Source organism: Stenotrophomonas ginsengisoli (assembly GCF_001431485.1).
Taxonomy (GTDB): domain Bacteria; phylum Pseudomonadota; class Gammaproteobacteria; order Xanthomonadales; family Xanthomonadaceae; genus Stenotrophomonas; species Stenotrophomonas ginsengisoli.
The window spans coordinates 1-44,017 of sequence record NZ_LDJM01000031.1; the positions used below are offsets into that span (position 1 = coordinate 1).

Below are 44,017 nucleotides of genomic sequence, written 5' to 3' on the forward strand. Positions count from 1 at the left end.
TGGCTGGCGCGCATGATCGTCAGTCCTTTTTTGGTTTAGTCACCTCCAAGGCTGCGTCATGCGCGCGCCTGTTTCTGCTGTGATGATCACAAGTTGTTGATATCAATGGCAGAAACGCGGGGAAACCTCAGGGTCAGAGTGCACTTAATTGCTTTCGGTGATCCATAGTTAAGAGGCTGGTGAGTGTTATGCGTCAGTTGATCCTTTTGCTGTGCCTATTCGCACCTCTGGCGTCTGCATGTCCGTCGTTGGTTGTGGGGAGTGAGCGGTATCTGCAGATCCAGGCGCAGGAGCTGGCTGTACAGTCGCAGCTGGCGGATGAGCTGGCTGCACGGGCGGATGCCGTGTTCGTTGGTGAGGTCATGGAGCAGGGCGATGGCACTGCGCAGATGCGCGTGCTGCGGTCGCTCAAGGGCACGTTGAATGCTGTGTTGCAGGTGCGAACGCCTGGGCAGGGTGTCCTCGGCACCATCGGCTGCTGGCCATCGTCCCGATTTGGTGATGCCACGTTGATACGCGGGGAGACGGTGTTGGTGTATCTGGTGACTGGTGCGGTGGTCCGTGCCGCATCGCAGGTACGTGGAGATATGGACCTGCCACTGGATGACGAGCTGGCCATCGTGGCCCGCTCTATCTGAGCAAGCTCCTAAGTAAACGAAACCAACGAGGTCAGGTTGGCGTATCCGGTGTGGCTGCACAGGCCTGTTTGTTTGATGGTGTGCAGGTAGCAAGCTGCTGGGCGACAATCCGGGTTTGTTGATTCATTGCTGCACAGGTTGCCCATGGCCCGTTCGCCACGCCCACCCCGTACCGTTGTTGTCGCCGCCTGGTTGTTGCTGGGCTACGGGGTGTTGTCGTTGCTGCGTTTGTGGTGGTTCGGTGCGGGCCTGCCGGGCAGCGTGACGGGTTGGGTGATCTGGGCCGTGTCATTGCTGGTGTTCGCTGGCATTGCCCGTTCGCTGTATGCCGGGCACAACTTCACGCGCTGGATGGTGGCCGTCATCGTGGCGGTGTCGGCCGTGCTGATGCCGGTGTACAAGCCAGAGCTGCCAACGGGTGTGCACCTGCCGGTGTATTTGCTGCAGTTCGTGCTGCCGGTGCTGGCCACCGTGCTCACTTTTACCCCGAGTGCACGGGCCTGGTTTGTGCGGCCTGTCGGCAACAGTGGTTGATGCTTTACGCTGAGCCAATACCCAGCCGACAGCCGTGAGGTGGCAGATGCCGTTGCGTTTTCTGTATTGCGATGCCTGGCTTCCAGCAGTGCGCTTGTTCCGTGTGGGGCAGTGGATGGCTGGGCATGAATGAACCCACCCCGCGTACCACCAGCCGCCCGTCCATACCCGGCAAGACCTATTGGTTCCGGGCCAAGCCGTCGGGGCTGGGCTGGGACTGGCCGCTGTGCTTTCAAGGCTGGCTCAGCTACGCCCTGGCTTTGGCCGGCATCATCGCGGCAGCGGTGCTGTTCCCGCCCACCCGGTCGCCGGTGGCATTCATGGCCGGCAATCTGCTGATCGTCGTGTTGTTGCTCGGGGTCTGTGCGTTGAAGGGCGAACCGCTGCGCCGGACGCGTTGATGGCCGTTGTCGGCACCGCTTGCTTGCCGTAAAAACGTAGGCTGCCTGCCTGGAAGCCTTTGCCGATGAAACGCGCTCGCCGCCTGCTTGTTCCCCTGCTGTTGAGTGTTGCGCCGTGGTCGGTGCTGGCGGCCACGCCGGCGATCCCCTCCATCGGCTGTACGCAGGACGATCGCGCACTGGTGGCCAGCGATGCCGGCTATAAGGCGTTTGCCCATGCCGTGCAGGAGGCCGGCATTCCCGGGGCGCAGCTGCTGCAGGGCAAGGGTAGTGAGGTGACCCTGTACTGCACGGGGCTCAAGCGCAGCGATGGCAGTGAGGCCGTTGATGCACAGACGGTGTTCCAGGCAGCCTCGTTGTCCAAGGTGGTGGGCGCGTATGTCGCGCTGCGCCTGGCCGATGCCGGGGTGATCGATCTGGATACACCGCTGTGGCAGTACTGGCCGTCGCCACGCTTGAAAGACAACCTGCCGGCGCAGGCGATTACCACGCGCATGGTGCTCAGCCACGCCAGTGGCCTGCCGAACTGGCAGATTTCCCCGGCTGACCCGGCCATCGATACGACGCCGCTGCAGAGCCTGTTCGCACCGGGGCAGGCGTTTGCTTATTCCGGCGAAGGTTTCTACCTGCTGCAGCGCACGCTGGAGCAGGTGACCGGCAAGGCATGGGAGCAGTTGGCGCGTGAGCAGGCGTTCGAACCGCTGGGCATGCACAGCAGCCATTACCTGGCCACGCCGCGCTTCAATGCACACAAGGCCCATGGCCACCATGAAGACGGCACCTTGGAGCGCGAACGCGTTTTTACGTGGGAAAACACCGCGTGGACGCTGTCCACCACGGCCAGTGATTACCACCGCTTCATCAGCAAGGCATTGTTCGCCGGGCAGGGCCTGTTGCCGGCCACCCATGCGGCGATGCTGGCCCCGGCCAGCGACGCCATCGACCCGCGCGTAACCACCGCCCCGCAGCCGCGTATTGCCTGGGGCCTGGGCGTGGGCTTGCAACAGGACGAGGATGGCCGGCGTCTGCTCTGGCACTGGGGCGACAACCCCGGCTTCAAGGCCTTCTTCGCCGTGGACCGCGATAGCGGCCAGCACCTGGTGCTGCTGACCAACAGCCAGAACGGCCCCAAGGCCTACCAAGGCCTGTTGCAGCACTTCATGGGGCAGGGTGAGTACCCGGCGCTGGACTGGATCAGCGCCCAGCCCTGAGCCTCGGGGCCTACCGATTCCTGTAGTGGAAAGCCCCCGGTCTTTCGGTGCGGTATCCAGCAGGTAGTGCCGGGTCATTGGCCTGTGATCGGCGTATGTGCCGCGCATACCGTGGTCGCTTGTAACGGCCGGCAATGAGCAGGCGTTGGTTGCTGACGGTGCCAGGTTCTGCCTACCATCGCCTGCTCGGTGCCACCCATCGGAGCCGCCACATGCGCACTGCCCATGGGCGATTTGGGCTGCATGTGTGCTGTGTTGGCGGTGCTCGTAAAAAGCGTGCGTTCACTGGTGGGCGCCGCACAAACATGGAAGCGCTATGGACTGGCTGAGGTATTTGGGGTTGGGTTTGTCGACGATAGTCCTGGTGTCAGGGGGCTTTGGTCTGCTGATGGCCTGGTGTTGGCCTGACCTTTACAACCAACGGTTTCTGGCCTGGGCTTATGCCGAGAAGGTAATCGGCAAGCAACGCAGTGACCGGACGTGGTACTGCCTGTGGATGATTACCCTGGGGTCGACGCAAATTCTGTTGCATCTCTCATGGGTGCTGCCTGGCTTCATGATGCTGGGCATGTTTCTGTTCTGTGCTTATCAGCTGCGTGACCGTTTGTACCTGCGGGATTCTGCACGATGAATACCGGTCATCCATCCACAGGTGCCGCTGCGCGACACCACGGCACACTGACGCGCTGGAATGACGAGCGCGGATTCGGCTTCATTGCCCCGGCTGGTGGGGGCGCTGAAATTTTTGCGCATATCTCGGCGTTTCCCCACGACGGCCGCCGCCCGCAGGTGGGGGAGGTCATTACCTACCTGACCCAGGCCGGGCCTGATGGCAAGGTGCGCGCGATCAGCATCCTGCGTCCGGGGGCCAACCGACCGTCCCGTGCTGTGCGTGAGCACAAGCCACGCGGGCAGCGCTCCGGCTGGTTGGGTGCGCTGCTCAGCCTGTGCGCCATCGCGGCTATCGTGGCTGTGGTTTACACCAGGTACGTGGGCCAACCAGAGCCTGCGGCATCGCCCACGCATGCTGCCAGCCCGGTGGTGCGGCAGGCGCAGCGTTTCAGTTGCGATGGGCGTCAGCACTGTTCGCAGATGCGCTCCTGCGAAGAGGCACGGTATTTCCTGCGCCACTGTCCCAACACCAAGATGGATGGTGATGGCGATGGTGTCCCCTGCGAACAGCAGTTGTGCAACTGAGCGGTATTGCTGGATCCCGTCGCAGGCACTGTTGAGGAATCGAGTCATGCCTGGCTGCAGCCGTCACCGGCTTCAGCTTCCGGCGAGACAGCGTTTTACAGGTGCAGGATCTGGCAGGCGGTTTTGCCAGCCCGCGTGTGTGGCTGGCATGCTGGCCCGCCACCATGAACGCCTGTGACCATGCCGCGTCAGTTGATCCTTGCCAATGCCTTGTTCTCGCTGCGTGGCCGTGTGGCCATCAGCGATGGTGCGCAGCAGCCGCGCTTTGAGGCACGCGGCGAATTTGCGCTGTTTTCGCCCACCTGGCGCTTGTATCAGGGCGATGTGCTGGTGGGCAGCCTGCGGCGCAAGCTGCTCAGCCTGGTGGATGCGCAGCAGGTGCAGGTGCATGCCGATGACGATGCCAACGAGCAGTTCGTGGCCATGGCCATGCTGGCAGTGCAGTTGGCACGGCAGGTGGAACGGCGGCGTAGCCAGTGAGTGATGCTGCCTGTATGCCGCCATGGCACAGGCATCGCCGAGTGCCGGTGTTTGGCATCTGCCCTTGCCGGCATTGCCCGGCTGCACGGCACATCTGCTTGCTGTTGAGCCGGTGCAACAGTACCGCTGCGCCGGCCATAGCGCGGCTTCCTGCCTCGGTGCTGGGTTGATGACAAGCCCAGTGGCCACCTGCCGCGCAGGATGTGCACGGCAGGTGGCGGTTGTGGCGATCAGTCGGGCAGGTGGTAGGCCAGCACGTAATCACCGGGGCTGGTGCCGATCGAGCCGTGGCCGCCGGCCACCAGTACCACCATCTGCTTGCCCTGGCTGTTGAGGTAGCTCATCGGTGTGGCCTGGCCGCCGGCGGGGATGCGCACATCCCACAGCACCTTGCCGCTGGCCAGGTCGTAGGCGCGGAAGTTGTTGTCCACTGCGGCGGCGAGGAAGGCCACCCCGCTGGCGGTGAGCAGGGGCCCGCCGATGCCGGGCACGCCCATTTTCACCGGCACCGGCAGCGGGCTGAGGTCGGCGATGGTGCCGTTGCGGTGCTGCCAGGCAATGTTGCCGGTGCGCAGGTCCGCGCCGGCCACGGTGCCCCACGGCGGCTGCTGGCAGGGCACGCCCAGCGGGGACAGGAACGGGTGCATGTTCACTGCGTAATCGGCACCGGCATTTTCGTTCAGGCCCTGCTCGCCGGTATTGAGCGGCTGGCCTTGTACGTGCTGGCGCGGTACCAGGGTGGAGACAAAGGCCAGATAGGTGGGCATGCCGAACATCACCTGACGGCGTGGATCCACCGCCACGCTGCCCCAGTTGAACACGCCGAAATTGCCCGGATACACCAGCGTGCCCTGCACCGAGGGTGGGGTGTAACGGCCTTCATAGCGCAGCTTGCGGAAGGCGATGCGGCACAGCATCTGGTCCACCAGGCTGGCGCCCCACATCGAGGCTTCGCGCAGCGGTTCCGGCTCGAAGCTCAGCGCCGAATACGGCTGTAGCGGCGAGACCTTCTGCCCGCTGATGTCATTGCCCTGCGGAGCCGGGCGCTGGCCGATCGGCAGCAGCGGTGTGCCATCGCGGCGGTCCAGCACGTACACATCACCCTGCTTGGTCGGCTGCACCAGGGCCGGCACGCGCCCGCCCGGCATGTCCAGATCCAGCAGCACCGGTTGTGCCGGGGTGTCCATGTCCCACAGGTCGTCATGCACGAACTGCTGCACCCAACGGGCCTGGCCGCTGGCCAGGTCCAGCGCCACCACCGAGGTGGCATAGCGCTGGGCATCGGCGTTGCGGTAGGCGCTGAGCTGGTCCGGGGTGCGGTTGCCCATCGGGAAGTAGGCCAGGCCCAGGGCTTCGTCGGCACTGGCCACCGACCAGCTGTTGGGCGAGCTGACGCTGTAGACCTGGGCTGGATCGTTGGGGTCCAGCGGCGCGGTCTGCGCGGCGTTGCCGGAATCGAAATTCCACACCAGCTGGCCGCTGATGGCGTCGTAGGCGCGGATTACCCCGGATGGGGAATCGACCGCGTAGTTGTCGTTGACCGCACCGGCCACGATCACCTTGCCGGCGGCCACCAGCGGCGGTGAGGTGGAGTAGTAGAAGCCGGGCTGCTTGAACGGCATGTTGTGCATCAGGTCGAGCACGCCGTTGTCGGCAAAGCCGGGGCAGGTCTTGCCGGTGTGCGCATCCAGTGCGTACAGCTTGGCATCGGCCGTGGGCAGGAACACCCGCTCGCTGCACATGGCCGGAGCGGCAGGTGCCGAGGCAGCGGCAGGCGCCGTAGTGGCTGGGGCGACGAAGTAGGACAGGCCGCGGCAGGTCTGGTGCTGGCGGGCCGGTTCCATTCCGGCCCCGGGATCAAAGCGCCAACGCTCCTTGCCGCTGTCCGCATCCAGGGCAATGGCCAGGCTGTGCGGGGTGCACAGGTACAGGGTGTTGCCGATCTTCAGCGGGGTGGCCTGGTAGGTGGTTTCGGTGACGTCGTCGGGCCGGCGCAGGTCGCCGGTGCGGAAGCTCCAGGCCAGCTCCAGCCGGCCGACGTTGTCGGTGCTGATCTGCTCCAGTGGCGAATAACGCTGGCCATGATGGGTGCCGGCATAGGCCGGCCACTGGCCGTCGGCGGGCACGTCGATACCTGCTGCCGGTGCGGCGTTGACGATCTCCATCGGCAGCCGGCCATGCGGCATCGGATCAGGCCGCAGCAACGCAGTGAAGGCCACTGCTGCCAGCAGCAAGGCGCTGGCCAGCACGGCCAGCGAGCCGCCGCGACGGCGTGTGGTGCCGGCCGGTTGATCCAGCTGCCGGCGCAGGGCGGGCAAGGCCATCCACAGGCCGAGCAGGGCGGGCAGGCCCAGGCGGGTGGCCAGTGGCCACCAGTGCCAGCCGGCTTCCCACAGCGACCAGGCCAGCAGTACCAGCAGCCACAGCGCATAGGCCCCCAGGGCCCAGCGTCGGCGCTGCAGCACTGCCCAGGTCACCAGCAGCAGCCACAGGCCGCTGAGGACATACATCGCACTGCCCCCGAGGCTGAGCAGGTAGCCACCACCTGCCAGCAGCGGCAGCCCGAGTACAGCGAGCAACAACACGGTGAGGATGCGCATGACCACTCCACGGCAGGACAGGTGCCCATCGTGCGCTGCCGGTTGTGTGCAAGGTGCATGGTTGGCGCAGCGGATCGGGCACAATGCCTGCCTGGATGAGGACAACGCTGATGACGCCGGATACCGACCACCCCCTGGCCGCCACCCTGACGCAACTGCGTGCTGCCTGGCAGGCCAACAAGCCCGGCCATGCCCAGCGCCGCGCCGACCTCAAGCGCCTGCGTGCCGCTTTCAAGGCGCAGTTGCCGCAGATGACCGCTGCCATGCAGGCCGACTTCGGCCAGCGTGCGGTGGCCGAATGCCGCATCGCCGATGGCATGACCACCCTGGCGGCCATTGATTACCTGCTGGGCCGCCTGCGTGACTGGATGCGTCCCACACCGGTATCGGCGGGCTGGCGCCTGCTGCCGGCGCGGGCGGAAATCCGCCACGAACCGCTAGGCGTGATCGGGGTGATCAGCCCGTGGAATTACCCGGTCAACCTGGCCTTGATCCCGTTGGCCACGGCCATTGCCGCCGGCAACCATGTCTTCCTCAAGCCTTCGGAGAACACCCCGGCCACCAGTGCCTGGCTGGCGCAGCTGCTGGCCAGCGTGTTCCCGGCCGACCGCGTGGCCGTGGCCCAGGGCGATGCCGCCGTGGGCAGTGCGTTTGCCGCGTTGCCGTTTGACCATCTCAAGTTCACCGGCTCCACCGTGGTGGGGCGCAAGGTGATGGCTGCTGCGGCCGCCAACCTCACCCCGCTCACCCTGGAGCTGGGCGGCAAGTCGCCGGCGATCGTCTGCGCCGATTACCCGATCGACAAGGCGGCCGCACGCCTGGCTACCGGCAAGTGGTTCAACGCCGGGCAGACCTGCATCGCGCCGGACTACGTGCTGGTGGAAGGCGGCGCGGCGCGGGTGCAGGCCCTGGCCGACGCGTTGGCCACGCAGGTGCGTGCGCGTTATGGCGATGATCTGGCGGCCAGCCCGGACTACACCCGCATCATCAACCAGCGCCAGTACACACGCCTGGTCGGGCATGTAGGCGATGCGCGCGCGCGCGGTCTGGTGGTGCGCGAGCTGGCCAGCGTGCCGGCCGATGCGCCTGCCCAGCGCCTGATCGCGCCGACCCTGATCCTGCAGCCGGGCGCTGATGCCACGGTGATGGACGAGGAGATCTTCGGCCCGCTGCTGCCGCTGATCGCGGTTGATTCGGTGGCCGCAGCCGTTGCCCACATCAATGCCGGAGACCGCCCGCTGGCGTTGTATCCCTTCAGCAACGACCGCCGCCGGGTCGAACACCTGCTGCAGCACACTCTGGCCGGCGGCATCACCGTCAACGACTGCCTGCTGCATTTCGCCGCTGAAGGCCTGCCGTTCGGCGGCGTGGGGGCCAGCGGCATGGGCGCCTACCACGGTCGCGCCGGCTTTGATGCGATGACCAAGGCGCTGCCGATCCTGTGGCAGCCGCGCCTTACCGCCACCGACCTGCTCAAACCGCCGTACTCGCGCATCGCCCGCATCCTCGACGCCCTGGTGCGCTGACGCAGCTGTCGCGGCCAGGGCCGCTCCCACAAAAGCGGGATGGTTTGTAGGAGCGCACCCGGGCGCGACGGGGTGTGCCGCCCGGTCGTCGGGGTGCAGCTGGCCTGATCGCGGCCGGGGCCGCTCCCACAGAAGCGGCTCGGCTAGTGGGAGCGCACCCGGGCGCGACGGGGTTACAGCGCGGGGACCGCCCAGGGTGTCGCCAGGGCACGGGCTTCGCTGGCGCAGTGCTCCGGCAGGGGCTGGCCCTTGGCGTATTGCGCGGCCAGCTCCTGGCGGGCGGCGGCGAGGTCGTGCTGGAAGGCCGGTTCGGCGTGCAGGCGGGCGATCACCGCGCTGGCCATGTGGCGGCCGGCCACCAGGTCGCTGTTCCAGTGCACGTTGCACACCAGGCGGCTTTCGGCGTAGTTGCGGCCACGGGCGAGCAGGGCATCGCTGTGCTGCGGGGCCAGCTCGGCCAGCAGCAGGGCCCAGGCCCAGCCGATGGCGGTGTGGCCAGACGGGTAGGAGCCGTTGCCGGCCAGCCCGTCCCGGCCTTCGGGGGTGCAGATGTCCTGCTGCTGGACCACGAACGGGCGCGGGCGCTGGTAGTGGTTCTTGGCCGCGCGGGTGGCGTTGCTGGCATCGCTGCGCAGGCGGCGCAGCAGCAGGTAGGTGTGCGGGGTTTGCTCAACGCTGATCTGCGCGCCCAGGGCGCAGGTGTAGATGCCGGCGGCCTGGGGGAAATCCAGGTCGGCATCGATGATGGCCTGCTGCCAGCGCGGGGTGTCGCGCAGGGCATAGGCGGCCTGCGCCACGGCCTGGTCGTGGGCAAAACCGGCACTGCCGGGCGCCGGCGGTGGCGGCAGCAGGGCCAGGCTGTCGGGCAGCTGGTCTGCGCCCAGGTAGCCTGCCAGCACCCCGGCGCGCACTTCGGGCACGCCGGTGGCCGGGTCGATGGCATCGTTGGCCTGCGGCGCCGTTGCCGGCCCGCTGGCACAGGCGGCCAGCCCCAGGGTCAGCAACAAGGCGGTCAGGGGTTGGCGCGTGCTCATGCGCCGATGCGCTCGCCGATCATGCTGCGCAGGGCGTTCAGATCCTTGACGAAGCCCTCGATGCCGGTGCGCAGCTTTTCCTCGGCCATCGCATCGGCGGCAATGGCCGCAGCAAACGATTCGGCGGTGACCGGGGCATGCACCACGCCATCGGCGGCGACCGGGCTGAGCAGGCGCGGCAGTTCGCCGTTGTCGGCGGCCAGCTTTTCCAGCAGGTCCGGCGAGATGGTCAAGCGGTCACAGCCGGCCAGGGCTTCGATCTGCGCGGTGGAGCGGAACGAGGCGCCCATCACCACGGTGGCAATGCCGCGGCGCTTGAACTCGTTGTAGACGCCGCGCACGAACACCACGCCGGGGTCTTCGTCGATGCTGGCCGGGGTCTGGCCGCGGGCCACGTACCAGTCCAGGATGCGGCCGACGAACGGCGAGATCAGGAAGGCACCGGCTTCGGCGCAGCCCAGGGCCTGGGCCGGGTTGAAGATCAGGGTCAGGTTGCAGTCGATGCCTTCGGCCTGCAGCACGCGGGCGGCCTCGATGCCTTCCCAGGTGGCGGCGATCTTGATCAGCACCTTGGAGCGCGGCACGCCGGCTTCTTCGTACAGGGCGATGAAGCGGCGGCCCTTGGCGATGGTGGCAGCGGTGTCGTGCGACTTGTCCGCATCCACTTCGGTGGAGATGCGGCCCGGGATCAGCGCGCTGAGCATCACGCCCACGCCGACGGTCAGGCGGTCGGCGATGTCATCGATGATCTCCTCGCGGCTGCCGCTGGCACCGGTCGCGCGGGCCAGTTCGCGCTCGATCAGCTCGGCATACACCGGCAGGTCCAGGGCCTTCTTGACCAGGGTCGGGTTGGTGGTGCAATCCACCGGGCGCAGCTTTTCAATGGCTGCGTAATCACCGGTATCGGCAACCACCACCGACAGTTCGCGCAGTTGGGCCAGCTTGGAAACGCTCATCGTTGTCTTTTCTCTTGGTCAGTCGTCGTTGTTCGTGCCGGCGGCAGCTGCGCGGATCGCCGCCGTGTCCTGGTCGAACACGGGGGCGGCAAACGGCGCCGGGCCCGGCGTGCGGCCGAAAACGATCGGCCGGGTCACACCACGGTAGCTGCCCAGCGTGCGATGGGCCAGCGGCGCGATCATCTGTTCAGCCAGCACTTGGGGGTGGTCGAACATGTCCTCGACCCGGCGTGCGGCCGCGCACGGCACTTCCTCGCCGAACAGGGCCTCCCATTCCAGCGCGCTGCGTGCGGCCAGGGCGCCATGCAGGGCGGTGAGCAGCTCCGGGGCATGGGCGGCACGCTTGCGCACGCTGTCATAGCGTTCGTCCTCGGCCAGTGCATCCAGGCCGGTCTTGCGGCACAGCGCCTGCCAGAAGTGCGGGGTGTTGGCCGAGATGTACAGCCAGCCGGCGGCGGTGGGATGCAGGCCGGTGATGCCGCCCGAGCGCATGTCGCGGCTGACCCCGGCCGGCTCGCCCTCGGCCCAGATCATGCGTGCCGACTGCATGGTCAGGGCGCTGCGCAGCAGCGACACGCCGACATACTGGCCTTCACCGCTGCGCTCGCGCTCGTACAGGGCGCTGGACACACCGGCCGCCACCAGCGCGGCGGCGTAGTAGTCCACCACCGAGCCGTACAGGATTTCCGGCGGGCCGTCGTTCTTGCCCTGCATGGTGCACATGCCGGTCATGGTCTGCAGCACCTGGTCGTAGCCGGCCTTTTCCTTCAACGGGCCGGTTTCGCCGTAGCCGGTGACCGCGCAGTAGACCAGGCGCGGGTTGATCGCCTGCAGGCTGTCAAAGTCGATGCCCAGACGCGGCGGCACATTGGGACGGAAGTTGTGCACCAGCACGTCGGCCTCGGCCACCAGACGCATCAGCAGGGCGCGCTGGTCGCTGTCCTTCAGGTCCAGGCAGATGCCGGCCTTGGAGCGGTTCACGCCGAGGAAGGCGCGGCTTTCGGCCTCCAGCGTGGACGGGTACTTGCGCAGGTTGTCGCCGGTGGGCGGTTCGACCTTGATCACGCTGGCACCCTGGTCGGCCAGCAACGTGCAGCCGTACGGGCCGGCGATGTAGGCGCTCAGGTCCAGCACCTTGATGCCGCTCAGCGGGCCGGCGCTGCCTTGGCGGTGTACCAGGTCAAACGGGGAGGTCGGGGTATCCATGGGTCTTTGAAGTCCTGTGCCGGCATGCGCTGCCGGCGGCGATGAGACAGAAGGCCGGGTCAGGCAGGCTCAGCCTGCGCGGATGCCGGCCGGAACCAGGGGCAGCCAGGCCAGTCGCCAGGCATCGTGCTGGCGGCCGCCACAGCGGTACCAGGGCACGAACTGCAGCGGCGCACGACACTGCAGCTGCATGCTGATGACGGCACCCTCACCGGCATCCTCGCCCACCTGCAGCCACTGGCTGGGCGGGGCGTCGGGCAGGATCACCGTTTCCTCGGTCTTGTAGCCGTCGATCAGGCCGGTGGCATACACCAGCGGGCCGTAGGTCAGGCCGACGTATTCCCAGCGCAGCACTTCCTGGGCCACCGGCGAGCCATCGGGGGCGCGTGATTCCTGCACGTTGATGTTGGCCGCATGGTGCAGCTGCGGCTGCATCGGCAGAGCGATGCTGACCACGTCACCGGCCTGCCAGGTGCGCTGCAGGGTGATGAAGCCATCGCTGCCGGTGCCGAGCTCGCCCTGGCAGATGCCATTGATGCACAGCTCGATGCTGGCGGCCCAGGACGGCACGCGGATGCCGACGCCGAACGCGGCTTCGTGCTGCGGCTGTACTTCCAGCTCGATGCGGCCGGCGAACGGGTAGGTGGTGGTCTGCACCAGGGTCACCTGGCCGGCCTGCGGGTGCTGCAGGGTGGCCTGGCCGGGGCCGTACAGGTTCACCCGCATATCGCCATTGGCGGCCAGTCCATAGGCCACCTGCGGCAGCTCCTCCACCGCCATCGCGCCGGAGGACTTGCAGCAGCGCCAGTAGGTGGTGTGCACGCGCTTGCCGTTGGGGAAGGTGTAGTAGCACCAGTCCTCGCCGTTGGGGGCCATGGCACCGAGCAGGTCGTTGTAGGCGGTGCGCTCGATCGCATCGGCATAGCGGGCATGGCCGGTGATGGCCAGCAGCTCGCGGTTGAGCTGCATCCAGGCCAGCACCGAGCAGGTTTCCACATAGGCCTGCGGGAAGAAGGTCTTGGGGGCGTTGAACACTTCCCGCGAACGGTGGGCCACGCCACCCCACGGGCCACCGCCCAGGGTCAGGTGGTGCTGCGCGATGCGCTGCCACAGGTTGTCGATGGCGCTCTGGTAGGCCGGCTTGCCGGTGGCCTTGTACAGCTTGGCCAGGCCGACCAGGTTCCAGCACAGCTGGTAGGCCTTGCCGGTGGCAATAAACGCCGGGTCTTCGCCGGCCAGGGCCTTGTCCAGCAGGGCCAGGCGCGGGTTGGCATTGGCCTGTTCCAGCACCTTCTCGGCCAGGGCCAGATAATGCGGGTTGCCGGTGATCAGGTACAGGTCGGCAGCCGGGTCGAGCAGCACCGTGGCCGACATGCCGTGGTGGTTGCCCAGGGTGGTGATGTCGATGCCACCGTCCAGGGTGTCAAAGCACAGGTCGGCAATGCGGCAGGCGGCCTGCAGGTAGCTGTCATCGCCCAGTGCACGCCAGGTCTCGATGAAGCCCAGCAGCAGGTAGCTGTGGGTCCACATGTCCCAGGTGCGCAGCGCCGGCTCGCCGTTCCAGCTTTCCGGCTTGGGCGGCTGCGGCACGGTGAAGCGGCGGTCGGCGGCATAGTTGCCCAGGTAGCCGTCGGCATCCTGCTGGCTGATCAGCCAGTCGGCGACGCGGCGCAGGTTGGCCGCCAGCTGCGGTTGGTTGCCCTGGGCCACGGCGCGGGCAGTGGCCGAGAGCCACTTGCCGGCGTGTTCGCCATACCAGTCACCTTCCTGGTTCTGCTGCTTGTGGGCCTGGCCGAAGATGCTGATCGACGGGCTGGTCTCATCCACGATGAAGGTGGACAGGCGCCCGCTGCGGTTGGCGCTGAGCATGTCGCCGAAGATCCCGCCCAGCTGCACGCTGGCCGGGGCGATCAGCTGCTGGCCGTAGGTGATGGCCGCGCTCATTGCGCATCCACCACGCAGCGGAAGCCGAGCATGCCGCTGCGGTCCTTGGCCGGGGCCATCAGCAGGTACTTGCCGTGCTGGTCCAGGCGGTAGGCCTGGGGGAAGTACCAGTGCGAGGTCTGCGGCTGGTAGCTGGAGCCGCCGCGCAGAATTGCCACGCGGGTGTGTTCGTCACCGAATTCCTCGGTCCACTGCCACACGTGGCCGACCAGGTCTTCCACCCCGAACGGGCTGGCCGCCTGCGGGAAGCTGCCCACATCGTCGGCGGGCAGGATGCGGCGGCCACGATTGGTACGCGGCACCATCGCCGCATCCCAGTCGTTGCCCCACGGGTAGGTGCGGCCATCGTTGCCTTGCGCGGCGTACTGCCATTCCCATTCGTGCGGCAGGCGCTTGCCGGCCCAGGCCGCATAGGCGCGGGCATCTTCCAGCGACACCCACACCACCGGCTTGTTGTCCCAGCCGGCGCGCGGCGCGCCATCGACCCAGTGGGCGAGGAAGTTGATGTTGTCGGCCGGCGCATAGCCGGTGGCGTCGATGAAGGCCTTGAACTGCGCGTTGGTGACCGGGTGGCGATCGATATGGAACGGCGCGATGTCCATCACCTGGCGGTGGTGGCGGCGGGGTACCGATTCCCACGGGTACTGCACGTCCTGGCCGGCCCAGTTGAAGCCTTCGATCTCCACACCACCCACGGCGAACACGAACTCACCGCCCGGGATGGCCAGCATGCCTGCCGGAGCAGCAGCGCTGGCGGCGGTCGGGGTGATATCCACGATGGCTTGCGGCAGTGCCTTCCAGGCGCCCGAATAGGCCGACAGCGGCTTGGCGTTGGCTTCAGCCGTCAGGGCGATGAAATCCTCCAGGCCATCGACGGTGGTGCCGGCGGCCACGGACAGCACGGCGCCGAAGCCACGCGCTTCCATGTCGAAGGACAGGAAGGCCTGGCCGTTGCGCACGGCCGGGTGCAGCTCACGGCCATTCCAGATATCGAAATAGCGGGTGCCTTCGGCGTGCTCGATGGCGATCTGTTCGCCGCACACGTCGTATTCGAAGCGGTTGATGAAGGTGCGCAGGGCCAGGCCATCGACCGGGAACACGCTGGCGAAGATGCCGCCCTGCAGGCAGACCTGGTAGGGCGCCCAGTCCATGGCCACCACCAGCTGCGGGAACTGGCGGTAGATGCGCGCGATGCGGCGCAGGGTCTCGCCATCACGGTCGGTGAACTGGTTCCAGATGCCCCAGATGTTTTCCCAGGCGTTGTAACCGATACCGTTGAAGAAGCAGTACTGCAGGTCGTGGTTGCGGTTGCGGCCCCAGCGGTTCTCGTAATTGACCATGTGGCGCGGCTCCAGCCACTTCCACTTGGACACCGGCGGCACCGGGCCGTCCGGCGCCTTCTTGCCCCAGCTCTGCACGTTCCAGATCAGCTGCTCTTCGGAGCTGATGGTCGATTCGGGCTGCACCACCACCGGGTTGCCGTTGGCATCGCAGGCGTCGAAGAAGGCGCGCGGCACGCCGTTGAAGGTGTCACCGTTGATGCCGTCCGCGCCGGTGTACTTGATGATCTCGGCCAGGCCGTCCCAATGGGTGACGCCCGGATCGCGGGTGCCGTGGTCCCAGGGCTTGGCCGGCAGGAACACCTTGACCCCACGTGCCTGGAAGGCCTGCACCGCGGCCTTGAGGCCATCGATGCCGCCGGGCAGGGTGTGGGCCAGGTCGAACTGGTTGCGGTCATCGATGCCGATGTTCGGGTAGATGTACCAGATCAGCACCGAATCCAGGCCGCCGAAGCGCGCAATCAGATCATCCAGATATTTGTCGACGGTGTACTGCGCCGTTTCCACGTCATAGAAGTAGCGGTCCTCGACCATCATCTGGGCGTGGACGAAATTGCGCTGGGCCCACTGCAGTTCCGGACGGCGGTAGTTCACGTCGGTATAGCCCAGGCGCACCAGGTGCTCGGTGCGCCAGTCGCGCAGCTCGGTCAGCCAATCGCCCGCGCTGGCATTGGCATCGATCATCCAGCTGCCGATGTCGGAAAATGGCCACGCCGGTGCCTTGCCCGGGGTGGGCAGGTAACGCTGGGTGGTGACATGGGAGAACTTGTACTCGGTACGCATCGGCTCACGGCCGTAATCGGCCGGCTGGGTGTCGTAATCGGGAAGTTCGTAGCTGCTGGTCATGGGTCTGGCCAAAACGGGAAGCGAAAGGGGGGCGCCGGCGGTGTGGCAGGCCCGGGCAGGCCTGCGCTACAGGCGTAGCACCGCAGCAGTCTAACGAGGGGGGAAAACGCTTTGGCCGCCATCACCGGCCACTTTTCCTGCCTTTTGTGTCGCCTCCACCGCTTCCAGCGCCCGGTAGACGTGGTTGTAGAAGCCGGTGGAGGGCGAAGGCAGGCGATTGATCTGGCCGTCACCGACGTACTGCATCAGCAGGATGGCGACCAGTTGCTGTTCACGGTCGACCATGAACCAGGTCGAGGCGGCGCCGGACCAGCCGAACTGGCCCACGCTGCCCAGGCGGCCGCGGGCCACCGGGTCGGTGATCACATAGCCGCCCAGGCCAAAGCCTTCCCCAACGCTGAAGCCGGCAATCGGCGCGCCGAAGGCGCTGCCGAGCTGGTCGCGCATCATCAGGTCCAAGGTCTCGGCCCGGAGCAGGGAGGGGCCGGCATCGCTGCCGTCGTGCAGCAGGGCGCGGGCAAAGCGCAGGTAGTCGGCGGCGCTCGAATACAGGCCGCCGGCGCCGTTGTCATAACGGTTCAGGCGCTCACCGGGATGGCGCGCGCTGTGGGTATCGGCCAGCACCAGGGCCCCGGCATTGCCGGAGGGCAGGTCCACCACGCGATGGCGCTGGTCGGCCGGTACCTCAAAGCCGGTATCGGACATGCCCAGCGGGGCGAAGATGTGTTGCTGCAGGTAGTCAGCCAGCGATTGCCCGCTGACCACTTCCACCACCCGCCCCAGCAGGTGGGTATTGCTGCCGTCGTAATGGAAATGGGTGCCGGGAGCGTCGGCCAGGGGCACGATAGCCAGACGCGTGGCCAGTTCGGCCAGCGAGCCGGCGGAGTCGACCTCGGCGGCAATCATGGCGCGCGCAGCGGCCGGGTGCTGGCCGTCATCGGCACTCAGGCCACTGGTATGGGTGAGCAGGTGGCGCAGGGTCAGCGGGCGCGGTGTCGGCAGGCTGTACACGCCGCCGGTGGCCGGCTCGACCAGCACGCGGCTATCGGCGAAGGCGGGCAAGAAGCGCGACAGCGGGTCATCCAGCTGCAGCCGGCCCTGTTCCAGCAGCTGCAGCACCGCCACCGACACCACTGGCTTGGTCATCGAGTAAATGCGGAACAGGCTGTCATCGCGCATGGGCAGCGTACGTGCGATGTCCTGGTGGCCATAGTGGCGCTGGAACACGCGCCGGCCGTCTTTTTCGACCAGGGCAGCGGCGCCGGGAAAACCGCTGGCCGTCGTACGCTGCTGCAGGTAGTCATCCAGCGCCTGCCAGCGATCGCTGGCAGCACAGGGCAGAGCGCAGCTGGCAGTGAGCATGGCGATGAGCAAACGTTGGTGCAGGCGCATGGGCGTCGTCCTGTCGCGTGGTGGTGGCGATGGGCGTCAACACAAAAAAGGCGCCACCGTTGCCGGTGGCGCCTTTTTTACAGGGTCACGATCAGAACTTGATCGTGTGGCTGATCGAGACCATGCGGCCACGGCCAGCGAAGTAGTTCTGCCAGCCCGGCAGCTGCGACCAGGTCAGCACGTACTGCTTGTCCAGCAGGTTCTCGATACCCACCGAGAGCTTGCCGTAGGTGCCCAGGTCGTAGTTGGCGGTCAGGTCCCACAGCGCGTAGCCATAGGTGTCTTCCTCGTTGCCGTAGGTGTTGCCGTTGACCGGGGAGACCCAGGTTTCGGTCAGGTCACGCGAGAAGGTCTTGGTCACGCCCAGGGTGGCATCGAACTTGTCGTTCGGGGTCCAGGTCAGCGAGGCGGTGACCTTGTCCGGGGAAATGTCCAGGATGCCCATTTCCTTGGCCAGCGCCGAACCGGTGTGGTAGCTGGTCTGGCCACGGATGGCCGAGTACAGCAGGGTGCCGCGCAGCTGGTCGTTGAAGGTCCAGGCGCTGTTGAACTCGAAGCCTTCGATCTCGACCGGGGCGCGGGTCAGGATGAAGTCGTCGGTGGCCTCATCCACGCTCAGGGACGAGCCGAACTCGGACTCGGACTTGTACACCGAGGCACCGATCTGGCCACGGGCGCCGCGCCAGTTGAAGCCGATTTCACGGTTTTCGGTGATCAGCGGGTCCAGGTCGGCCACGCAGGACACGGCCTTGCACGGGCTGTTGGCCTGGATGTTGCGCAGCGGGATGCCGACGTTGGCGATGCCAAAGCCTTCCGAATAGGAAGCAAACACCGAGAACTGGTCATTGATGCGCCAGATCGCACCGAAGTTGGGCATGGTGGCCTTGTAGTCCAGCTTGCCGCCCTGCACCGGGGTGTGGTCGCGGAAGGCCACGGTGGTGTAGCTGTCGATGCTCAGTTCGCCGTCTTCGCGACGCACGCCGGCATCCAGGGTCACCGGGCCGATGTCCCAGCTCAGCTGGGCGTAGCCGGCCAGCGAGGTGTACTCCATCGGCGGCACCCACAGGCGGTTGGTCAGGGCCAGACGCTGGGCTGCGGTGTCTTCGACAAAGTCCACGCCGGCACGCAGGCGCAGGCCTTCCACGCCGGCCAGGTCGTGGTAGCCGTAGCCCACGCGCAGGCCCTTCTTGTCGGAGACGATTTCCGACTGGTCCCAGATGCGCTCGGCTTCCGGCGGGGCCGGCTTGACCAGCTGGCGGTCGCTGCCGTTTTCCGGGATGTAACGCATGGCCTGGTCGGCCCAGTAGGCATCCACGCTCAGGTCGCCACCGAAGAAATCGGCGTTGGTGTACTTCACGGCCACCTGTTCGAATTCGTTGAATTCGGCCAGCGAGCCGGCAATGGAGCCCTTCTCGGCGGTGTTGGTGCTCGGCACCGGGCACTCGACCGGGTCGAAGCGGCAACCTTCCACCGGGATGTAGTTGGCCTTGCCGCGGATCATGAAGTTGCTGTAGGTGGCCTGGATGCGCTGCATCTGGCCTTCGCCGAAGTTGTAGCCGCCCTTGACGAACAGATTCTTGGAGTAGGAGTCGGATAGCGAGCCGGAGGTGTTCAGGCCGACGCGGCGGCCCTCGCCGTCGTAGCTGATGCCACGGTCGATGTAGGCGCCGGACACCACGAAGTCAGCGGCATCACCACGGTAGGTGTGGGTCACGCCGACCTTCTTGGTCGCGCTGTCGTCCTTGAACTGGGTGCCGTAGCGGGTGGACACGGTGGTCTGGTGACCGTCCACTTCCGGGTTCTTGGACAGGTAATTGATCACGCCGCCGGAACCGCCGATGCCTTCGGCAGCGGACGGGCCGTTGATGACCTCGATGCGGCCGATCACACCCATGTCGGTGAAGGTGCCGTTGCGGTTGCCCTCGCGCAGCGGCGAGCCCTGCGGCACGCCGTCAAACAGGCGCAGGGCGATGCGGCCGCGCAGGGTCTCGCCGGAGTTGCTCATCGCCTGCGAGGATTCCGAATAACCCGGCACCATGCGTGCCAGCACGGCGGTGGCGTCTTCGGTCAGGTTGAGGTTGCGCTGCACTTGCTCGGCGGTCACCAGGGTGACAGCGCCCGGGACCTTTTCGATGGCGACCGGGGTGCGGCTGCCGGTGACGATGATCTGGTCCAGATCGGTGGCCTGGCCGGCGGCATCCTGGGCCAGGGCCGGCGCGATGGAGGTGGCCAGCAGGATGGTGCTGATCGCGGCGGACAACGGATTGATCATTTCTCTTCCCCGGTAGTGCAGTAAACACCGCCCAGACGACACTGGTTGGTGCGATGGTCAGGCCGGTGGGCCCAGTGAGGGTCATCGGGGGGCGTGCACACATCGCCCGCGCCCCATACGTTGGCGCGAAGCCTATGCGTCAGGGCGATGACAAGAAACGGGCCGTTGCTGTGTTCTGAGTGAAGCATTTCTGCCTTGTGCCCTGTTGCATTGCGGCAAAAAGGCAGTGGATATTTGTTTCAGTCCTTGCTCAAGCAATTTTTGCTTTCGTCCAGAAGCGCATTGACCAGGCGCAGGCGTACCGAAGAACGCGACCAGACCAGGCCGATCCGGCGTGGTTCGGAAGGCAGGGGCAGCGGCAGGCGGGCCACATCGATGCCGGCCGGCCAGGGCTGGGCCCAGTCCGGCACCAGGGACACACCCAGGCCACGGTCCACCATCACCGCAATCGCATTGAGGGCGTTGAGCTCCAGCCGTTCGCGCGGCACGATGCCGGCCCGGCGCAGGTATTCATCGGCCTTGCGCCCGCCCCATTCGTGGCGGTCGTAGCGGATCAGCGGCTGTTCGCGCAGCAGGGTGTGCGGGTCGATATGGGCCAGATGGCGCGGTGCCAGCACCACCAGCGGCTCTTCGCGCAGCAGCTGCCAGTCGCAGGTCTTGGGCAGGGCGAACGGAGCCTGCAGCACCATGGCCGCATCCAGGTCGCCTTCCTCCACCGCCCGGTACAGGTCGGCCGAATAGCCGGGGCGGATGAACACGTTGATCTGCGGGAAGCTTTCCACCATCCGCGCCAGGATGTCCGGCAGCAGGCCGGCCAGGGCGGTGGGGCAGGCGCCGATGCGCAGCTCGCCGGACAGCCCGTTCTCGTTGGCCACGCTGCGCAGGTCGGCCACATCGCGCAGCAGGCCGCGGGCGCGTTCCAGGATGCGTGCGCCTTCCTCGGTGACGCTGACCGTGCGCCCGGCGCGGGCAATCAGCGGCGCGCCCAGTTCACGTTCCAGGGTGCGGATCTGCTGCGCCACGGCGGCCGGGGTGATGTGCAGGCTGCGCGCGGCAGCGGCCATCGAGCCGCGGTCGGCTACGGTGACGAAGGTGTTGATGAACTGCGTTTCCACCTTGGCAAATCCGGGTCAGACAAAGTTGGCAAAGGCTACAGCATCCCCCGCCCGGCAGGTTCGACCGGGCGGGGCAGGCTGGCTCAGGACGGCTGTTGCTGCTTCTTGGTGCCGTGGATGGTCAGCCCTTCCAGCGACTGCTGCGGGGCCGGGAAGAGCAGGCTGGCCACATAGCCGATCACGATGCACAGGGCGATGGAGATGGCCAGGTAGAAGTACGGGTGGACCAGGCTGAACCACCAGCAGACCAGGGTGATCAGCACCGAACCGGTGACACCGATGGCCACGCCCGGGGCGTTGGCGCGACGGGTGAACATGCCCAGGGTGTAGGCACCGGCAAAGCCACCGCCGAGCAGGCCGGCCAGCTCGATGGACACGTCAAACAGCGAGTTGATGTCATAGCGACTCATCACCAGGGCGATGACGATGCCGATCACACCGACGCCGACGCCGGACCATTCGGCGATGCGCACCGCGGTCTTCTCATCCGGGGCCTTGGCCAGCTTCTGGTAGAAGTCCACCGAGATGAGGGTGCCGACCGAGTTGATGATCGAGGACAGGGTGGACATGGCCGCGGCGAAGATGCCGGCGATGATCAGCCCGGTGACGCCGGCCGGCAGTTCAGCGGCGATGAACAGCGGGAAGGTGGCATCGATGGGCAGCAGCGGGTTCAGGCGCTCCGGGTTGTCGCGGTAGTACATCCACAGCGCGGTACCGATGCCGTAGAACACGAAACCACCCGGGATCATGATCGCGGCAAAGGCCCAGATCGAACGCCCGGCTTCCTTGTCCGACTTGGTCGACAGCGCACGCTGCATCAGCACCTGGTCCTTGGGGAAGGTCAGCACCACGTCGAACACCACCAGGAAGATGAAGCCCCAGACGGTGGCCTTGGTCAGGTCGAAGCTGAAATCGAAGATCTGGGTCTTGTTCTGCGCGCTGGCCGCCGACATCAGCTCGGGCAGGTTGGCGCCCGAGCTCCAGAACACGTAGCCGATGGCAAACAACGCGCCGCCGAACATCACCAGCACCTGCACCACGTCGGTCCAGATCACCGCCTTGGAGCCGCCGATGGTGGAGTAGATGATGGTGAAAACGCCCATCATCATGATCGACCAGACCACATCCAGGCCGGTGATGGTGGAAATGGCCAGGGCCGGCAGGAACAGGATCACGCTCATGCGTGCGCCGATCTGCATGATGATGCACAGCGCGCTGGAGAGCAGGCGGATGGCCGGGTGGAAGCGGGTTTCCAGGTAGGAGAACACGCTCATCAGGTCCAGCCGGCGCAGGATCGGCACGATCCAGATCGCCACGAACACCAGGCCCAGCACGGCCATCAGGTTGTTGGTCAGGTACTGCCAGTTGGTGTCGAACGCCTTGGCCGGAATGGCGATGAAGCTGATCGAGGAGGTGTTGGTGGCATACAGGCTGATGCCTGCCGCCCAGAACGGGATGGAGCGGCCACCGACGAAGTAATCGGCGGTGTTGGAGTTCTGGTCACGCAGGTAGAACCACAGGCCCATGCCGAGCATGGCCAGCAGGTAGAGCACGATCACCACCCAGTCCAGGTTGCGCAGCAGGTGCTTGCTGCCTTCCACCTCGCTGCTCAGCCACTGCCCGTCCTGGTGCCAGGCCAGGCCGTTGCCGCGGCTCACGATCTGCTGCGGGGCCGGGCCGGCCGGCAGGGTCTGGATGCTGTACCAGGCGCCGGTGATGGTGTGGAAGCTGCGCAGCACGACGGCATCGTCGGCCTGCTTGACCAGCATCAGCAGGTGGGCCTGGCCGAGGGTGCGCAGCGAGCCGGGCAGGATCTGGCCATCGGCGGGCGCCAGCAGCTGCCAGCCGTGGTCCTTGCTCCAGCTTTGCCACTGGCCGGCAGTGTCGGCCAGGTAGATCACGCCTCGGCTGCCCTGCACGGCCAGCGGGGGGGCATTGCCCAGCCAGGCCGGCAGGCTGCGCCAGCGGCCCTGGCCATCGGCCACATGCAGCTGCGGCAGGCCATCGCTGCCCAGCCCGGCGACCATCACTTCATCGCCCAGGCTGCCCAGCACCGGCTGCTGCAGGCCTTCGGGCAGGGCCAGTGCCGCGCCGGGCTGCAGCTGCTCGCTGTGCACACGTACCGGCAGCAGTTGCGCCGGGGCGTCATCGATGAGCAACCAGTGCTGCGCACCGGCACTGACCGCGCTGCGGATCTGCGCCGGCTGCAGCCCGGCCGGGGTGGCCACGGCCTGCCAGCTCTTGCCGTCGGCGCTGAGCAGCTGCAGCTGGCCGTCGTGGCGGGCCAGCAGGTGGCCGCCGAGGGCGAACACCGCCTCGGCCTGGGTGGCCGGCAATTGGCCATCGCGTACCGTGGTCAGGCTGGAATCGGCCTGCGCGGTGGTGCTGCCGACAAGCAGCAGGATCAGCGCCAGCAGGCTGGTCAATACAAAGGAACAGACACGGGTCATGGTCAGGCAATCCGGCGCAGGCAGGCGATCAGCAGGTGGAGGAGCGGTCGGCGGCCAGCAACATCTGGGCCTGGCGCAGGAAGGGGGTGTCGATCATGCGGCCTTCGAACAGGAAGGCACCACGGCCGGAAGTCTCGGCTGCAGCGGCGGCGGCAACGATGCGGCGGGCCTCGTCCAGGCGCTGCTCGCTGACACTGAACACGGCATTGGCCCAGGCCACCTGCTTGGGGTGGATGCAGCTCTTGCCCAGAAAACCCAGGTCGCGGGCCAGCCCGGCCTCGGTCTGGAAGCCGTCCTGGTCGCTGACGTTGGGCCAGGCGCTGTCGTAGGCAAACACGCCGGCTTGCGCAGCGGCCATCTTCAGCGCGAACAGGGCCGCATGCACATTGGCCGGGGTGCGGGCCACGCCATTGACCGCGAACAGATCGGCCAGGCCCAGCTGCAGGCCGGCCACGCGCGGGTGGGCAGCGGCCAGCTCGGCGGCGTGGCGCAGGCCGGCCGGGGTTTCCACATTGAGCAGCAGGCCGATCGGCCGGCTGATGCCATTGGCCTGTTCGGCGGCCTCCAGGGCGGCAGCAATGGCCTGCACCTGGGCGGCGGTCTCCAGCTTGGGGATATTGAGCAGGTCCACCCGCGGCTGGGCCATGGCGGCCAGGTCGGCGGCAAAATGCGGGCTGTCCGGGGCGTTGGTGCGCACGATCACGCACTTGCTGCTGGCCGCCAGCGCCGGGTCGGTCAGGAAACCGGCAATAGCCTGGCGGGCGGCCTCCTTGCCGGCCTCGGGGACCGAGTCCTCCAGGTCGAAAGACAGGGCATCGGCGTCGCCGGCCAGGGCCTTGGCGAACAGCTCCGGCCGGGCGCCGGGAACGAACAGTTTGCTTCTCATGGCACAACCCTTTGCGGTGGTGATCCGCGCTGGGAGGCAAGTCTGGGCCAAGCCCGGCAACGAAACACCGGCGCAGGTGATATTCAGGCAATAGCTTCTGTAGCTTGTTCTTGGCAGGGCAGGTGGGCTGGTGGTGCGTGGGTTGCGTTCCACCCAGTTCAGTGGCTCGATGCGGCGGTGCAGACAGTGGCAATGCCGGATCAGGAGCCAGCTATGTAGCGGGCGTGTGGACGCACGCATGCGGTGAGCCGGCGCGGATGCACCGCCAGGCCAGCCCCGTCAGCAGGGCACCAGGCGTGCCGCAATGCCTAGGGCGGGTCAAGTTTGTGCCTGGTCTGCCGTCAATGACCGGATGGTGCACACATGGCCGCGGCCAGTCGTGGCGGTGGTCATGGGCTGGCAGCGGCCGTCACCGCCGGGTTGCTGTGTGTAGCCAAGGTTTGATTGTCCACCCACCACTGCAGGTGTCGCTTGGCACCTGCCCGTATTGCCTGGAGTGTCATGTTTACCCTGCATCCCGTATTCAGCGCCTTGGTTCTGGGAACCCTCACCCTGCTGGCACCCTCGATGGCGCGCGCCGACGATACCGAGGAGGAGACCGAAGTTCTGGATTGGGAGGAACAGGTGCCGGTCGAGGTCGAGCTCTGGCCCGGGGCACCAGGGCATGCGGCCGGTACCCGTGAGTTGAAACTGGTGCAGCGCTCCACCACCGGCAAGGTCGTGGCCAGCCAGGTGGCCCTGTCACTGTTGACCCGCAGTATTTCTGGCCAGGGTTTCAACAAGGAAAACCTGCGCGGGACCAAGGTCAGGAGCGTGCCCAACCCGGCTTTTGGCCCCATGCCCGAACAGGTGCAGTCCGCCCTGGCGGATTACTTTGCCGCGCATCCGGCGGCCGTACCTGCCGAGTATTCCCCGATCCAGCTCACGGTGAAGGAGTTCAGCCTGATCTACCGCGAACTGGGCGATGAGAATACGGATTACGTCCTGCAGCAGGAGATCGACATCGGTTTTCCGATCCTGCGCACCCGTTTCCGTCAGTTGCCAGGCGCCGGTGAGGGGGCCAAGTGCCGGATGGACGAGACCGTCTCGGCCCCGCTGGAGGCCTGGCAGGCGGATGACTATGCCTACGCGCGCCAGGTGGTCGAGCAACATGCCAACCAGTGTGTGAGCAGCTTTGTGGCCATGCTGCCGCAGTTGTTCCCGGACCCGCAGCAGGGGCCGGTCGAGGCCGCAACGCTCGGCGTGCCCGCTGCAGAAGCCGGCGACGTGGTGCCGGAAGGCGAACAGCAAGGCTGAGCGCAGGGGGCTGCCAGTCATCGGGCTGGCAGCTGCGCCGGCAGGGCAGGGCCATGATTGGCAGCAGTTCACGGCATGGCCGCCGGCAGGTTGCCCGTGCCTGCCATTGGCCGGTCACTGCGGGGCAGCAGGCAGGGCGGGTAAACTGCCGGGTATGAAAATCGCCTCCTGGAACGTCAATTCCCTCAATGTCCGCCTGCCCCACCTGGAGCAGTGGCTGGATGCCTTCGCCCCCGACGTGGTCGGCCTGCAGGAAACCAAGCTGGAGGACCACAAGTTCCCGGCCGCGCGCCTGGCCGAGCTGGGTTGGAACGTGGTCTATGCCGGGCAGAAGACCTACAACGGCGTGGCCCTGCTGGCCCGTGGCGAGATCAGCGATGTGCAGATCGGCATCCCGGGCTTTGAGGATGTGCAGCAGCGGGTGATCGCCGGCACCATCAACGGGGTGCGGGTGATCAACCTGTATGTGGTCAACGGCCAGGACGTGGGTACCGACAAATACGAGTACAAGCTGCGCTGGCTGGCCGCCGTGCACGCCTGGGTAGCCGACGAGCTGACCCGGCACAAGGAACTGGTGGTGATGGGCGACTTCAACATCGCCCCGGACGAGCGCGACGTGCCTGATGCCAAGGTCTGGAACGACGAGCACATCCTGACCTCCATCCCCGAGCGTGCCGCCCTGCAGGCGCTGCTGGATCTGGGCCTGCACGATGCCTTCCGCCTGCGCCACGACGAGGCGGCCATCTTCAGCTGGTGGGATTACCGTGCGGCCGGTTTCCGCCGCAATTACGGGCTGCGCATCGACCTGAACCTGATTTCCGATGCCCTCAAGGCACGCCTGGCCGATGTCGGCATCGATCGCGAGCCGCGCACCTGGGAACGCCCCAGCGACCATGCCCCGGCCTGGGTCCAGTTCGCCCCGGCCGGCTGAACCCGGCCACGGAAAAGCCCGGCTTGCGCCGGGCTTTTGTGCTGCAACAACCGGGTGCTTCAGCGCACCGATTTGCGGGTGAACAGATTGACGATGGCCAGCAGGATCACTGCGCCGATCAAAGAGAAGAGGAAGGTACGCAGGGTAATGGCTTCATTGATGCCGCCGCCGAACAGGAAGCCGGCAATCATCGCGCCGACAATGCCGACGATGATGTTCAGAAAAATGCCCTGCTGTCCGTCGCGCTTCATGATGATGCTGGCAAGCCAGCCAACAATGCCGCCCATGATCAACCAAATGATGATGCCCATGAAAACACCTCCTTGCGGTCTGGCACCGGGGGTGATGCCTGCCATCCAGTTAAGGGATGTCGGCGTTAAAAAGTCGTGTACTGACGTGAGGCCGGCGTGGTGAGTCAGCTGCCGTTGGCCCACTGGCACCATCAGGGATTGCAGCTTTGGCACCTGGCACATACCCCCGGCAGCCGCGGCGAACCGCTGGCGCGCACAGTGCTGGGCCCGGCCCTGGGCATGGCCCCGGCGGCGCTGCCGATCAGCCGCAGCGAGCGCGGCCGGCCCCAGCTGGATGCACCGCTGGGCGGGTTTGACGCCGGCTGGAGCCACAGCGGTGGCCATCTGCTGGTGGCGCTGGGGCAGAGGGTGCGTCTGGGCGTGGACCTGGAGCGGATCCAGCCGCGGCCGAAAATGGCCGAGGTGATCGCCCGCTTCTTCCACCCGGCCGAAATCGACTGGCTGCTGGGCCTGGACGAGGCGGGCCGCCAGCACTGGTTCTTCCGTGTCTGGTGCGCCAAGGAGGCCCTGCTCAAGGCCCATGGCCACGGCATTTCCTTCGGCCTGCACCGCTTTGCCTTGCTGGCCCGGGGATCGGACCTGGTCCTGGCCCACAGTGACGTGGAACTGGGCCCGGCGGCCAGCTGGCAGTTGCACGAATGGGCCATTGCCGATGATTTCCGCGCCGCACTGGCCTGGCAGGTGGCCGGAGCCTGCGATAATGGCGGCCATGAGCACCCATACCCTCCCCGCTGACGTCGCCCCCGCCCTGCAACAGGGCCTGGCCGCGATGGGCCTGGACGCACACCTGGCCGCCCCGCTGCTCGAGTACCTGACCCTGCTCGACCGCTGGAACAAGACCTACAACCTGACCGCCATCCGTGACCCGCGCGAGATGGTCACCCGCCACCTGCTCGATTCGCTGGCGATGGCGCCGTTCTTCTCCACCGGCACCCTGGCCGACCTGGGCACCGGCCCCGGGCTGCCGGGCATCCCGCTGGCGATCACCCATCCGGGCCTGCAGGTGACCCTGGTGGAGAGCAACGGCAAGAAGTGCCGTTTCATGCGCGAGGCCGTGCGCAAGCTGGGCCTGGCCAATGCCCGTGTGGCCGAAGGCCGCGCCGAGGCGCTGGACGAGCCGGCCGGTTTCGACAATCTCACCGCACGCGCGATGGATACCCTGGGCGGCATCATCACCGTCGGTGGCCACCTGCTGCGCCCGGGCGGCCGCCTGCTGGCGATGAAGGGGGTGGTGCCGCACGAGGAGATCGCTGCCCTGCCGGCCGGTTGGCAGGTCGAATCGATCACCCCGCTGAGCGTGCCCGGCCTGGTCGGCGAGCGGCATCTGGTGGTGGTCGGCCGCGGCTGATTTTTAACCAGCTTTTCTCATTCGCCCGGCGAGCGGCCATAATGGCCAGCCCCCTTACCTGCCCAAGAGGCTCAACGCATGGCCCGCATCATCGCGATTGCCAACCAGAAAGGCGGCGTCGGCAAGACCACCACGGCCGTCAACCTGGCCGCGGCGCTCGCCGGTGCCGGCAAGCGCGTCATGCTGGTGGACCTGGATTCGCAGGGCAACGCGACCATGGGCAGCGGGGTGGACAAGCGTGAGTTGAACGCCTCCACCTATGACCTGCTGCTGGGCGAGGCCAGCGTGGTCCAGGTGCGGGTGACCACCGGCGAGGGCTTTGACCTGCTGCCGGGCAACATCGACCTGACCGCGGCGGAAATCGCCCTGATGAGCCAGGACGCACGCGAGCAGCGGCTCAAATCGGCCCTGGCCCCGGTGCGCGGCCAGTACGACTACATCATCATCGACTGCCCGCCGGCGCTGGGTCTGCTGACCCTCAATGCGCTGGCCGCCGCCGATTCGGTGATCGTGCCGATGCAGTGCGAGTACTACGCTTTGGAAGGCCTGAGCGCGCTGGTGGAGACCATCGAGGCGCTGCGCGACACGCTCAACCCGGCGCTGGAGATCGAAGGGGTGCTGCGCACCATGTTCGATGTGCGCAACAACCTGGCCAACGCGGTCTCGGCCGAGCTGACCAACCATTTTGGCGACAAGGTGTTCCGCACCATCGTGCCGCGCAACGTGCGCCTGGCCGAGGCGCCCAGCCATGGCCAGAGCATCCTCGGCTATGACCGCTCATCGCGTGGCGGGGTGGCCTATGTCGGCCTGGCCGGCGAGGTGATCCGCCGCAACGCGCAACGCAACCGGGCCGCCAAGGCCATGGAGTCCGTCTGATGACCGTCAAGAAGCGCGGCCTGGGCCGTGGTCTGGATGCCCTGCTGGGCCCGAAGGGCGGCAATACCCCGGTCAATGTCGCCGCCGTGGCCCAGCCCCAGCCGGGCGAGGTGCTGCGCAAGATCAAGGTCTCCGAGCTGCAGCCGGGCAAGTACCAGCCGCGCCGGGACATGGATTCGTCCAAGCTGGACGAACTGGCCGACTCGATCCGCGCCCAGGGCGTGATCCAGCCGATCCTGGCCCGTCGTCTGCCGGCCGGCAATTATGAAATCGTCGCCGGTGAGCGCCGCTGGCGTGCCTCCCAGCTGGCCGGCCTGGCCGAAGTACCGGTGGTGGTGCGCGAGCTGGAAGACCGCACCGTGGTCGCCATGGCGCTGATCGAGAACATCCAGCGCGAAGACCTCAACCCGTTGGAAGAGGCGCAGGCGCTGTCGCGCCTGATCGAGGAATTCAGCCTGACCCATGCCGAAGCCGCGCAGGCGGTGGGGCGTTCGCGTGCGGCGGTGTCCAACCTGCTGCGCCTGATCGACCTGCCCGAAGGCGTGCGCGCGCTGCTGATCGAGCGCCGGCTGGAAATGGGCCATGCCCGCGCCCTGCTGACCCTGGCCCCGGAGCTGGCCACACGCCTGGCCGAGGAAGCGGCCGAGCAGGGCTGGTCGGTGCGCGAGGTCGAGCACCGCGCCCAGCAGTTTGCCGCCGGCAAGCTGCCCGGTGCACGCAAGGCCAAGCCGGCCCCGGCCACCCCGTTGGCCGATATCGCCAGCCTGCAGAACGAGCTGTCCGAAGCCCTCGGTGCCCGTGTGGACATCAGCCAGGGGCGGGGCGGCAAGGGCAAGCTGGTCATCCATTACAGCGACCTGGATACCCTGGACGGGGTCCTGGAGCGCCTGCGCGCCCGTCGCGCCTGATCCGTCTTCCAACAACCCGAGGTGGCTGAACAGCCATGAATCCGAGCAAGGTCGACCGCAACCATCTGTTGCGTCTGACCGATCTCCCGAATGTGGGGCCGGCCTGCGAGAAGGATCTGCGCCTGATCGGCATCCGTGTACCGGCGCAGCTGCGCGGTCGCGATGCCTATGACATGTACGCGCAGCTGTGCCTGCGCACCGGGGTGCTGCATGACCCCTGCGTGATCGATGTGTTCCTGTCGATCACCCACTTCCTCGCCGGTGAGGCGGCGCAGCCCTGGTGGGCTTTCAGCGCGCAGCGACGGGCCCACCTGGCACACGAGCCGATGCAGCTGTAGCCGGGCCATGCCCCGGCGCCTGCCCGGTTTTCCCCTGTGATCACTTCCGGCGCATAGTGGCGGCCTGCGGGCAGTGCCTGCCCGACCTGTTGTGGTGCCGGCCGTGTGTTGCGGCCGGGCATTTACCGTACTGGAGCTTTGCATGACCATCCTTGTCACCGGCGCGGCCGGTTTTATCGGCGCCCATGTCTGTCAGGCCCTGGCTGCCGCCGGCCAGGCGGTGGTGGGCCTGGACAACTACAACGATTACTACGACCCGCAGATCAAGCGCGACCGGGTTGCCGCACTGTGCCCGCAGGTGGACATCCGGGTACTGGACCTGACCGACCGGTCCGGCCTGGACGCCCTGTTCGAGGAGGTCGCGCCCAGCGCGGTGATCCACCTGGCCGCGCAGGCGGGTGTGCGCTACTCGCTGGAAAACCCGCAGGCCTACGTGGATTCCAACCTGACCGGGTTTGTGAACATCCTCGAGCTGTGCCGCCACCGTGGCGTGGGCCATCTGGTGTATGCCTCCAGCAGCTCGGTGTATGGCGATTCGGCCACGCCGCCGTTCTCCGAGGACCAGCGTATTGACCGCCCGCGCTCGCTGTATGCGGCGACCAAGGCGGCCAACGAACTGATGGCCTACACCTATGCCCAGCTGTTTGGCCTGAAGGCCACCGGGCTGCGCTTTTTCACCGTTTACGGCCCGTGGGGCCGGCCGGACATGGCGCCGCTGCTGTTCTCGCGCGCGGTGCTGGCAGGGCGCCCGATCCAGGTGTTCAACGAAGGCCGGATGCAGCGCGACTTCACACATGTTTCCGACATCGTGGCCGGCATTCTGGGTGCACTTTCCCACCCGTCCACGGAAACCATCGCCCACCAGGTGTTCAACCTGGGCAACCACACCCCGATCGAGCTGGAGCACTTCATCGGCGTGATCGAGGCGGCCGCCGGGGTGGCGGCGCGCAAGGTCTACAAGCCGATGCAGCCCGGTGACATGGTCCGCACCATGGCCGATACCCGGCGCGCGGAACAGGCCTTCGGTTATGCGCCGAGTACCCCGATCGAGGTTGGATTGCCGCCGGTGGTGGCCTGGTGCCGGGAGTATTTCGGCCAGGCGGTCTGATTTCATCCGGACATAACCGGTGGGGCCGTCAAATTTCCCCATTCATGATTGTTGGTTGATCCATGACTCCTCCCCAGCTGTCGGTTGTTGTCCCGGTCCACAACGAACAGGCCAATGTGGCCGGGCTGCTGGCCGAGATCGCCGCCGCCCTGCGCGGCAAGCTGGACTGGGAGGCGGTGTTTGTCGATGACCTTTCCAGTGACGGCACCCTGGCCGTGCTGGAGCGGCTCAAGGCCGACTATCCGGAGCTGCGCGTACTGGCCCATCGCAGCCAGTGCGGGCAGAGCACGGCGGTGCACAACGGGGTACGCGCGGCCCGTGCCGCGTGGGTGGCCACCCTGGACGGGGACGGCCAGAACGATCCGGCCGACATCCCGCGCCTGCTGGCCGAGCGTGACCGGGTGGCCCCTTCGGTGCGGCTGCTGGCGGGCTGGCGGGTCAACCGCCAGGACACCGGTTCCAGGCGCTGGGCCAGCCGCTGGGCCAACGCGATCCGTGCGCGTCTGCTGCACGATGACACCCCCGACACCGGCTGCGGGATCAAGTTGTTCGAGCGCCAGGCTTTCCTGGAGCTGCCTTACTTTGACCACATGCACCGCTACCTGCCGGCCCTGATGCAGCGCGCCGGCTGGTCCACCCTGAGTGTCCCGGTCAACCACCGCCAGCGCGGCAGCGGGGTGTCCAAGTACACCAACTTCGGCCGGGCGGTGGTGGGGGTACGTGACCTGCTCGGGGTGAGCTGGCTGATCGCCCGTTCCCGGCGCACGCTGGTGGTGGAACGATGAGCCCGGACTGGATGAACCAACCGCTGGCCTGGCTGGACTGGACCGGTGTGCACCTGTCGCCGTGGAAGCTGATCGGCCTGGCCGGTGCGCTGCTGTTCGGCGCGCGCTGGGTAGTGCAGTTCTGGGCCACGCGCAAGGCCGGGCGGCCGGTGATCCCGCGCCTGTTCTGGTACATGAGCGTGGCCGGCAGCCTGATGACCCTGAGCTACTTCCTGTTCTCGGCCAAGCAGGATGCGGTGGGCATCGCGCAGAACCTGTTTCCCGCCTTCACCGCGCTGTACAGCCTGCAGCTGGACATCCGCAACCGTGGCTGGCGGCTGCCCAAGGACACGGCTTCTGTCTGAGTTCGGCATGGCAAGTGCCGGATTGGCTCTATGAGCCCCCCCGGGCACGGTGCGATGATCCAAGGTCTGTTCATGTTTGGGGAAACAGGCTCGTGAAATCGACCTTGGCAGTGGCAATCGTATTGGCTCTGGGAATCACCGCGGTGCCGGCACCGGCCTTGGCCCGGGCCACGCCCAGCGCGCAGGTGAGCAAGGCAGCCGACCAGCGCCTGCTGGCCATCGCCGATGCCGAATACGCCTGGCGCCATGCCGATGCCCCGGGCCAGCAGCGCGACCGCCGCCGCCTTGGCGATGTCAGCGAAGCTGCCCAGCAGGCCCGCCTGGCCGGCTGGCAGCAGGTGCTTGGCCAGCTGGACCGGCTGGACCAGGGCCAGCTCTCGGCCGAAGGCAAGGTCAATTACGCGGTCTACCGTGCGCAGATCCTGGACCTGGTCGATGCGGTCAACCAGCGCACCTACCAGATGCCGTTCAATGCCGATTCCTCGTTCTGGTCCAACCTGGGTTTCATGGCCCAGCGTCGCCTGGCCGATGTGCAGCAGGCCGAGGACTACATCGCCGTGCTGGAGGATGTGCCGCGCCATTTCGACCAGCAGATCACCAACATGCGGGCCGGCCTGGCCCGTGGTTTCAGCGTGCCGCGCGCGGTGCTCGATGGCCGCGAGGTGTCCATTGCGATGGTCGCCGAGCTCAAAGACCCGGCCGCCTCGCCGCTGTACGCCCCGTTGACCAAGCTGCCGGCCTCGATCCCGGCCGCCGAGCAGGCGCGCCTGCAGGCCCGTGCCCGCGCCGCCATCGGCGGGCAGGTGGTGCCGGCCTTCGGCAAGCTGCTGACCTTCTTCAACAACGAATACGTGCCGCAGGCGCGCACCACCCTGGCCGCCGAGGCGATGCCGGACGGCGAGGCGTTCTACCGCTCGCAGATCCGCGAATACACCACCCTGGACATGAGCCCTGCACAGATCCACCAGATCGGCCTGGCCGAGGTGGCGCGCATCCGTGCCGAGATGGACGCGGTCATCGACCAGACCGGCTTCCGTGGGAAATCAACGCAGACCCGCTTTGCCGATTTCCTGCAGTTCCTGCGCACTGATGAGCAGTTCTACGCCAAGACCCCGCAGCAGCTGCTCAGCCATGCGGCCTGGATCGCCAAGCGCATCGACGCCAACATCGGTGAGTACTTCACCCTGCCGCGTGCGCGCTTTGCCCTGGTGCCGGTGCCCGATGACATCGCCCCGTTCTGGACCGCCGGCCGCGGTGGCAACAACACCTACTGGCTGAACACCTACAACCTGCCGGCGCGCCCGTTCTACAACCTGCCGGCACTGACCCTGCACGAGGCCGACCCGGGCCACGCCATGCAGGGCGCGCTGGCCGCAGAGCAGGCCGAGCAGCCGGCCTGGCGCCGTGACAGCTACATCTCCGCCTACGGCGAGGGCTGGGGCCTGTACACCGAAAAGCTCGGCGTGGAGATGGGCGTGTACCAGACCCCGTACGAGGACTTCGGCCGCCTGACCTATGAAATGTGGCGTGCTGCGCGCCTGGTCATCGACACCGGTGTGCACCACTACGGCTGGAGCCGCGAGCAGGCGCTGGCCTTCCTGCGCGACAACACCGCCCTGAGCGAGCATGAAGTGACCACCGAGGTGGACCGCTACATCTCCTGGCCGGCCCAGGCACTGAGCTACAAGCTCGGCGAGATCGAGATCTGGAAGCTGCGCCGCCAGGCCGAAAGCGAGCTGGGCGCCAAGTTCGACCTCAAGGCCTTCCACGACTACGTGCTGCAGCAGGGCTCGGTGCCGTTGCCGGTGCTGCGGACCCAGGTCGAGTCCTGGATTGCCAGCCGCAAGGGGTGAACCAAGGTAGCCGGCAGCCGGCCACGCGCGACGGCTGCCGGATTCCGGGGTGCCCGCGGGCTGTGCCAAGCTGGGTGAGCGCGTTGCGCTTTCACTAGGAAATGGTGATGAACTTGCGTATAGCGGTAAGGATGTCGCTGTGTCTGCTGGTGGCCGATCCGGCGCTGGCCGACACGCTCGATGAGCGCATCTACATGGAGTTCCTGTGGGCAAAGACGCCTGACGGTGCGCTGGCCCGCCAGCAGACCCGGCAGTTCGTTACCGCAAGTGAGCACGGCCACCAAGTCTGCGTCGCTGCTCCAGCTGCCAAGGGGCTGGAACTGCTGGTATTGGATGCGAAGGGCCGCGAAATGTCGCGCCAGCGCGACCCTGATTTCAGTGGCCGCAAGCACTGCTACCCGGCGGTATTGGGCCGCGGTGGCAGCCCTGGCCAATGGACGGTGCGGGCGATTCTGGGGGATGGTCGCAGCAACGAGGGTACCGTGCTGGTGCATGCGCGGCTGGAGGACTCACCGTCCTACCGGCAACCGCAGCCGTATGTTCTGGGGCGGCCGAATTACGACGATTCGATCCCGCCGCAACAGTGGTCCGGCAGGCTGGTCTGGGCGATGACGGTCGACGCCCAGGGCTGGGTCACCGATGTCGTCGTCGAGGAAGCGGTCGGCGTGGGCGAGCGATTGCGCGAGCGTGCTATCGCTGCCGGTTATCTGTCGCTGTTCCCGCCCGGTCTGGCACGCGAAGGCGAGCCGCTGGTCTGGCGCCGTCAGCTGGATTTCGCCCCGGACTGAGCATCCTGCGCCAGCCAGCATTCCAGCGTGGCCACAGCAGTGGCCACGCCGTCCTCGGCGGCCATGGCCTGGCCCAGTTCGCGGGCCCGCGCCACGGTGTCGGCATCGCTGGCGATGGCGATCGCGCGCTGCAGGGCAGGGCGCTCGAAACACTGCAGTGACAGCGGCGGCCCGGCCACCCCGCGCTGGAACAGACGCTGTGCCCAGAACGGCTGGTCGGCCACCATCGGCAGCACCAGTTGCGGCACGCCGGCACGGCTGGCCGAGTGGGTGGTGCCGCTGCCGCCGTGGTGGATGACCAGAGCGCAGTGCGGGAACAGGGCTTCGTGGGGAACCGGTGGGCAGATCCGCACATGCGGCGGCGGGGTCCAGTTCTCCGCCAGCCCGGCCCAGCCGGGTGAGAGCAGGATCGGACGCGGCCCCAGGGCATCGATCAAACCGCCGAACACGCGCTCACGATCAAAGCCACGCATCGAGCCGAAGCCGATGAACACCGGTGCCGGATGGGTATCCAGCCAGTGCTGCAGTTCGGCCGGCAGTGCCTGCGCGCTGCCGGGCAGGCGCCATTGCCCGCACACCACATGGTTGTGCGGCCAGTCGGCCGGTGCCGGCAGCAGGGAGGGCGAAAAGCCGTACAAAAAGGGCGTATCGGTGGGTGGCCGGCGTTGTGGCGGCAATCCCAGCTGCGTGGCCCGCGCGTCATCGAGCGGGCGGCGGAACTGGCGCCAGATCTGCCGGGTGGCCAATACATGGCTGGGCCGGTTGATCCAGCGCGGCCACGGGCCTGGAGGCAGGAAGGTGCTGGGGAAGTCGCCGGTGGGGGTGACCGGCACCGTGCCGGTGCCGACCACCGGGATGCGGTGACGCTGCGCCACGCTGATGCCGATGAACGCGGCCAGCCCGCCGGCCAGCACCACATCACAGCCGGCGGCAGCGGCATCGGCCTGTTCCACCCAGGCCGCGCTCAGGCGCCGGGCCATGCGCGCCAGGCCCCGGCTGGCCGCGCGCAGGCTGTTGCCCTGGCCGACCAGGGCGTCCACCTCGCCGTCGATGGCCCCGGCCAGGGCGGTATGTGGCACCCCCAGCTGAGCGGCTGTGGCCAGGGCCTGCTGTTCACCCAGCAGGGTGACCTGATGGCCGGCATCGAGCAGCCCGCTGGCCAGCATCACCTGTGGCCGGGTGTCGCCCTCGGTGCCGTAGGTGACCATCATCACGCGCATCGTTCATCTCCGGGCCTGTGGACAACTTGCACGCGCCGGCATTGGCGCGCATAATTGGCGGCTCGCTGTAGCCGGTTTACCGGGCGGTGGTCGGAAACACGTCCTCTGACTGCCATTGCTGCGAACCCCCGATACCCGTGACGTGTGGTGGGCAACCACCGGGGCCGCTGTCTTCCTGGCTAAGGAGGACATAATCGACATTACCGAGGTGCGCAATGTCCCGAGTTTGCCAAGTTTCCGGCAAGAAGGTGCAGACGGGTAACAACGTCTCGCACGCCAACAACAAGACCCGTCGTCGCTTCCTGCCGAACCTGCACGAGCGCCGTTTCTGGGTTGCCAGCGAAAACCGCTGGGTGAAGCTCCGTGTTTCCGCGCATGCACTGCGCACCATCGATAAGAACGGCATCGAGTCCGTTCTGGCCGAGCTGCGTGCTCGTGGCGAAAAGGTCTGAGGAGTAAACAATCATGGCAGGCAAGCGCGATAAGGTCCGTATGATTTCCTCGGCCGGTACTGGCCACTTCTACACCACGGACAAGAACAAGAAGAACACCCCCGGGAAGATGGAATTCCTGAAGTACGATCCGGTCGTGCGCAAGCACGTCCTGTACAAGGAAGGCAAGATCAAGTAATCGCCCCGGCGATCACTTGCTTGCACAGAACCTTTCCGGTTCTTCTCGACAAACCCGCCCTCGTGGCGGGTTTGTTGTTTCTGCGGGGCAGGCTGGCGGCACTGGCTACAATGCGCCCATGCAGACCCAAGACACGCCCGTGTTCGACCTGGCCATCGTTGGCGATGGCGCAGCCGCGGCCCTGGTGGCCATCCATGCCTTGCACCAGGCCGGTGCAGGCCAGCGCATTGCGCTGATCGGCCCGGCCACACCGGGGCTGGGCATTGCCTATGCCACCACCGATCCGGCCCATCGTCTGAATGTGCCGGCCGGGAGGATGAGTGCGCTGCCGGCGCAACCCGGCGACTTTGTCGATTTCCTGCGCAGCGCGGGTCTGGCCGATGACCGCGATGGCGACCTGCTGGCCGAGCGCTTCGTGCCGCGGGCCTGGTATGGCCGCTACCTGCAGCAGCGTTTGCAGCAGGCCATTGCCGCTTCGCCGGGACAGTTGCAGTGGCTGGCACAGCGGGTGGTGGCCATCGACGGAATGGCTGGTGCGCGCGTGTTGCAGCTCGATGATGGGCGCCACCTTGGAGCCGCCTGCGTGGTGCTGGCCGTCGGCAATGCCCTGCGGCCGTTGCCGATGGCAACGCAGATTCCGCCGTTGCAGCAGGTGCAGGCCTGGGATGTGCCGGCGCTGCGGGCGATCGATCCGGCCGCCAGCGTGCTGGTGGTGGGCACCGGGCTGAGCATGGTCGATGCCCTGCTCAGCCTGCAGGGCAATGGCCACCACGGCCCGGTACAGCTGGTCTCGCGCCATGGCCTGATGCCGCTGGGCCATGCCGCGCATCTGTCCTGGCCGCTGGATGGCCCGGCCCTGCTGTCCATGCGGTTGCGTGCGCGGCTGCGCTGGCTGCGTGCCCAGGCCGCTGCGGCGCAGGCTGCAGGCCTGCCCTGGCAGGTGGTGTTGGATGCGATCCGGCCGCTGGGCTGGCGCTTGTGGGCCAGCCTCAGCGCGGCCGACCAGGCGCGCTTCCTGCGCCATGGCGTGCGCCTGTGGGATGTGCACCGCCACCGCATTGCCCCGGATCTGGCCATGTTGATCGAGGACGGGCTGGCGAGCGGTCGCTGGCAGCTGCAGGCCGGGGGCATTGCTTCCATTGCCGCGGCCACCGATGGCCGCCTGCATGTGCATCTGGCCAGCGGCCCGGCCGTCATCGTGGATGTGGTGGTCAATGCCACCGGCCTGCAGGTGCGCACTGCTGCGATGGACGATCCGCTGCTGCGCCAGCTGCTGGACAGCGGCGTGGCAGCCGTCGGTGCACATGGCCTGGGCCTGGCGGTGGCCTGTGACAACGGCGGTGCGGCACGCTTGCTCGATGGCAGCGGCCAGGCGCAGCCGGACCTGCTGCTGGTTGGCAGCCTGCGCATGGGTGCGGAGTGGGAAACCATCGCCATTCCCGAGCTGCGGGTCCAGGCCGCGGCCAGCGCGGCGGCTGCCCTGGCCTGAGCCGGCAGCCGCAGGCGGGCCGGCGTTCGGGGGCGATCCCGTAGAATGGCGGCATGGATGTCTCTCACTTGCTCGATGGGCTCAATGCCGCCCAGCGCGAGGCCGTTTCCGCGCCTCCCGGTCACCACCTGATTCTTGCTGGCGCAGGTTCCGGCAAGACCCGTGTGCTCACCCACCGCATCGCCTGGCTGCACGAAGTCATGGGCGTGCCCACCCATGGCATCTTCGCGGTGACCTTCACCAACAAGGCCGCCGGCGAGATGCGCCACCGCATCGATGCGCAGATGCGCGCCGGCAGCCGCGGCATGTGGATCGGCACCTTCCACGGCCTGGCCCACCGCCTGCTGCGCCTGCATTTCAACGAGGCCAGGCTGCCGGAAAGCTTCCAGGTGCTCGATTCGGACGACCAGCTGCGTCTGGTCAAGCGGGTGGTGCAGGCGCTGGAGATCGACGACGCCAAGTACCCGCCCAAGCAGATTGCCTGGTGGATCAACGAGCAGAAGGACGAGGGCCGCCGCGCCCACCACATCCAGGCCGCCCCGCATGATCCGTGGACGGAGACCATGCGCCAGGCCTATGCCGCCTACCAGGAGCGCTGTGACCGCGCCGGCCTGGTCGACTTTGCCGAGCTGTTGCTGCGCGCCCACGAGCTGCTGCGCGACAACCCTGCTTTGCTGATGCACTACCGTGCCCGCTTCGGCCACCTGCTGGTGGACGAATTCCAGGACACCAATGCCATCCAGTACGCCTTCGTGCGGGTGCTGGCCGGCGAGACCGGCCAGGTGTTCGTGGTCGGTGACGATGACCAGGCCATCTACGGCTGGCGCGGGGCCAAGGTGGAGAACGTGCAGGCCTTCCTGCGTGATTTCCCCGGCGCGCAGACCATCCGCCTGGAGCAGAACTACCGCTCCAGCGGCAACATCCTGGCCGCGGCCAATGCGGTGATCGAACACAACCCGGACCGCATCGGCAAGCAGCTGTGGACCGAGGCCGGCGAGGGCGACCCGATCGACCTGTACGCGGCCTACAACGAAATGGACGAGGCCCGTTACGTGGTGCAGCGGGCGCGCCAGTGGGTGCGCGATGGCGGCAGTTATTCCGATGTGGCCGTGCTGTACCGCTCCAACGTGCAGTCGCGGGCGATGGAAGAAGCCCTGCTGGCCGAGCAGGTGCCGTACCGCGTGTATGGCGGCATGCGCTTTTTCGAGCGTGCCGAAATCAAGGACGCGCTGGCCTACCTGCGCCTGATGACCAACCGCAGCGATGACGCGGCGTTCGAGCGTGCGGTCAACACCCCGACCCGTGGCATCGGCGAGCGCACCCTGGATGAAGTCCGGCGGCTGGCCCGCGAGCTGCGCATTCCTCTGTGGGAGGCGGCTGGCCTGGCTGCCCAGGGCGACAGCCTGGCCGCGCGCGCGCGCAATGCGCTGGCCGGTTTCCAGCAGCTGATCACCGCGCTGGCCGGCGAGAGCGAGGCGATGACCCTGGCCGAGCGCATCGACCACGTGCTGGTGCGCTCTGAACTGCACGCGCACTGGGCCAAGGAAGGGCGCAACGGCCTGGATTCGGAGTCGCGTACCGAAAACCTCAACGAGCTGGTCTCCGTGGCCAGCCGCTTTGCCCGCCGCGAGGACGACCTTGACGAGGTCGGCGAGAGCATGAGCGAGCTGGTGGCCTTTTTGTCCTACGCCTCGCTGGAGGCCGGCGAAGGCCAGGCCCAGGCCGACGAGGACGGTGTGCAGCTGATGACCCTGCACGCGGCCAAGGGCCTGGAGTTTCCGTTGGTGCTGCTGGTCGGTATGGAGGATGGCCTGTTCCCGTCGGCGCGCTCGATTGACGAGTCCGGCCGGCTGGAGGAAGAACGCCGCCTGGCTTATGTGGGCATCACCCGCGCGCGGCAGAAGCTGGTGTTGTCCTATGCCGAGAGTCGGCGCATCCACGGCCAGGAAAACTACAACGTGCCCTCGCGTTTCCTGCGCGAGATTCCCAAGCCGCTGCTGCACGAGGTGCGGCCCAAGGTCCAGGTCAGCCGCCCGTCCTCGCTGGGCGCGTCGCGTTCGGCCGGGCATGCGTCGCTGGAAGTGCCGGCCATCGCCCTGGGCAGCAGCGTCAGCCATCCCAAGTTCGGCGAGGGCATGGTCACCGACTTTGAAGGCAGCGGCAGCCATGCCCGCATCCAGGTCGAGTTCGCCGAGGCCGGCAGCAAATGGCTGGTGCTGGCCTATGCCAACCTGAGCGTGCTCTGAGCCCGCTCGTCGTTTCTTCCCCGGTCGCGGCGTCTGCCGTGGCCGGTTTCCTGCTCAAAGGTATTGCCCATGTCCACTGACACTGCCGCCGCGCCGGCCGTTTTCACCTTCACTGCCCGCCTCAATGCCCGCCTGCAGCCCGAGCACGCCCAGGAGCTGTTCGTCGAGCCGCTGTCGGCCTGGCTGCGCGATGCCGGGCAGGGCGATGCGTCGCTGGGCCAGGTGGGCCTGAGCCCGGAAGACGAGGTGCTGTATGTGGACCTGCGCATCGCCTTGCAGGCCGACAGCGAGGTGGCAGCGGTGATCGTGGCCCTGGAAGAACTCGGCGCGCCGCTGGCTTCGACCCTGCTGCTGCCCGAGGGCGAGCATGATTTCGGCCGCATGCAGGGCCTGGGCCTGTACCTGGACGGGCAGAACCTCGCCGACGAGGTGTATGAGACCTGCGACCCGTTCGAGGTGTACGAACAGGTGGCCAGCCGTATCGACGGCATCGGCGATGTGTGCAGCTTCTGGCAGGGGGACAGTGAGACCGCGCTGTACCTGTATGGGCGCGATGCCGCCGCGATGCAGGCGGCCATTGCCGATTTCGTGGCCAGCTACCCCTTGTGCCAGGGCGCCCGGGTCGAGCGCATCGCCTGATATTTGATCCTGCGCAAGGCGGGGGCGATGATGGCAGGGTGTAATGGCCTCATCTTCCATATCCGCCGAGGACAAGACGATGTACAAGCGCATTCTGATCGCCGTGGATGGTTCACCGTTGTCCAACCGCGGCCTGGAAAAGGGCCTGGAGCTGGCCGCCGGCCTCGGTGCCGAGGTCGACATCCTCACCGTATGCGAGCCGTGGGCGGTGGGCATGTATGACGCCATGGGCTGGAGCGCCGGTTACGAGAACAGCCCGCAGTACCTGGAAGACCGTCGCAAGCAGGCGATGGAAGTGCTCGAGCCGGCCGGCGTGGCGGCCACGGCCGCCGGGGTCAAGGCCAACCTGCTGCACGTGATCGACCGCTATGCTGCTGACGGCATCATCGACACCATCGCCAGCCAGAACAGCGACCTGGTGGTGCTGGCCTCGCATGGCCGTCGCGGCATCAGCCGTGCCCTGCTCGGCAGCCAGACCGCCGAAGTGCTGGCCCGGGCCACGGTGCCGGTGCTGGTGATCCGCTGAACCGCTGAGTCTCATTCAGCTTGCTGCAGCGACAACGGCCGCCCCTGGCGGCCGTTGTCATTTGCCGGGCCTGTGCCTGCGGTGCGGGCAACCACGGCCTGCGGCACAGCGATCGGGCGGTGCGGCCGGTAGAATCCCTGCCATGAGCAGACTTGTCCTGATTGATGGCTCCAGCTATCTGTACCGCGCCTTCCATGCGCTCCCTCCGCTGACCAATGCCCAGGGCGAGCCGACCGGCGCGCTGTTCGGTGTGGTCAACATGCTGCGTGCCACGTTGAAGGAGCAGCCGGCCCACGCCGCCTTCGTGGTCGACGCGCCGGGCAAGACCTTCCGCGACGACATGTATGACCAGTACAAGGCCAACCGGCCGTCGATGCCTGATGACCTGCGCGCGCAGGTCGAGCCGATGATGGCCATCGTGCAGGCCCTGGGCTTTCCGATCCTGCGCATCAGCGGGGTGGAGGCCGATGACGTGATCGGTACCCTGGCCCTGCAGGGGGCCCAGGCCGGCCTGCAGGTCACCATCTCCACCGGCGACAAGGACTTTGCCCAGCTGGTGCGCCCGGGGGTGGAGCTGGTCAACACCATGACCGGCAGCCGGATGGATTCCGATGCCGCGGTGATGGACAAGTTCGGCGTGCGCGCCGACCAGATCATCGACTACCTCTCGCTGATGGGCGATGCGGTGGACAACATTCCCGGCGTGACCAAGTGCGGGCCGAAGACTGCGGCCAAGTGGCTGGCCGAGTTCGACACCCTGGATGGGGTGATCGCGGCGGCCCCGGCGATGAAGGGCAAGATCGGCGAAAACCTGCGCGAGGCGCTGGGGCGCCTGCCGCTCAACCGCGAGCTGGTGACGATCAAGACCGACGTGGCGCTGGAGCAGGGCCCGACCGAGCTGAAGCTGCGCGAGCGTGATACCGAAGCGCTGGCCACCCTGTATGCCCGCTACGGTTTCAACCGCGCGCTGGAAGAGCTGGGTGTGTCCGCCCCGGCGGCCGAAGTGACCAGCACCGACCTGCGTGCCACCCCGGCCGGCCATGCCAAGGCAGCCAGCGCAGCGGCACCCGCGCCGGCCGATCCGGCCCTGTCCGCCCCGGGTCAGTACGAACGGGTGACCAGCAGCGAACAGTTGCAGGCCTGGGTCGCCCAGCTGGCGGCTGCCGAGGTGTTTGCCTTCGATACCGAAACCGATGCGTTGGACGCGATGAGCGCCAACCTGGTCGGCATCAGCCTGTGCGCACAGCCGGGCGTGGCCTGCTACATCCCGGTTGGCCACATGCTGGGTGATGCCGGCGGCCTGCTCGGCCCGCAGCTGCTCGATGGCCAGTTGCCGATGGCCACCGTGCTCGATGCCCTGCGTCCGCTGCTGGAAGATCCGGCCAAGGCCAAGGTCGGCCAGAACGGCAAGTACGACCTGCATGTGCTGCGCCGGCATGGCGTCAACGTGGCCGGTTACCGCGAGGACACCCTGCTGCAGAGCTTCGTGCTCAATGCCACCGCCACCCGCCACGACATGGATTCGCTGGCCCGGCATTACCTGGGCTATGAAACGGTCAAGTTCGAGGACGTGGCCGGCAAGGGCGCCAAGCAGGTCAGCTTTGCCCAGGTATCGCTGGACGATGCCCTGCGCTACGCCGCCGAGGATGCCGACATCACCCTGCGCCTGCACCGCGTGCTGCGCCCGCAGCTGGCCGCCGTGGCGGAGCTGGAGCGGGTCTACAGCGAGATCGAAATGCCGCTGGTGCCGGTGCTGGCCCGGATCGAGGCCAATGGCGTGGCCATCGACAGCGCCGAGCTCAAGCGGCAGAGCGAGGACCTGTCCGCGCGCATGCTCGCCGCCCAGCAGCAGGCCACCGAACTGGCCGGGCATGCCTTCAACCTGGATTCGCCCAAGCAGCTGCAGGCCGTGCTGTTTGACGAGCTCGGCCTGCCGGCACTGGTGAAGACGCCCAAGGGCGCGCCCTCGACCAACGAGGAAGCGCTGGAAGCCATTGCCGATGCCCACGAGCTGCCGCGCATCATCCTCGAATACCGTGGCCTGACCAAGCTGCGCAGCACCTATACCGACAAGCTGCCGGAGATGGTCAATGCACAGACCGGCCGCGTCCACACCAGCTACCACCAGGTCGGTGCGGCCACCGGGCGCATGTCTTCCTCGGACCCGAACCTGCAGAACATCCCGGTGCGTACCGCCGATGGCCGGCGCATCCGCGAGGCCTTCATCGCCCCGGCCGGGCAGCAACTGGTGGCTTTTGACTATTCGCAGGTCGAACTGCGGATCATGGCCCACCTGTCCGCCGATGCCGGCCTGATCGCCGCCTTCCAGGCCGGTGCCGACATCCACCGCGCC

Annotated in this window: 40 protein-coding genes; 27 read left to right on the top strand and 13 right to left on the bottom strand. The window is 67.1% G+C overall.

Going from position 1 to position 44,017, the window contains the following annotated elements; all coding sequences use genetic code 11:
* The first annotated feature begins 188 nt into the window (after positions 1 to 188).
* The 7 genes from ABB30_RS11880 to ABB30_RS11910 all read left to right on the top strand — a co-directional run bounded on the left by ABB30_RS11880 (position 189) and on the right by ABB30_RS11910 (position 4,461).
* Positions 189 to 638: a hypothetical protein gene (locus ABB30_RS11880; protein ID WP_057638533.1), complete on the top strand. Its 450-nt coding sequence runs from the start codon at positions 189 to 191 to the stop codon at positions 636 to 638.
* A gap of 144 nt (positions 639 to 782) precedes the next feature.
* Positions 783 to 1,172, top strand: coding sequence for a hypothetical protein (locus ABB30_RS11885; protein ID WP_152980726.1), 390 nt, complete (start codon positions 783 to 785; stop codon positions 1,170 to 1,172).
* A 125-nt stretch (positions 1,173 to 1,297) separates the two neighbouring features.
* The gene (locus ABB30_RS11890; RefSeq protein ID WP_057638535.1) at positions 1,298 to 1,573 is read left to right on the top strand and encodes a hypothetical protein; all 276 of its coding nucleotides are present in this window, start codon (positions 1,298 to 1,300) and stop codon (positions 1,571 to 1,573) included.
* A gap of 65 nt (positions 1,574 to 1,638) precedes the next feature.
* Entirely contained in the window at positions 1,639 to 2,784 is a 1,146-nt protein-coding gene (locus tag ABB30_RS11895; RefSeq protein WP_057638536.1) for a serine hydrolase domain-containing protein, read from the top strand.
* A 316-nt stretch (positions 2,785 to 3,100) separates the two neighbouring features.
* Positions 3,101 to 3,415 (top strand): hypothetical protein, encoded by a 315-nt coding sequence (locus ABB30_RS11900; RefSeq protein WP_057638537.1) that lies wholly within the window; start codon positions 3,101 to 3,103, stop codon positions 3,413 to 3,415.
* Positions 3,412 to 3,981, top strand: coding sequence for an excalibur calcium-binding domain-containing protein (locus ABB30_RS11905; protein ID WP_057638538.1), 570 nt, complete (start codon positions 3,412 to 3,414; stop codon positions 3,979 to 3,981). The genes ABB30_RS11900 and ABB30_RS11905 overlap by 4 nt, the downstream gene beginning before the upstream one ends.
* Positions 3,982 to 4,161: 180 nt before the next feature.
* Positions 4,162 to 4,461, top strand: a complete 300-nt coding sequence (locus tag ABB30_RS11910) for a hypothetical protein (protein WP_152980727.1) — start codon at positions 4,162 to 4,164, stop codon at positions 4,459 to 4,461.
* A gap of 230 nt (positions 4,462 to 4,691) precedes the next feature.
* On the opposite strand, the gene ABB30_RS11915 is transcribed toward ABB30_RS11910, so the two are convergent.
* A complete protein-coding gene (locus tag ABB30_RS11915; protein ID WP_057638540.1) occupies positions 4,692 to 7,061 on the bottom strand; it encodes a membrane-bound PQQ-dependent dehydrogenase, glucose/quinate/shikimate family in 2,370 nt (789 codons plus the stop codon).
* 110 nt (positions 7,062 to 7,171) lie between these two features.
* On the opposite strand from ABB30_RS11915, the gene ABB30_RS11920 reads away from it, so the two are divergent.
* A complete protein-coding gene (locus tag ABB30_RS11920; RefSeq protein WP_057638541.1) occupies positions 7,172 to 8,587 on the top strand; it encodes a coniferyl aldehyde dehydrogenase in 1,416 nt (471 codons plus the stop codon).
* Between the two features lie 173 nt (positions 8,588 to 8,760).
* Here ABB30_RS11920 and ABB30_RS11925 read toward each other — a convergent pair whose 3' ends face one another.
* The 10 genes from ABB30_RS11925 to ABB30_RS11970 form a co-directional block, all read right to left on the bottom strand.
* Positions 8,761 to 9,621, bottom strand: coding sequence for an acid phosphatase (locus ABB30_RS11925; protein ID WP_057638542.1), 861 nt, complete (start codon positions 9,619 to 9,621; stop codon positions 8,761 to 8,763).
* Positions 9,618 to 10,577, bottom strand: coding sequence for a transaldolase (locus ABB30_RS11930; protein ID WP_057638543.1), 960 nt, complete (start codon positions 10,575 to 10,577; stop codon positions 9,618 to 9,620). The genes ABB30_RS11925 and ABB30_RS11930 overlap by 4 nt, the downstream gene beginning before the upstream one ends.
* An 18-nt stretch (positions 10,578 to 10,595) precedes the next feature.
* Entirely contained in the window at positions 10,596 to 11,783 is a 1,188-nt protein-coding gene (locus tag ABB30_RS11935; protein WP_057638544.1) for a CoA transferase, read from the bottom strand.
* A 69-nt stretch (positions 11,784 to 11,852) separates the two neighbouring features.
* Entirely contained in the window at positions 11,853 to 13,727 is a 1,875-nt protein-coding gene (locus ABB30_RS11940; protein ID WP_083489852.1) for a glycoside hydrolase family 127 protein, read from the bottom strand.
* Positions 13,724 to 15,913 (bottom strand): formylglycine-generating enzyme family protein, encoded by a 2,190-nt coding sequence (locus tag ABB30_RS11945; RefSeq protein ID WP_057638545.1) that lies wholly within the window; start codon positions 15,911 to 15,913, stop codon positions 13,724 to 13,726. Before ABB30_RS11945 ends, ABB30_RS11940 begins: the two co-directional genes overlap by 4 nt.
* Before the next feature lie 90 nt (positions 15,914 to 16,003).
* Positions 16,004 to 17,305 (bottom strand): serine hydrolase domain-containing protein, encoded by a 1,302-nt coding sequence (locus ABB30_RS11950; protein WP_083489853.1) that lies wholly within the window; start codon positions 17,303 to 17,305, stop codon positions 16,004 to 16,006.
* A 91-nt stretch (positions 17,306 to 17,396) separates the two neighbouring features.
* Positions 17,397 to 19,577 carry a TonB-dependent receptor gene (locus ABB30_RS11955; RefSeq protein WP_057638547.1) on the bottom strand — a complete coding sequence of 727 codons (2,181 nt, stop codon included), beginning with the start codon at positions 19,575 to 19,577 and terminating at the stop codon, positions 17,397 to 17,399.
* A gap of 239 nt (positions 19,578 to 19,816) precedes the next feature.
* Entirely contained in the window at positions 19,817 to 20,692 is an 876-nt protein-coding gene (locus ABB30_RS11960; protein WP_057638548.1) for a LysR family transcriptional regulator, read from the bottom strand.
* Between the two features lie 83 nt (positions 20,693 to 20,775).
* Positions 20,776 to 23,142, bottom strand: a complete 2,367-nt coding sequence (locus ABB30_RS11965; protein WP_057638549.1) for a sodium:solute symporter family protein — start codon at positions 23,140 to 23,142, stop codon at positions 20,776 to 20,778.
* A gap of 28 nt (positions 23,143 to 23,170) precedes the next feature.
* Positions 23,171 to 24,028, bottom strand: a complete 858-nt coding sequence (locus ABB30_RS11970) for an HpcH/HpaI aldolase/citrate lyase family protein (RefSeq protein ID WP_057638550.1) — start codon at positions 24,026 to 24,028, stop codon at positions 23,171 to 23,173.
* A gap of 501 nt (positions 24,029 to 24,529) precedes the next feature.
* Here ABB30_RS11970 and ABB30_RS11975 point away from each other — a divergent pair.
* On the top strand, positions 24,530 to 25,324 hold the full coding sequence (locus ABB30_RS11975) for a hypothetical protein (protein WP_057638551.1): 795 nt from the start codon (positions 24,530 to 24,532) through the stop codon (positions 25,322 to 25,324).
* Between the two features lie 154 nt (positions 25,325 to 25,478).
* Positions 25,479 to 26,255, top strand: a complete 777-nt coding sequence (gene xth, locus ABB30_RS11980; RefSeq protein WP_057638552.1) for an exodeoxyribonuclease III — start codon at positions 25,479 to 25,481, stop codon at positions 26,253 to 26,255.
* Between the two features lie 59 nt (positions 26,256 to 26,314).
* Here xth and ABB30_RS11985 read toward each other — a convergent pair whose 3' ends face one another.
* Entirely contained in the window at positions 26,315 to 26,566 is a 252-nt protein-coding gene (locus ABB30_RS11985; RefSeq protein ID WP_057638553.1) for a GlsB/YeaQ/YmgE family stress response membrane protein, read from the bottom strand.
* Positions 26,567 to 26,665: 99 nt separating this feature from the next.
* Between ABB30_RS11985 and ABB30_RS11990 the strand changes: the two genes are divergently transcribed.
* The 10 genes from ABB30_RS11990 to ABB30_RS16820 all read left to right on the top strand — a co-directional run bounded on the left by ABB30_RS11990 (position 26,666) and on the right by ABB30_RS16820 (position 34,914).
* A complete protein-coding gene (locus ABB30_RS11990; protein ID WP_245626501.1) occupies positions 26,666 to 27,301 on the top strand; it encodes a 4'-phosphopantetheinyl transferase family protein in 636 nt (211 codons plus the stop codon).
* Positions 27,276 to 27,914, top strand: coding sequence for a 16S rRNA (guanine(527)-N(7))-methyltransferase RsmG (gene rsmG / locus ABB30_RS11995; protein ID WP_057638571.1), 639 nt, complete (start codon positions 27,276 to 27,278; stop codon positions 27,912 to 27,914). The genes ABB30_RS11990 and rsmG overlap by 26 nt, the downstream gene beginning before the upstream one ends.
* 78 nt (positions 27,915 to 27,992) lie before the next feature.
* Positions 27,993 to 28,790, top strand: coding sequence for a ParA family protein (locus ABB30_RS12000; protein WP_057638555.1), 798 nt, complete (start codon positions 27,993 to 27,995; stop codon positions 28,788 to 28,790).
* Positions 28,790 to 29,698 (top strand): ParB/RepB/Spo0J family partition protein, encoded by a 909-nt coding sequence (locus tag ABB30_RS12005; RefSeq protein WP_057638556.1) that lies wholly within the window; start codon positions 28,790 to 28,792, stop codon positions 29,696 to 29,698. The genes ABB30_RS12000 and ABB30_RS12005 overlap by 1 nt, the downstream gene beginning before the upstream one ends.
* Positions 29,699 to 29,733: 35 nt before the next feature.
* Entirely contained in the window at positions 29,734 to 30,036 is a 303-nt protein-coding gene (locus ABB30_RS12010; protein WP_057638557.1) for a helix-hairpin-helix domain-containing protein, read from the top strand.
* Between the two features lie 142 nt (positions 30,037 to 30,178).
* Complete coding sequence (locus ABB30_RS12015) at positions 30,179 to 31,144, top strand: SDR family NAD(P)-dependent oxidoreductase (RefSeq protein WP_057638558.1); 966 nt, start codon at positions 30,179 to 30,181, stop codon at positions 31,142 to 31,144.
* Between the two features lie 62 nt (positions 31,145 to 31,206).
* Positions 31,207 to 31,929 carry a glycosyltransferase gene (locus ABB30_RS12020; protein ID WP_057638559.1) on the top strand — a complete coding sequence of 241 codons (723 nt, stop codon included), beginning with the start codon at positions 31,207 to 31,209 and terminating at the stop codon, positions 31,927 to 31,929.
* A gap of 11 nt (positions 31,930 to 31,940) precedes the next feature.
* Entirely contained in the window at positions 31,941 to 32,273 is a 333-nt protein-coding gene (locus ABB30_RS12025) for a lipid-A-disaccharide synthase N-terminal domain-containing protein (RefSeq protein WP_425477410.1), read from the top strand.
* A 92-nt stretch (positions 32,274 to 32,365) separates the two neighbouring features.
* Entirely contained in the window at positions 32,366 to 34,126 is a 1,761-nt protein-coding gene (locus ABB30_RS12030; protein WP_057638561.1) for a DUF885 domain-containing protein, read from the top strand.
* A gap of 107 nt (positions 34,127 to 34,233) precedes the next feature.
* Positions 34,234 to 34,914, top strand: a complete 681-nt coding sequence (locus ABB30_RS16820; RefSeq protein WP_245626502.1) for a hypothetical protein — start codon at positions 34,234 to 34,236, stop codon at positions 34,912 to 34,914.
* Here ABB30_RS16820 and ABB30_RS12040 read toward each other — a convergent pair.
* Positions 34,890 to 36,134, bottom strand: coding sequence for a glycosyltransferase (locus ABB30_RS12040; protein WP_057638563.1), 1,245 nt, complete (start codon positions 36,132 to 36,134; stop codon positions 34,890 to 34,892). The two genes, ABB30_RS16820 and ABB30_RS12040, sit on opposite strands and share 25 nt — an antisense overlap.
* Before the next feature lie 215 nt (positions 36,135 to 36,349).
* Between ABB30_RS12040 and rpmB the strand changes: the two genes are divergently transcribed.
* The 7 genes from rpmB to polA all read left to right on the top strand — a co-directional run.
* Positions 36,350 to 36,586 (top strand): 50S ribosomal protein L28, encoded by a 237-nt coding sequence (gene rpmB / locus ABB30_RS12045; protein WP_057638564.1) that lies wholly within the window; start codon positions 36,350 to 36,352, stop codon positions 36,584 to 36,586.
* Between the two features lie 10 nt (positions 36,587 to 36,596).
* Positions 36,597 to 36,764: a 50S ribosomal protein L33 gene (gene rpmG, locus ABB30_RS12050; RefSeq protein ID WP_169411268.1), complete on the top strand. Its 168-nt coding sequence runs from the start codon at positions 36,597 to 36,599 to the stop codon at positions 36,762 to 36,764.
* 118 nt (positions 36,765 to 36,882) lie between these two features.
* On the top strand, positions 36,883 to 38,253 hold the full coding sequence (locus ABB30_RS12055; RefSeq protein WP_057638565.1) for an FAD/NAD(P)-binding protein: 1,371 nt from the start codon (positions 36,883 to 36,885) through the stop codon (positions 38,251 to 38,253).
* 53 nt (positions 38,254 to 38,306) lie between these two features.
* Positions 38,307 to 40,499, top strand: coding sequence for a DNA helicase II (gene uvrD / locus ABB30_RS12060; protein ID WP_057638566.1), 2,193 nt, complete (start codon positions 38,307 to 38,309; stop codon positions 40,497 to 40,499).
* A 69-nt stretch (positions 40,500 to 40,568) separates the two neighbouring features.
* Positions 40,569 to 41,138, top strand: coding sequence for a hypothetical protein (locus tag ABB30_RS12065; RefSeq protein ID WP_057638567.1), 570 nt, complete (start codon positions 40,569 to 40,571; stop codon positions 41,136 to 41,138).
* 79 nt (positions 41,139 to 41,217) lie between these two features.
* Positions 41,218 to 41,664 (top strand): universal stress protein, encoded by a 447-nt coding sequence (locus ABB30_RS12070; RefSeq protein WP_057638568.1) that lies wholly within the window; start codon positions 41,218 to 41,220, stop codon positions 41,662 to 41,664.
* 142 nt (positions 41,665 to 41,806) lie between these two features.
* Positions 41,807 to 44,017: DNA polymerase I (gene polA, locus ABB30_RS12075; protein ID WP_057638569.1), on the top strand; the 2,211-nt coding region annotated here is incomplete at its 3' end.

Coding starts and splice junctions, on each gene's coding strand:
- rsmG (WP_057638571.1), top strand. CDS start 27,276: ATGAGCACCCATACCCTCCCCGCTGACGTCGCCCCCGCCCTGCAACAG.
- ABB30_RS12040 (WP_057638563.1), bottom strand. CDS start 36,134: ATGCGCGTGATGATGGTCACCTACGGCACCGAGGGCGACACCCGGCCA.
- ABB30_RS11950 (WP_083489853.1), bottom strand. CDS start 17,305: ATGCGCCTGCACCAACGTTTGCTCATCGCCATGCTCACTGCCAGCTGC.
- ABB30_RS11925 (WP_057638542.1), bottom strand. CDS start 9,621: ATGAGCACGCGCCAACCCCTGACCGCCTTGTTGCTGACCCTGGGGCTG.
- ABB30_RS12065 (WP_057638567.1), top strand. CDS start 40,569: ATGTCCACTGACACTGCCGCCGCGCCGGCCGTTTTCACCTTCACTGCC.
- ABB30_RS16820 (WP_245626502.1), top strand. CDS start 34,234: ATGAACTTGCGTATAGCGGTAAGGATGTCGCTGTGTCTGCTGGTGGCC.
- ABB30_RS12015 (WP_057638558.1), top strand. CDS start 30,179: ATGACCATCCTTGTCACCGGCGCGGCCGGTTTTATCGGCGCCCATGTC.
- ABB30_RS11965 (WP_057638549.1), bottom strand. CDS start 23,142: ATGACCCGTGTCTGTTCCTTTGTATTGACCAGCCTGCTGGCGCTGATC.
- ABB30_RS11940 (WP_083489852.1), bottom strand. CDS start 13,727: ATGAGCGCGGCCATCACCTACGGCCAGCAGCTGATCGCCCCGGCCAGC.
- ABB30_RS12000 (WP_057638555.1), top strand. CDS start 27,993: ATGGCCCGCATCATCGCGATTGCCAACCAGAAAGGCGGCGTCGGCAAG.
- ABB30_RS12010 (WP_057638557.1), top strand. CDS start 29,734: ATGAATCCGAGCAAGGTCGACCGCAACCATCTGTTGCGTCTGACCGAT.
- uvrD (WP_057638566.1), top strand. CDS start 38,307: ATGGATGTCTCTCACTTGCTCGATGGGCTCAATGCCGCCCAGCGCGAG.
- ABB30_RS11945 (WP_057638545.1), bottom strand. CDS start 15,913: ATGACCAGCAGCTACGAACTTCCCGATTACGACACCCAGCCGGCCGAT.
- ABB30_RS11915 (WP_057638540.1), bottom strand. CDS start 7,061: ATGCGCATCCTCACCGTGTTGTTGCTCGCTGTACTCGGGCTGCCGCTG.
- ABB30_RS11910 (WP_152980727.1), top strand. CDS start 4,162: ATGCCGCGTCAGTTGATCCTTGCCAATGCCTTGTTCTCGCTGCGTGGC.
- ABB30_RS11935 (WP_057638544.1), bottom strand. CDS start 11,783: ATGGATACCCCGACCTCCCCGTTTGACCTGGTACACCGCCAAGGCAGC.
- ABB30_RS11955 (WP_057638547.1), bottom strand. CDS start 19,577: ATGATCAATCCGTTGTCCGCCGCGATCAGCACCATCCTGCTGGCCACC.
- xth (WP_057638552.1), top strand. CDS start 25,479: ATGAAAATCGCCTCCTGGAACGTCAATTCCCTCAATGTCCGCCTGCCC.
- ABB30_RS11985 (WP_057638553.1), bottom strand. CDS start 26,566: ATGGGCATCATCATTTGGTTGATCATGGGCGGCATTGTTGGCTGGCTT.
- ABB30_RS11905 (WP_057638538.1), top strand. CDS start 3,412: ATGAATACCGGTCATCCATCCACAGGTGCCGCTGCGCGACACCACGGC.
- ABB30_RS11885 (WP_152980726.1), top strand. CDS start 783: ATGGCCCGTTCGCCACGCCCACCCCGTACCGTTGTTGTCGCCGCCTGG.
- ABB30_RS11975 (WP_057638551.1), top strand. CDS start 24,530: ATGTTTACCCTGCATCCCGTATTCAGCGCCTTGGTTCTGGGAACCCTC.
- ABB30_RS12070 (WP_057638568.1), top strand. CDS start 41,218: ATGTACAAGCGCATTCTGATCGCCGTGGATGGTTCACCGTTGTCCAAC.
- ABB30_RS11895 (WP_057638536.1), top strand. CDS start 1,639: ATGAAACGCGCTCGCCGCCTGCTTGTTCCCCTGCTGTTGAGTGTTGCG.
- ABB30_RS12005 (WP_057638556.1), top strand. CDS start 28,790: ATGACCGTCAAGAAGCGCGGCCTGGGCCGTGGTCTGGATGCCCTGCTG.
- ABB30_RS11920 (WP_057638541.1), top strand. CDS start 7,172: ATGACGCCGGATACCGACCACCCCCTGGCCGCCACCCTGACGCAACTG.
- rpmB (WP_057638564.1), top strand. CDS start 36,350: ATGTCCCGAGTTTGCCAAGTTTCCGGCAAGAAGGTGCAGACGGGTAAC.
- ABB30_RS12025 (WP_425477410.1), top strand. CDS start 31,941: ATGAACCAACCGCTGGCCTGGCTGGACTGGACCGGTGTGCACCTGTCG.
- ABB30_RS11970 (WP_057638550.1), bottom strand. CDS start 24,028: ATGAGAAGCAAACTGTTCGTTCCCGGCGCCCGGCCGGAGCTGTTCGCC.
- ABB30_RS11900 (WP_057638537.1), top strand. CDS start 3,101: ATGGACTGGCTGAGGTATTTGGGGTTGGGTTTGTCGACGATAGTCCTG.
- ABB30_RS12055 (WP_057638565.1), top strand. CDS start 36,883: ATGCAGACCCAAGACACGCCCGTGTTCGACCTGGCCATCGTTGGCGAT.
- ABB30_RS11890 (WP_057638535.1), top strand. CDS start 1,298: ATGAATGAACCCACCCCGCGTACCACCAGCCGCCCGTCCATACCCGGC.
- ABB30_RS12020 (WP_057638559.1), top strand. CDS start 31,207: ATGACTCCTCCCCAGCTGTCGGTTGTTGTCCCGGTCCACAACGAACAG.
- ABB30_RS11930 (WP_057638543.1), bottom strand. CDS start 10,577: ATGAGCGTTTCCAAGCTGGCCCAACTGCGCGAACTGTCGGTGGTGGTT.
- ABB30_RS11880 (WP_057638533.1), top strand. CDS start 189: ATGCGTCAGTTGATCCTTTTGCTGTGCCTATTCGCACCTCTGGCGTCT.